We start from the raw sequence: 57,671 nt of genomic DNA on the forward strand, positions 1-57,671 counted from the left end.
GACCCGGGCGGACGACAGCTCGACCCAGGCCTCGCGGAACGGCCGGCCGTCGCCGCCCAGCAGCTCGTCGAACCGCGCCGAATCCTCCGCCCACGGCGTCTCCCCGGGCTGCCGGGAGGGTACGGCCGGGCCCTTGCCGCGGTCCGGCCGGGCGGGTGCGGCGGGGGTGCTGTCGATGTCGGGACGGACGGGTGCCGCGGGGCTGGTGTCGCCGTCGAGGCGGGCGGGTGCCGCCGGGGTCGTGTCGCCGTCCAGCCGGGGCGGTGCCGCGAGGGCGGTGTCACCGGTGTTCCGGAGCGGCCGGGTGCCGTCCAGCAGGCTCAGGGCGTCAATCTGCCGCTGGGCCTGCGCGGACCTGTCCATGCCGTCGAGCACCGTCTGGAGTCTGGTCTGCGTGTGCGGGGTCGTGCCGCCGTCGGCGAGCGCGGTACGGACGCGGCCGGCCAGTCCGTCCCCGTCGCCGCCGAGCCGCCGGAAGTCGTCGAGCAGCCGGTGGGCGTTCGCCTCGGCCCGCACCTGGTGCAGCAGTTGTTCCACTCCGGCGCGGCGGACGGAGTCCGGGCGGTCCCGCAGGAAGCGCTGGGCCGCGTCGGCCAGGTTGTCGAGGGCCTGGGCCCGCTGCGCCAACTGGTCGGCGGGGACGCGGTGGAAGGCGTCGAGGGCGCGGTCGACGTACCGGATCTGCGAGCGGGCGCGGATGCCGTTCTCCCGGTACGTGTTACGGCGGAAGGCGGCCCGGTCGAGGAGGTCGGGCGCGGCCGGGCGAGCGGTGCCGGGCGCCGCCGTCGCAGTGGTGTCGCCGGTCCGCCGGGGCGGCCCGAGCATGTCGTCGAGGACGGCGTCACCGAGCGGCCGTGTGGACCGGCCGCCGCCGAGCCGTGTGTCGTCTCGCGGGGGCATCGAGGCGAAGTCGCCGTCGCCGGTGCGGTGCGGGGCGGCCGAGTGGACGTCGTCGAGATGCGTTGCGGCCGTGTCGGATTCGGTGGGGTGGGGCGGGGTGGTGTCGGTCTCGTTGGGGTGCGGCGGGGTGGTGTCGGTGTCTGCGAGATGGGGTGTGCGTGTCTCGGTGGCGGCGAGGTGCGGTGTGGTCGTGTCCGTCTCCGTGAGCCGGGACGGAGGCGTGCCGGTGTCGAGCGGGTGGGGCTGGAAGGTCTCCGTCTCGGTCTCAGCGGGACGGTGCGGTGTGATGGTGTCGGAGAGGTGCTGCGGCGTGGTCTCCGCGTCGAGGGGGTGCGTGGCGGCGCCGTGATGCGTCGAGTGCGAAACGGTGGTGTCGCTCTCCTTGATCAGCGGCGGCGCCGTCTCGGAGTCGATGCGGTGCGGTGCGGGCGACTGCGTGTCGGTGTCGTGCGGCGTCGGGGACTTGGTGTCGAGGTCGTGGGGTGCCGGAGACACGGTGTGCGTGTCGGCGTGGTGCGGTGCCGGTGATCCGGTGCCGAGGTCGTGCGGCGCCGGGGAGGTGGTGTCCGGGCTGTGGGACGTGAGGCCGTCGCCGGTGACCGCGGGGGCCTTGGTGTCGGCACCCAACTGGGTGTGGGGGAGCTCGTGTTGGGCGTGGGCCGGGGTCGTGTGGACGTCGGTCGCACCGGACCCGGACGGCGCCGCTGTCTTGGTGTCGGCGCTCGGCGGCAGGAACAGCCGGCGGCCGTCGTCCGTGAAGTGGAGGCCCGCGCCGTCGCCGTAGACCAGTTTCGCCTTGGACAGGTGCTTGAACGCCTTGTCGAAGGCGGTCCTGCCCAGGTCGACGGCCGCAGTGGTCTGCGCGCCGACCTTGGAGTCCGGCAGGGACCGGAAGCCGTCCGAGTTGGCGAGTGCCCGGACCATCTTCTTCATCTGCTCGGTGATGCCCGGCACGGCCTTGAGCGCGTCCTCGGCCGCTTGCGGGAGCGTGTTCAGGTTGGGTCCGTTCGGCGCGGCGGCCGACGAGGAGGTCCCGGCGCCCTGGTTCCTGCCCGGCCTGGGCTGCGTCTTCACCGCGTCCGGGTCGGGCTGCTGCTTCAGGGCGTCGATACGTCCGTTGATGTCGTCGAGAAGCTTCGTCCGCTCGTCGAGCAGCCCCTTCGCCATGTCCTTGCGGGCGCCCTGGGCGATGTCGTGGAACCGCTGCGTCAGCTCGACCGCCTGCTTGGCGAGGGGCTGTGCCTTGTTGAGGTTGTAGCGCTGTGCCTTCCTGTTGCCGCTGACGACGGCGTTGTCGGCCTGGCGCACCTTGTCGGACGCCTCGTCGAACGCCTTGCCCGCGGCCCGCGCGGCCGGGTCCACCGTGCCGTCGGCGAGATAGCGTCCGTCGCCCTCCATGTCGTGGACCTTGAGCGGCTTCGGCCACCGCGATTCGACCTGGCTGGAGAACGGGTTGATCGGCAGCCCGGAACCGAACTTGGCCTCGGGCCGGTACAGCTTGGAGACCACCGCGCCCATCTTCTCCACATCGACCGGACCCTGGACGAGCTTGAGGACATCGTCCTTGAACCCGCCGCCGATCCGGTGCACCTCGCGCACCACGGACAGGGCGAGCGCCTCCTGGACGTGCGCGCCGTGGAAGACCTCCTGGTCGAAGGAGACCGTGCGGGACTCGCCGCCGCCGGGATACTCGTACGTCCAGCGGGCCCGCTTGCCCATCTCGTCGAAGCGGTCGTCGTACTTGGCGCTGCGGACCGTGTCGTCGCCGAACTTCAGGTCGCGCATCGTCTCGCGGTCCAGCGGGTGCAGCTGGTCGTGCAGCGAAACCCAACCGCCCCGCTCCTTGAGGACCTTGGCGTCGAAGACGAGTGTGGTCGGCCCGTACCGGGTCGCCATCGGCTTGTCGCCGGCCTCCATCCGGAAGAAGACGAAGTCGTCGTTGCCGAGGTTGGAGGTGTTCTTCCCCGAACTCTTGCCGGACGCGAGGAACCTGATGCCCCGTCGGGTCAGGTCGCCCTGTGAGGACATCACACCGCTGTTGGCGATGGCGTGGTAGGCGGGAGTCGCGTGCTTGATGCGGTAGGGCAGGTTCTCCAGGCTGGTCAGCAGCTTCTCGAACTGTGCGCGCTCCGCCTGCGGCAGGCTGTTCAGCAGCTCGTCGACGTCCCGGCGCAACTGCGTGATGTTGCGTTCGGACAGCTTCTCCACGAAATGCGTCTTCTGCGCGTCGGAGAGCTTCTCGAAGTCCTCGAACTCGGGGAAGATCTTCTTCCACTGGTCTTGCGAGCCGGGCAGTTCGGCCTTCCACTGCTTTCCGGTGTGCACCTCGGCGTACGCCTTGTTGCTGCGGAGGTGGCGGGCGATCTCCGGCATGTCGCGCTGGAGGCGGGAGATCGAGAACTCCGTGCCGTGGAAGCCCTTCGGGGCGATGGAGTCGCCGGGCCTCGCGGCCTTGACGGCGTCGTCGACCTTCCTGGCGAGCTCGTGGGCCACGGTGGAGACGGGGGCGTGTTCGTTGCGGAGGGTGTAGACACCGCCCAGCTCGGCGGCGTCCTTGACGAAACCCTTGAGGGAGGCGTCGAGGTTGTCGGCCGCCTTGTCGAGGCTCTGGGCGAGGCCCTGGAGTTCCAGCGGGGTCTTCTTGCCCGACTTGACCAGGTTCTCCAGCCGCTGGGTGAGACCACGCAGTTCGAGCGACTGCTCCTCGATCTCCTTGCCGGTCTTGATGAAATGGTCCGCGTCGGCGGCCTCGGGCGCGTGCCGGGCCTGGGCGTCCAGACTCAGGGCGTGTTCCTGGAACCGCAGGGCCCGCTGGATCTCGCCGGCGCCGGCGAACTGGTCGACCAGCAGGTTGAGGTCGCGCTGGGAGAGCCGGCCGTCGCTCAACGCCTGCGTCATGTCCTCGTCCAGGCGGACCGCGATCTGGGACGCCTCGTCGTTCGCCTTGTCCAGGGCCGCCTGCATGGCCGGGCGCTGGTTGTCGCCGGCGTTGGCGAGGTTGCTCTCGGCCTGCTGCACGCCGCGCTGGGCCTCGGTGTGCTCGCCGAGGGACTTGGCCAGCTGTTGCGGAGGCGTCAGCGGGGCGGCCGCCTCCGTCTCACTGTGGAGGGCCGGAGCGGAGTGGGCGGGCGGGGGAGTGGCGTCGTCGGCGGGCAGGGCCGTGCCGCCGAGCGCGCGGGGCCGCTCCTTCAGACTGAGCTGCCGCAGGGCGGAGAGGTCGGCCTCCATCCGCACCGGGTTGACGTCGAGGTCGGTCAGGCGGGTGCGGGTGGCGTCGTACTGCTGCCGGGCGGTGTCGACCCTGTCGCGGGCGCGGATCTCGGCGACGGTGGGGCCGTTGGAGCCGCCCGCGTGGCCGTTGTGCGGCAGCAGGTCCTCGGCCCGGCCCAGGTCGTAACGCGCCTGGACGTAGTCCCGCCAGGCGTCGCGACGGGCCTGCCGCAGCGGGTCGTCCGCGTGGCCGAACAACGCGTCGACGCGCTGCCCGTCCCGGAACCAGGCCTCCTCGATCTGGGCCGGCGTGAGCCGCGGTCCCCGCCCCGGCAGCTCCTGGCCACCGCCCGCACGCGGGGTGTCCGGCCGCGGTGCGGGCGCCGTGTCGGGGGTCCCGTGCGCAGAGCCCGGTACGGCCGTTTCCGTGTCGGGACCGGTGTGGGTGGCCCCCGGCAGGGCCGTCTCCGTGTCGGGCGTGCCCCGGGTCGGGCTGGGGACGGGCGTCTCCGTGTGCGCCGCGGTGGGGTGGGCGGGGCTCGGCAGCTCCTTGCCCCAGGACGTCGGCGTCGGCAGGGAGCTGAGCAGTTCGTTGTTGTGGAGGACGTGGCCGCGCAGGTCGGCGGCGAGGTCGTTGAAGCCGGTGCCGCTCCACTCCCTGGTGAAGGTGCGGTCGCCGCCGGTGATCGTGACGGACACCGCGTTGTCGTCCACCTTGTGGGTGACCGTGATGGTCATCTCGTCCGCGTAGCCTGGCCGGCCGACGGTGAACGTCTTCACGTTCGGGCCGTCCCCGCCCTCCCGCACGACTGCGTCGCCGAGGCCTTCCCAGCGGCGCATCGCGTCCTGCCCGAAGGCGCGGCCGAAGTCCTCGAACGCCTCGCCCGAGTGCAGCCCGGACCACTTCGCGTTGATGAGGTCGCCGAGCTGGGCCTCCGGGATCTGTTCGGCCCGTACCGGGATGACGGTGATGTCACCCTCGACACGGGCCGGGCCGGTGCGCTTGAGTCGGGTCGGCGAGAGGGTGATCTCCCACTGGTCCTGGTTGAGCGCGAGGGCGTCGTCGGCGGCCTTCTCGTATCCCGGCGGGTAGGCCATGGCGAGCTTGCCGTGGTCGGCGGGAACGTCGATCTCGAAGACGACGCGGTTGCTGTTGACGCCGTTCTTCGCCCACTCCGCCTGGAAGGCGCGGTTGTTGGAGGTCGAGGCGGGCAGCCGCTCCACGAACACGTCGGCCTGGGCGGCCCGCGGGTCCATGGACACGCCCCGCCACACCGTCATGCGCTGGTTGGGACCCTCGAACATGAGGTCGCCGGCGACCTTGTTGAACTGCTTGACCTTGCCCACCAGGCCCGGATTGGCCTCCAGGGCACTGGGGTTGACGAAGCCGCCGTATCCCTTCTTCGAGGTGAAGGCGCCGCCGATGACGCCCTGCATGAAGAGCTTGGTCTCGTTGTCGGTGGCGGCCTTGCCCATGTGCCCGCGGGCCGCGTGGGCGGCGGCGTCCCAGCTGTCCGCGGCCGGGCCGGTGAGTCCGGCCGGGCGCGGGGGCAGGGCGACGTCCGGGGTGGACGTGCGCAGCAGGTCGCCGGTGGACCGGCTGTAGACGTGGTTGCCGGAGGTGGAGGCGACGACGATCTCGTCCTCGCCGCTCAGCCTCGCCGGCCAGGTACCGGCGCCGTCACTCACGGAGTCCACGGACTTGCCCGCGACCTTGACGCTCACCCCGCTGAACGGGCCGTCGCCGAACCGCACGGTCTCCTCGGCGAGGCGGAGGCCGCCCAGCCGCTTGAACGTCCAGCTGTGCGCCACCGTGCCGCCGACGGCGTCCAGCTGCCGTACGACGATGGCGGTGCCCTGCTTCTCCACGGTGTACAGGCCCGACTCGACTGCGCCGCCGTGGAGTTCGGGCGTGCCGGTGCGCGGTGCCTTGAGCGCCAGCTGATGGTCGCCGGGCACCCTGACGACGTTGGGGTCCTCCAGGAGCTTGTCGAAGCCGTCGGAGTGGGCTGCGGCCGGCGCGGAGTCGAAGGCGTCGCCGCCGTGGCCCCCGGAGCCGGACGGCATGTCGATCGTGAAGCCCTGCTTCTCGACCGTGTTCACGAAGTCGACGCTCGCCCCGCCGAGGTAGGGGGCGCTCATCCTGTCGGTGACGACCTTGACCCCGTCGAAGTCCTTCACGGTATGACCGAGGGCGGACTCGTCGAACTGCAGCTTGTACTTGTCGCCCGAGGCCGAGGCCGAGGATGCGGCGCCCTGCTCCGGCAGGTGCTCCGGGGCATGCCCGGACGTTCCGGTGGCCGATCCGGCCAGGCCCTTGTCGGCGTCCGTGTGGGCGGGAGTGCCGGCGAAGGCGGGGCTGTCGGTGGTGCGGGCGCTGCGGCCGGTGTCGACGAGGTCGAGGGCCGAGCGGCTGTGGTCGCCGCCGGGACCCGGGTGCCCGGAGCCGCCGACGGGGGTCGGAGCCGCCTCGTGCGTCCCGGCGTTGACCGTGAACCGGTCGCCAGTGATGGGGTTCGCCGGGCTCGTCGTCAGCCGGTCCGGGGTGGCCGGGGTGATCGTGAGCCGGTCCGGCGTCCCGGGCGCCGGGGACGGCGATCCGTGCGGCAGCCGCTCCGCCGGGGTGCCGGGGCGCGGCGAGCCCGGCTGATGGACGAGTTCGTCGAGGTGGAGACGGGTCTGGTGGGCGTTGAGGGCGCTGGTGGTGCGGTCGGCGAGGGTGTCGCCGGTGCCGGGCGCCACGGGGGAGTGCGGGGTGTTGTGGCGGGTGCCGGCGAGCAGGTCGAAGGCCGAGACCCCGGCGTCGACGCTGCCCGGTCCGCCGTGCCCGATGCCGGTCGGGGAGGGGTGGGCGACGGTCGTGGGGCCGGTGAGCAGGCTGTGCGGCGCCGCCACGTCGTGCGGGGCGCCGGGTGCCGGTGCCGAGTCGAGGGCGGTGTGGGCGATGTTCGTGCCCGGCGTGCCGGTCAGCGTGGTGTGGGCGGCGCCGATGCCGGGGGTGCCCGGCGCGTGCACGGTGCCCACGCCCGGGGTGCCGGTGAACGCGGAGTGCAGGGTGCCCGCGGTCGGGTTGCCGGTCGGGAGGTCGCCGAGCGTGGCCGCGACCGGCGGCGGTGCGGAGTGGGTGCCGGTGAGGACGGTGCTGCCCGGTGTGTGGGTGGCGTTGTGCGCGCCGCCCGGCAGCAGCACGTCGGCGTGGGAGGTGAGGTTCGCCGGCGTCGGAGGCAGCCCGGTGAGCGTGGTGTGGGCGCCCCCGGAGACGGCCGCCACCGGCGTGTCGGTGATGCCGTGGGTGGCGCCGGGGACCCCGGCCGAGGCGGGCACGTGCAGGCCGGACGCGGTGGTGACGGTCGGCGTGGCGACGGCGCTCACCCCGAGCTCCGCATGGCCGCCCAGCGCGCCGAAGTTCTCCACGCGCACGTTGCCCAGCTGCACATGGGGCATGTCGACCAGCGCGTCCACCGTGCGCGCCGCGTGGACACCGAAGTTGCCGCGGTGGGCGATCGCGCCGACGTCACCCAGGTTCAGGGACGGCGGCCGCAGCGTCGAGGTGACGTCCAGATGCGTGCTCGGGATGTTGAGGTCCAGGTTGCGGATGCTGCTCTGCCCCGAACCCGCCCCGAACCGCACCTCGTTCAGCTGGATGCGGGGCATGTCGACCAGGGCGTCGACGGTGCGCGGGTCGACCGGGACCGAGCTGATCGTACGGCCGATGCTGCTGGTGATCGGGGCGCCGAAGACGTGCTGCCCGAGCACACCGCGGTCGAAGAGACCGATCCGCAGGGCGCGCGCGAATCCGTACTCGCCGATCTCCGCCGCGTCCACCGGCAGGAAGATCCGCAGCCACTTGGTGCCGCCGAACTCTTTGCCCAGCCAGGTCTTGGTCGTCTCCCAGCCCTTGGAGAGCGTCTCGGGCAGCCCGCGGACGAACGCGGGGATCCCCTTGAAGCCCTGCACGATCGTCAGACCGACCGAGTTGACCCCACGGCCGATGATGCCGGGCAGGTTGTGGATGCCGTCCAGCACCCACAGGCCGCCCTTGTAGACCCAGGTGCTGCCGAGCCGCACCAGGTCCTTGAGCCCGAGCAGCAGGGTCGTGGGGCGGAAGCCGTTGGTGAACAGGTTGCGCAGGGCCTGGAAGGTCCCCCGGGCGATGTTGGCGAAGCCCTTCGCGAAGGCCGTCGTACCGACGCTCTTGATGATCTGGAAGATCGGCAGCGCCTTGGTGGTGGGCGCCAGGATGCCGAGGCCGGCGAGGAAGAGGTCGAGGAAGCTCGCGTTGCCGTTGGCGAAGTCGACGATCGTCTTGATGAAGAGGGTCAGGTTGACGCCGAGGGCGAGCAGCGCGATCGGACCGCCGAAGATCAGCGCCGGCACGATCAGGATGATCGCCAGCCACTGGAACGCCTCCCAGAAGATCTGGCACTTGGAGATCGGCAGCTGGATGTTGGAGACACCCGAGATGCTGCTCGCCGCCGCGGCGGCACCCTCGCCGTGCTCGGTGCCGGCCTGCCGGGCCGTCGAGGCGTACGTCTCCCGGTCGGGATCGTCCTCGGACAGCCCGCGGCCCGAGTTGAGCGCGCCGTCGGCCCGGGACTGAAGGTCGACGAGTTTGTCCGCCCAGGTGGTCAGCGCGGTCGCCGCGCTCTCGAAGGACTGCGCCACGTCCTCGATGTGCCCGCGCAGCCGGTCGTTGACCTTGCCGCGCAGGGCGTCGGCGGCCTCGCCGACGAAGACGCTGTCACCGGCGGTGTTCATGACCGCGTCGATCGCCGTGCTGATGCGGCGGGCCTCGGAACCCAGGTGGTTGAGCTCCGTGGACAGCGTCCGGATCTGGTCGGGATCACCGGGCGTGGGGTCACTGTCCAGCCCGATCGCGTTCCAGTCGGTCGGGCGCGGCATACGGGTTCCTCCCGGAAGCTGACGGGCTCGGGGCGGTCACTCCCCAACTGACCACGCCCCAGCGGCCGCTGCGGTTCACGTGATCTGGGTTACAGCCGTCGTCCGCGGTGAACCGGCGCGGCGCGTGCGGCGTGGTCCAACTGACCGGAGTCGCGACTGGGAGGACCACTCATGGCCGACAGCCTCAAAATCGAATACAACGTCCTCAACGACGCCAAACGGGACCTGGAGAACCTGGCCGGCGACATCGGTCCGCTCCTGGACAACAGCACCTTCTCGCGGCTGGGCCAGACGGACTACGACGGATACACCTCCAGCGAGGCCCTGACGGTCCTGGGCGACCAGACCCTGGCCGACGCGCTCTCGGGCTTCTACTCCAACGCCAGCAGCACCATGTCCCACGCGGACAAGGGCCTCAAGGAGCTGGCGGGCGCCTTCGGTTCGGTGGGCGAGGCGTTCCTGTCGTTCGACTCCGAACTCGCCCAGGGCATGGGCATCACGGGCAGCAACCTGGGCCTGCAGAACTACTTCCGGGACAAGGACCTGTGGGACTACAAGCAGTCCCACCTCGACCAGTGCGTGCCCGGCCCGGACGGCAAGATGCCGGACTTCTGCTCCGCCACCGACCCCGGCGACCCCCCGCTGGACCAGACGATCACCACCGACCGCGGCAGCGTCCACACGCATCTCACGCTCGACGACCAGCGCCACGTGATCAAGGAGGAGTCCACCGTCACCTACGACGGCAAGACGTACACCTCGGTCACCAACTACTCCAGCGACGGCAACCACTACACCACGGACACCTCGTACCCGGACGGCAGCACCGTGCACTCGGAGACCAACCTCAACTCCGACGGCAGCGGCACGATGGTGACCACCGGCAGTGACGGCGACCGCACCGAGTACACCCGCGGCCCCAAGGACGCCAACGGCAACCAGCCGGACTGGCAGCAGGTGGGCGGCAACACCGACGACGACGGCGGCGGCGGCGGGGACGACGACTACAACTCCACGCCCGCCGCCTGGTGACCACCCGACAACCGCATCGAGACCGACAGGAACGGACAGGAACCCCATGGCCAGCTACAACGGCATCAACCTCGACTACCACAAGATCGAGGAGGTCGTGAGCCTGCTGCACGACGCCCACGAGAACCTGCTGCCGGTGCTCAGCAACCTGCGCAACCGGGTCAACACCCTCGTCGACGACGGCATGGTCTTCCAGCAGTCCAGCGAGGTCATCCGCACGACCTACAACAACTTCGACACCAGCCTGCTGGCCGCCGTGAAGGGCATCAACGACTTCTCCGAGATGTTCAACGGCATCAAGGAGAACGCGATCCAGTTCGACCAGGGCATCAGCAGCAGCCTGCAGAACAACTCGTAACACCCGTACGCGAGAAGGGGCCTTCCCGGGAAGTCCGGGAAGGCCCCTCCTCGTGCCGCGCGGCGGGGGTCAGGCGCGCAGCGGGGTGAGCGGCACCTGGAGGGCGAGCAGCCCGCCCCCGGGACCGGCCGTCCACGCCCGGCCCGGGTGCGTCGTCGCCCGGACCACGCTGGGCATCAGCCGTACGCCGACCAGGTCGCCCTCGGTGAGGTTCTTCGGCGAAAGGAGCAGACCGCGCCGCGCCCGGCGGGCCGCGAGCGTCCAGCCACTCATCCCGCTCTGGAAGCCCTCCGCCGAAGCCGCGTAGACCAGTCCCAGCCCCCGGTCGCGGCCCGAGACGGCGATCTCCTTGAGGAGCTTGTCCGCCGCCGAGCTGGTGAGCAGATCGGCGTCGTCGATCATCACCACCTTCGGGCCCGGCAGCGCGTCGAGCGCCGCCCGCACGGTGTCCGCCGACGGGTCGTTCTCGGTGAGCACGGTGGCCGTGGCGTGCCGCTCCAGGGCACGCAGCGGCGACTCGCGCGGGGTGAGGACGACCAGCGAGGTGCCGCCGGCCAGCAGGGACACCGCGATCGAGGCGAGGGCGTTGCTGCGGCCGGACCCGGCCGGGCCGAACACCCCGAACGCCGAGGCGGAACCCGCCAGGTCCGTACCGACCGGGCCGCCCTCGTCGCCGCCGACGCCGAGCAGCCCCCACATCGGACGCCGGTCGGTCTGGGCGACCTTCTCGTAGGCCTCGGCGAACTCCACCGAGCGCGGCAGCACCGCGACCTGGAACGGCCGCCGGGCGTCCGGCACCTGCGCATCCCGTTGGCGGGCGGTTTCGCCGATCGTGCGCAGTGCCTCGGCCTGTTCGGTGCCGCCGCCGGCCGTCAGCAGCGCCACCTGGGTCTCGGTGCCGCTGAGGACGTGCCAGCCACGGCCCGGCGGGATGTCGGCGGGAATCTTGTTCGGCATCATGCCGACCGCCTGGTAGTCACTGCGGTCGCCCTGCCGCAGCAGCAGCTTGTGGTCGTTGTGCGCGGCCATCCGCCCGCCCAGCAGGGAGCGTTCGGAGGTGGCGATGACATGGATGCCGGCGGCGGCACCCTCGCGGATGAGCCGGGTGACCTCCTGCACCAGCTGGCCGTGGTCGTGCTCGTCGATGATGACCGAGAGCGAGTCCCAGCCGTCGATGAACAGCAGGATGTGCGCGGGCCGTTCGGCCTTCGGCAGCAGCTTGCGCAGTTCGGCGATGCCGGTCGCGCTGTGCGTCTGCGCCAGGTCCTGGCGCTCGGTCAGTTCCCGGTTCAGGCGGTGCAGCATCCGGCCCAGCCGCTCCAGGTCGTGCCGGGAGACCACGCCACCGCAGTGCGGCAGCGCACCGAGCGCGGTGAGTCCGCCGCCGCCCGCGTCGATGCCGTAGATGTGCACGTCGGCGGTGCTCGCCGCCCGCGCCGCCGACCCGGCGATGGTCCGCAGCACCTGGGTACGGCCCGAGCGCGGGGCGCCGATGACGTACAGGTGCCCGAAGGTGGCCAGGTCGGCCACGGCCACCCGGCGCTGCTGGAGCTGCGGCACGTCCTCCAGGGCGTACGGGATCACCAGCCGGCCCTCGCGGGTGGCGCCGAGCTCGTCCAGGTCGTCCAGGACCAGCTCGCGCTGGAGCGGGGGCAGCCAGGGGCTGGGCTGCGGGGTGAAGTCGTCGAGCAGGTCGGCCGCGGTGCGGATCTCCTCGACGAGCGCCTGGAGGTCGGTCGGGGCCGGCCCCTGTGCGGAGGCGACCGTCACCGTCCGCGTCTCGGCGGGCAGTTCGGCGGGGCGCCCGAGCGCGTCCCAGCCCACATCCACCGAGCGCACCGGCTTGCGGGGACCGGCCTCCGGCTCGGCCGCGGCGGCCGGGGTCTGCCGGGGCCGCTCCGCGCCCACCCACGCGGTCTGGAACGGGTCCGCCTGCTTCGGACCGCGCCGGACCAGGGCCCGCCCGGGGGTGCCGGAGGAGATGTCGACGGCGTCCTTGACGTCGATGATGTCCTGGCTCTCGGTCATGTCGGTGACCCGCAGCGCGATCCGCAGGTTGGTGTTGGCGCGGATGTCACCGGTGACCACACCGGCGGGGCGCTGGGTGGCCAGGATCAGGTGGATGCCGAGCGAGCGGCCGCGCTGCGCGATGCTGATCAACCCGGGCACGAAGTCGGGGACCTCGCGGACCAGGGTGGCGAACTCGTCGATGACCAGCAGCAGCCGGGGCAGCGGGGCCAGCGAGGGGTCGGCGGCCCGCTTGGCCCGGTACTCGGGGTGGTCCTTGGCGTCGGCGGCGGCCAGTACCTGTTCCCGGCGCCGCAGTTCGGCACCGAGCGACTCCAGGGCCCGCTCCACGAGGTGGGCGTCGAGGTCGGTGACCATGCCGAGGGTGTGCGGCAGGTTGGCGCACTCCTTGAACGCGCTGCCGCCCTTGTAGTCGACCAGCACGAAGGTGAGTTCGTCGGGCCGGTTGGCGGCGGCCAGCGAGGCCACGAACGTCTGCAGCAGTTCCGACTTGCCGGAACCCGTCGTACCCGCGACCAGGCCGTGCGGTCCGTCCTGCACCAGGTCCAGGGAGAGCGGACCGTCGAAGCCGGTGCCGATCAGGAAGGTCGTGGAGGCGGGATCGGTCTGCCAGCGGTGCAGCAGGGCCTGCGCGTTGGGTGGCTCCTGGTCCAGCAGGTCGAGCAGCCGGACCCGCTGGGGCAGTCCGGCGTCGTGCTCGGGGCTGACGTCCCGGACCGGGGCCAGCGCGCGGGCCAGCTGCTCGCACCACTCGGGGGAGACCCGGTCGGCGCGCACCGCCGGCAGGTCGGGCGCGCCCGGCCGCCGTACGGTCAGCCGCCCGTCGGCGGCGAGCACGACACCCGTGCTCTCCTCGGGCAGCAGCCGCTCCTGCTCGTCCAGGCAGACGCTGAAGATCCGCACCCGCGGGCCGTCGGTCAGCACCTGCACCATGCCGGGCACGTCGCGCAGCCGCCGCGCACCGTCCGCGATCACCAGCACGTCCGGGTCGGTGAAGACCACGTCACGCTCGTTGCCGGCCTGCCGGCGGCGCGACTGCACCTGGGAGACCAGCTCGCTGATCCGGGCGGCGGTGGACTCCGGGTCGTTGCCGATCAGGACGACGGGACCACCGGCCGTACCGGGCTTGAGATGCGGCAGCCAGCGCGTCCACGCCCAGTCCGCCACCCGGTCGGGCTCGGTCAGGACGACGATCCTCAGGTCGCGCGGGCTGTGCAGCACAGTGGCCTGCGCCACCAGCCAGCGGGCCAGCGGCTGCACCTCGGCGGCCGGACCCGCGACGCCCACCACGCCGTGCGCGGTGATGTCGACACCGATCGGCGTGTCGGGGATGTTCCAGCGGATCGAGCGGTGGTTCTCGTCCCGCGCCGGGTCCTCCAGCTCCCGGACCGACGGCTGGTCCACCGTGCCCAGGCGCAGCACCAGATGGTCGGGGTCGCGGCGGCGCCGCTCCCAGAGCCGGCCACCGGGTCCGGTCGCGATCAGGGCCACCGACGCCGGGTCCGGGCCGGTCTTGTCCCGCACCCGCCGCTCGCCCACCACCGCGTCCCGGACCTGCTCCTCCAGGACGTCACGGCGCCGCTCGTAGGCCGCCTCCGACTCCAGGAACTGCTTGCGGGCCGCACGGCGTCCGGTCGCCCAGTTCGACAGCATCATCATCGGGCTGAGGAACAGGAACACCAGAAAGTAGTACGACTTGAAGATGCTGACCATGAACAGGCCGAGGACGATCGGGGAGATCATCATCACGGTCGGGAACGGCCGCTTCTGCGGCGGCGACGGCGGCTGCGGCAGCCGGACCCGCTCGGCGTCCAGGTGCGGGGCGATGCGCGGCGGCCGGTTGTAGTCCACGCCGTAGCCGTCGGCGGACGGTGTGACGGCCGCGTCCGCCTCGACCGGGGAGCTCATCCGCAGCAGTACCGGGCCCACCGTCAGGTCCTCACCGGCCGGCCAGGGCACCGGGCCGGGCCCCGCGGGGCGTTCGCGGGGCGGCTGCGGGCGGGGACGGCGCAACTGGGTGATGGCGTCGTCGGGCGGCGGCGAGGCGAGCCGGGCCCGCACGGCGGCCTCGGGATCGTCGTCGATGCGCTGCCAGGCCGCGGTGCCGTCCGCGCCGACGGTCACCCACAGTCCGTGCTCGGGTACCCCGTCCGCCGCGTCGAGGCGCAGGGCGCACAGCGGGTCGGTGCCGATCTCGTGGCTGCCGGGACCGAGCCGCCAGGTGCGCCCGGCGCCGGGCCCGGAGACGAGGTGCACCTCGGCGAGGACCCCGTCCGGGTCGGCGTCGTCCTGGACCCGGACCAGGTCGGCCGGGCGGGCCGGGCCGCCGAGTCCGACCAGGCCGCCGTCCCGGATCCCGCTGCCGGACACCGGCGCTGCGGGATCGAGCCGGTGGTCGCCGGTGTAGAGGTTCCGGGCCCGCGGCGCGCCGGCCGCCGCCCAGTCCGCACCGCCGGTGGCGGCGGCCTCGTCCTGGGTCAGGGCGGCGGCGAGATCGCCGACGGTGGCGTTCGAGGGCAGCCGGACCTGGTGGTCGCGGCGCTGTCCGTCCGTGGCGTCCACGGTGGTGATGGTGAGGTTCACGGCTCCCAGCCGGGCGTTCGTTCGTACGGGATCGGGGGACGGGTACGGCGGTCAGGCCGTCACGGTGCCTGCGGTGAGGTCGCGGAGACACCGGCCGCCTCTGCGGCGCTCGGTTCCGCGAAGTCGTCGCTCTCGACGGCCGAGGCGGGGGCGGGCACCGGCGCGTGGGCCGGCTCGGGCGCGGGGGCCGGCCGGGTCGCGGAGACCCCGGTCGGCTCGGCGGCGGGGGCCGCGCCGGCGTCGAGGTCCGGCTCGTCCGGCAGCAGGTCGGGGTCGGCCGTGGACACGGCGTCCGCCGGAACCGCGGCATCGTCGTGCGGGAGGTCCGGGCCCGGCGGGAGCGCGGCCAGTGTCCGGGCCACGGCCCGCGCCAGCGGCAGCGCGTCGACGCGGGCGGCGGCGGGCGCGCCGTGCACCGTGAGCACCGCGTCCGGGGCGATCTCCAGCAGCCGGGTCCGGCCCCGGGCGACGCCCAGGCTCAGCAGCCGGACACCGGACGGCAGTGGCCGTTCCAGGGGATCGGCGCACACCGCGACCTCGATGCCGGGCTGCCCGACGGCCGCCGCGGCCGGCATCCCCGGATGCCGCGGGTGCACCCCGGCGGCGATGACGACCCGGCCCTCCGGCAGCCGGGCGTCCAGCTGCGCGGCCAGTGCCTGGAGCACCGCGCGAGCCGAGCGGGCGGCGCGCGACGGGCCGTACACGGACAGCGCGGGCGGACCGGAACGAACGTCCAGCAGCACGGCGTGGCCCATGTCGTGCCCCACGCACACCAGCAGCGGTACGGCGGACTCCACGCCGTCGTCCGTCAGATCGGCACGGTCGATCCACCACAGCCGCGGGTCGCTCTCGTCCGCCGCCCAGGGCTCCGGCGGCTCGCGCAGCGCGTCGCCGTCGGCCGCGACCAGCACGGCCATCCACTCCGGGCCGGCCAGCACGCCGTAGGGCCGCACCCCGGGCCGGACGGCCGCGGCCAGCGCCGTGGCCCGCTCGGCGTCGGACCACACGGCCGGGTCGCGCAGCAGCCGCACCAGCAGGCGCAGACCGCGCCGGTAGCGCAGCTCCGTGCGGACCGGACCCGTGAACGCCTTCGCGGTCAGGCTGATCTCACGCCCGAGCCGGCGCCACAGGGCCTTCCAGCCGCCGCCGCGCCGGACCAGCCAGTGCGTGACGGCGAGGACCAGCACCAGGACGCCTACGAGGCCGAGCAGGGTGGTGATGGTGTCGGAGGTCATGAGGTCGTCTCTCCCCGGAGGTGCTCGGTCCCGGCCGGGCGGCAGCCGTGGGATTCGAGGGTGGCGCGCAGCGCGCGGATGCCGTGGTGGGTACGGGACTTGACCGTGCCCGGGGGCAGCCCGAGCTGGCGGGCCACGTCGGCGGCGGGCTGGCCCAGCAGATGGACCCGGGCGACGGCCTCCCGGTGGGCGGGAGCGAGGGTGCGCAGGGCGGAGACCAGCACCCGGCGGTCACCGACCTGTTCGGCGTGGTCGGGAACCGGCGCGGGGACGGCACCGCCGAAGTCCGCCGCCGTGATTCCGACCGGGATGCTCCGGTCCCGGCGCCGGCCGTCGACCACGAGGTTGCGGGCCACCCGGAACAGCCACATCCGGATGGGCCGGTCCCGCCAGTCCAGCCGGCCGGCCGACTGCCAGGCCCGCAACAGGGTTTCCTGGACGACGTCCTCCGCGCCGTGGGGGTCGCGCCCCATCATGCCGGTCACGAAGCGGCGCAGGCTGTCGCGCTCCGCGAGAAGGAGGCCGAGCGTCCGGTCCGCGCCGTCGGCGCGATCATGGTCGATGAGGCTCACGGCCTCCGCCTTCCGGTGTCGGTGGTGCTGTTGTGCTGTCGTGCGGGGTTGCTCTGTGTCACTGTGAAACGTGTCAGGCACGAACGCTAGCGCGAATAACGCCAGTTCCCGAAGCCGCCCTCGTCCCGGACTTCAACAGGTTCGTCACAGGCAACTCCGCATAGGTGGACGGAAGGTGACGTTCGGCCGGATCTTCGTGGACGGGCGGGCGGATCGGCGCCGAGCCTTGGTTACTGTTCCTGTGCCCCGCATGTTCCGGGCGTTCCGAGACCTTCACGAGACCCTCAGGAGACGACGTGCCGCCCCTTCGCAAACCCCGGCCCTCGGCGGAACGGCCCGGCACCCCGGCGGGACGTTTCAGCGACACCTTCGCCCGCCGTCCCGCCGTGCCCCGCCGCGGGCTGGTGCCGGGCGTGCGGGTGTGGGGGACCGTCGGCGCGGCGGCCGGGCTCACCGTCGTCGCCGCCCTGGCCGTACCGCTGCTGAGCCGGGTGGACCTCTTCCCGGACCCGGACACCACACCGGCCGCCGTGGTGGCGGCGGGGGAGCCGACGACGCTGTCCGGCACCGGCGAATCCGCGTCCCCGTCGCCGTCCTCGTCCCCGACGCCCTCGCACACCGCCTCCCACAAGCCCGAGAAGACCACCTCCGGCGACTCCGGGTCGGCCGGCGGCGCGGGCACCGGCTCGACCGGGCAGCAGTCCGGAGGCGGCTCCGTCGGCTCCGGTTCGAACTCGACCTCGACCTCCGGCTCCACGTCCTCCGGTTCGAAGTCCGGCGGCTCCAAGTCCTCCTCGTCGGGCGACTCCTCGTCCGGCGGTTCCTCCTCCGGCAGTTCCTCGTCGGGAGGCAGCGGTACGAAGACCACCACCGTGCCCGGTGTGAAGCTCGTCGGGACCGGATCCGGCCGGTGCATCGACGTCACCAACGCCGGCGGGGACGGCACCCGGCTGGAGATCCTGGACTGCTCGGGCGCCGCCAAGCAGAAGTGGGTCTTCCAGTCGGACGGCACCATCCGCTCGCTCGGCCTGTGCATGGACCTGGCCTGGGCCAACACCGCGAACGGCACCGCGATCCAGGTCGCCAAGTGCAGCGGCAACCGTGCCCAGCTGTTCTACCTCAGCGCACAGGGCGACCTGGTCAGCGCACTGGCCGACAAGTGCGTGGACGTCACCGACAACGGCACGGCCAACGGCACCAAGCTCCAGCTGTGGACCTGCTCGGGCACGCCCAACCAGAAGTGGCACAAGGGCTGACCACGGCCCGTCACCTGGTCCAGTAGCGGAGGTTGCGGAAACGGGCCTCCGCGCGGCCGGAACCGTGGTTGTAGACGCCGTTCTTGAAGTACCGGGTGGCCGGGCCCCGGTCGTCGACGGTCAGCACGAGGGAGTCGTCCAGGTAGACCTTGACGGTCCCGGTCCCGGTGCTCGCCTCATGGGCGAGCTTGACGTTGAACCAGGTGTCGTACGCGTCCGTCCTGAGCACCGTGCCGTCGTAGCGCCGCACGGTGCCGCCGCCGGTGTCGTAGACGTCGAGCATGATGTCCGTCGCCGGGGTGCCCGAGGGGTGGACGCTCCGCAGGATCTGCACGAAGGTCGCCCCGTCGGTGCCGGACGGCAGGTAGACGTCGGCGTCCCACATGTGGCCGCCCGTGCTGTAGTCGACCTTCCAGCGCATCTCCGTGCGCGGGTCGGTGCCGCTGCCCTCCTCGAACGGCTCGTCGGTGGCGTACACCCACATGCGCTCGACGCCCCCGCTGGAGCTGTGCCGGTCGCTGAGGGCGAGGTTCCAGGGCTTCTGCCAGCTGTAGGTGAACGACGTCTGCGTCCACCCGTCGGTCGGGGTGGCGGCCGCGGTGGCGACGCCGTCGGTCAAGCCGGTCAGGGGGAGGGCCAACAGCGCTCCTGTGCCGGCCCGTAAGAGGGATCTCCGGTTCATCGACTGTCCTTTCCGGTGGGGAGTCGCGAACGAAATCGCGAACGCAGGCAACCCCAATACATCGGAGGAGTCAACTACTTGAGTCAAGGTTATTGATGTGAACGCGATGCTCAAGCGCGTTTGATGGCTCAAGTAAGCGCGATCTCTGCTGCGTTGCGGCTGTTGACAGGCGTACGTGAGGTCCCTAGGTTCGCCGATACACCCGATGTATCGATGATCCGTCAGGTATGGAGGACGATGATGACCTCGCACCCGGACAACCGTTCACCGGTCCCCCGCAGAGCCGTACTCGGCACCGCCCTCGGCGGCGCGGCGGTCGCCGCCCTGCCTGGGGCCGCCCACGCGGCGTCGACGGAACCGGCCCTCGCCGCCCACGGGGAGTCGGAGAAGCCCGCCGGAGCCCGACACCCCTGGAAACTCCGCAACACCATGACCACCGACGGTGCCTGGGACCGGTTCCTGCGCGCACAGGACCTGCTGTGGAGCAGGCTGCCGACCCTCTGGTACGAGGGGCCGTTTCTCGGCGACGGGCTGCTCGGCAGCATGATCTACCAGGAACCGGGCGCCAACCAGATCCGCCTGACCGTCCAGCACGGCCGGGTCCAGGACCACCGCCCGCAGTTCGGCAGCGGCTGGGGCACCGCCCGCCTCCCCGTCGGGCACCTCACCCTGGAACCGGTCGGCACCATCACCGCCGTCGACTGGCGCCTCAGCCTGTGGAACGCCGAACTCACCGGCACGGTCACCACCACCGCCGGCACCCTCACCCTCGCCGCCCTCATCCACGACGAGGTCCTCGCCGTCCGCGCCACGGCCGCCGGCGGCGAGCACGTCACGTGGACCTTCCACCCCGAGGAGGCCATCAGCCCCCGCAAGATCCAGGAGGCACCGCCCGCCGGCTACACCGCCAACCCGCCCTGGACCACCCGGACCACGGCCGACGGCACCGAGCAGGTCCTCCAACCCCTGACCGGCGGCGGCCAGACGGCCACCTCTTACCGCCGTACCGGCGACGAACTCCTGCTCAGCGTCGGGCACAGCTTCCCCTCGGACAGCGCCGCCGAGGCGGACTCCAGGCGTCACCTGCGGAGTGCTGTGTCATACAGCACACTCAGGCGACGCCACACCCGCTGGTGGCACGCCTTCTACCAGAAGAGCTTCGTCTCGTTCCCCGACCAGCGGCTGCAGAGCTTCCACTGGATCCAGCTCTACAAGGTCGCCTCCGCCAGCCGCGCCGACGGCCCGGTCATGGCCACCCCCGGACCCTGGCTGGAACCCACCCCCTGGCCGGCGGTCTGGTGGAACCTCAACGTCCAGCTCGAATACTGGCTGATCCACGCCTTCAACCACCAGGAACTGGACTCCCTCGCCACCACCCTGCGCCAGAGCCAGGAACAGCTCACCGCCAACGTGCCCGCCGCCTACCGCTCGGACAGCTCCGGCATCGGCCGCAGCTCCGACATGTTCGCCAACCGGGAGGTGGGGCAACCGGGAACCGGCGCCGAGACCGGGGATCTCACCTGGGCGTTGCACAACGTCTGGCTGTCGTACCGCCACTCCATGGACAAGTCCCTCCTGCGCGACACGATCTACCCGCTGCTGCGCCGCACGATCACCTACTACTGGCACTTCCTCACCCCGGGCAGCGACGGCAGGCTGCACCTGCCGAGCACGCTCTCGCCCGAGTACCCGGTCGTCCCGCCGCAGGACACCAACTACGACCTCGCCCTGATCCGCTGGGGCTGCCAGACCCTCCTCGACTCCGCCGAACTGCTGGGTGTCGACGACGAGCTGAAGCCGCGCTGGCAGGAGATACTGACCCGGCTCACCCCGTTCCCGGTCGACGACAACGGTTTCATGATCGGCGCCGACACGCCGTACGACCAGTCCCACCGGCACTACTCGCACCTGCTGATGGTGTACCCGCTGTACCTCGTCAACTGGGACCAGCCCGAGAACCGCGACCTGATCACGAAGTCCGTCGTGCGCTGGCACGCGCTGACCGGCGCCCACCGCGGCTACAGCTACACCGGGGCCGCCTCGATGTACGCGATGACCGGCGACGGCGACACCGCCATCGGCTACCTGCGGAAGTTCTTCGACCCCACGACCCGCTACCCCTGCCGGGCCAACACCCACTACACCGAGGCCGGTCCGGTCATCGAGACCCCGCTGTCCGCCTCGCAGTCCCTGCACGACATGTTCTGCCAGAGCTGGGGCGGGATCATCCGCGTCTTCCCGGCCGTCCCGACCGCCTGGGCGGACCTCACCCTGCACGACTTCCGCACCCAGGGCGCCTTCCTGGTCAGCGCGGTGCGCGAGGCCGGCAGCACCCGGTTCATCCGGATCCGCAGCCTCGCCGGCGAGCCCCTCAAGCTCCGGCACGGCCTGACCGGGCGGCTCACCGTCCTGCTCGACGACGGCACCCCGGCCCGCACCCACGACCTCGGCGACGGCACCCTCGCCATCGACCTGCCCCGCGGCCGCGAGGTCCTCGTGTACTCCGGCTCCCGCCCCGATCTCGTCATCGCCCCCGTCGCCGTCAGCGAACCGGGCGCGGCGTGGGGACTGCCGTAACCACCGACCCCAAGGGAAGTTCACATGGCCGTTCCACTCCCGAGAACGATGGTCGCCGCGCTCTGTGCCGGGCTGGCGGCCACTCTCCTCACCACCGCGCCCGCACGCGCCGAGCAGCAGCGGCAGCAGCCGCACGCCTGGACCGTGACCGAGGCGGCCCACGCACCCCGAGCCCGGATAGCCCTCGACGACACCACCGGCACCCTCAGCCTCGCGGTCTCCCGTGCCGGTCGTACGGTCATCGAACCGTCGCCCGTCGGCATCGTCACCCAACAGGCCGACCTCTCACAGGGGTTGCGCTTCGTGCACCGCAGGGACCGTACGGTCGAGGAGCGTTACCGGGCGAAGTCCGGCAAGCGCATGGACCGCCGGGTGCGCATGAACGAGACCCGGCTGTCCTTCGCCACCGCCGCCGGCGCCCGCCTCGACCTCGTCGTCCGCGCCTCCGCCGACGGCATCGCCTACCGCTACGTCCTGCCCACCGGGTACGGCGACGTCCTCGGCGAGACCTCCGCGTTCAACCTGCCGGCCGCCGCGGGCGCCTGGCTCAGCACGTACCGGGTCGACAACGAGGGCCAGTTCAACCAGTACACCGCCGCGACCGCGCCGACCGGCGAGTACTCGGACCAGGCCCTGTTCGCCACCGACGGCGGCTACACCCTGCTAGCCGAGTCCGACCTCACCGGCACCTACTCGGGCGCCCGGCTCGCCCACACCCAGGGCACCGGCACGTACCGCGTCAGGCTGGCCGACAGCCAGGTGCACACCGACGGCGCCCTCAGCACCCCCTGGCGGGCCATGATCACCGGAGACCTCGCCACCGTCACCCGGTCGACCTTCACCGACGACCTCGCGCCCGCCTCCAAGGTCGCCGACACCTCCTGGATCCGCCCGGGCACCGTGCTGTGGACCTGGCTGGCCGGCGGCCGCACCGCGGGGCAGAGCCTCGACGCGCAGAAGGCGTACGTCGACTACGCGGCCGCACACCACTGGCCCTACGAGGCCGTCGACTCCGGCTGGTACTTCAAGAAGGACGAGTGGGACGTCACCGACCCCGACTGGCAGATCGACAGCTGGATGCCCCAACTCGTCGACTACGCACGGGCCAAGGGCGTCGGGATCATCGTCTGGATCCACCAGCGTGACCTCGACACCCCCGAGGAACGCGCCCAGTGGCTGCCCACCCTGGAACGCTGGGGCGTCAAGGGAGTCAAGATCGACTTCATGAACTCCGAGGCGCAGTCCATGTTCCAGTGGTACGACACCGTCCTAGCGGAGACCGCCGCCCACCACCTCATGGTCGACTTCCACGGCGCCACCCTGCCCAAGGGCATCCAGCGCACCTGGCCCCAGGTGATGACCATGGAGGCCGTCGGCGGCGAGGAGAAGCGCACCAACACCGCCGCCCACCTCACCACCCTGCCCTTCACCCGCAACGTCATCGGCTCCATGGACTTCACCCCCGGCGGCTTCCAGCGCGTCGGCCTGCGCCCCGACTCCGACGCGGCCGAGGTCGGACTCACCGTCGCCTACGAGTCGGGCCTCCAGATGTTCGCCGGCACCCCCGAGTCGTACGACCAACGGCCCCTCGCCCGGGACTTCCTCGACCAGGAGCCCGCCGCCTGGGACGACACCCGGCTGCTGGCCGGCAGCCCCGGGCAGGAAGCCGTGCTCGCCCGCCGCAGCGGGGACCGCTGGTTCCTCGGCGGGGTCTATGCCGGTGCCGCCCACACCGCCACCGTGCCCCTGACCGTCGGCCGGGGCCGGTGGCTGGTGCAGACGATCCGGGACGGCGCCGACGGCCTCGTCCAGGACAGCCGAGTCCTGAGCGGCGGGGACGAGTTGAGCGTCGATGTGGTCGCCAACGGCGGCTTCGCCGGGATCGCCTGCCGCTGGCACCCGGGCATCACCACCTGCTACCGCTGAGCGCGCACCGCCGCCCGGCGGGCACCGAACAACAGCTTGAGGGTGCCCGCCGTGGACGGTGACGCCGAACCCCGCAGTATCCCCGTACCGCGGGCCAGTACCGCCTCGGCGGTCATCAGTTCGATCTCGATGAGGGCGCTCACCATCGGCCGGTGGGCGGCCGGCATCAGTGCCAGCACCTCCCGCCCCGACCGCAGATCGGTCCGGGCCCTCTCGACCTCGTGCTCCACGAGGGAGCGCAGGCCGTCGGAGGCCCGGCCCGCCTCGAGGTCCGCCACCGTGACCGAGAAGCGCTGCAGAGTCTCCGCCGGGATCCCCGGATGCCCCTCCCGCAGGTCCTCGGCCAGGTCGTTGACGAAGTCCAGCCGCTGGCTGCCGTCGATGAGCGTGCGGCAGCCCGCCCGGTAGCGCCCGTCGGTGTCGCTCCCGGGCCCCAGCAGTCCGGCGATCGGCATGAAGGCGGGCAGTGAGTAGGCGTCCACATAGGCCTGGTAGTCGGCCTCCGTCGCGAAGCCGTCGAACTCCAACTCGGCCGCGGCGGTGGGCAGATACGACTCCACGGCCGCCCGGTGCCGCGGGTGTGCGGTGACGGTGTGCAGCAGGGTGCGGATCAGCGGATCGTCACTGGTCCCGGTCTCCAGTGCGGTGCGCACCCGCTTCTCCCAGGCGTCCCAGGCCGCCGCCCGCTCCGGCTTCGGGCCCGAGTCCAGGAGTGTGTCCCCGTGGTGCATCACGGCCGTCGCGGCCACCACGTGGGGCAGCACGGCGGGCGGCAGCAGCACCCGGCAGGCCAGGTAGGCGCTGCGCCGGTACCGCCGCACCAGCCGACGCTGGCTGCTGTAGTCCCGGCGCAGTTCCGGGTCCGTGATGCCTGCCGCGGTCAGGGTCTTGTTCCACGCGCTCACGCAATGATCGTAGAGGCTGCCGCGGATCGCCCGGCCGGGGGCCGCGAACCGTGCTGTCAGGAAAGGGAGTCGAGGAATTCGAGCAGCGCCGCGTTCACCTCGTCCGGCCGCTCCTGCTGGGTCCAGTGCCCGCAGCCCGCCAGCTTCAGGGGCTCGCGCACGAGGTTCGGCATCAACTCGGGCAGACGGGCGATGAGTTCGGGCGTGCCGGGGAACGCCGGCACCAGGTCACGGTCGCCGTAGACGTAGAGGGCGGGCGGGGTGACGACGGCGCCCTGCCAGGGGGCGGTCAGTTCCCAGTTGCGGTCGAGGTTGCGGTACCAGTTGAGGGCGCCGGTGAAGCCGTGGGAGAAGCTCTCGGAGAGCGCGTCGAGGTCCGCCTCGGTGAACCACCGCGGCAGGGTCTCCGGATCCGGCATGTCCGCGAGCCAGCCGCGTTCGGAGTCGACCAGCGGCTGCCGGATCTCACCGGTGCCGGCGCCCTCGCCGGACGCCATGGTGAAGAACTTCCGCAAAGTGCTGCGCGGGTCGCGGCCGAACTCGGCGTCGGCGACACCCGGGCGGTTGAAGTAGTTCCAGCAGAAGCGCCCGCCGAACCTCCGGTCCATCGTCTCCAGCGGCGGCTGCGCCCCGCGGAACGGCGGCGGCACGCTCAGCCCGGCCACTCCGCGCACCAGGTCGGGGCGGAACAGCGCGGTGTGCCAGGCGACCGGTGCGCCCCAGTCGTGCCCGACGACGAACGCCCGCTCCTCGCCCAGCTCCCGGATCAGCCCGACGACATCGCCGACCAGATGGAAGATGCTGTAAGCCCCGACGTCCGCGGGGTGGTCGCTGCTTCCGTACCCGCGCTGGTCGGGGGCGACCACGTGGAAGCCGGCCTCGGCCAGCGGGGCGAACTGGTGCTGCCAGGAGTGCCAGGACTCCGGAAAGCCGTGCAGCAGCACGACCAGCGGGCCGGAACCCTCCTCGGCGATGTGCAGCCGGATCCCGTTCACGTCGACCATTCGATGCTGAACCATGTGCACGAGCGTACGCGCAATGATCTTCGGCTACCCGTCCCGGCCTGCTCCGGAGGCGGCGTCGAAGGCGTGCGTGGCCTCCGGCGCGGTGCCGGGCAGCAGGAAGGACCGGGCGTGCTCCTCGAAGCGCCGGTCGGTCACGGTCTGGCGGGTGTGGTGCTGGGCGAGGTGCTCCGCCCACGAGCCGACGAGGTAGTTCTCGATGAACCGGCCGGGTTCGGTGCCGTCCTCGTACAGGCCCCAGGTGAGCGCCCCGGTGCGGCGGCGGGAGCGGGCGACGTTCGCCATGGCCCGGGCGAAGGCCGCCCCGTCGTCGGGGGAGACGTGGTAGACGATCGAGACGAGGACCGGGCCGTCGGCCGGGCCGGGCTCGTGGACCAGGGGCGGGGTCGGCCAGTGGTCGGACGGGGTCGGGTCGATCCGCGCGGCGTCGTACAGCGGCCATAGCGGGACGGTGCCGGCGGTGAGCGCGAGCAGCCCCGCCGCCACGAGCAGGGCGGTGGCGAGACCCGCGCCCTGGGCCAGCGCGCCCCACAGCGGGGCGGTGAGGGCCTGGCCGCCCTGGAAGACCAGCAGGTACACGGCGAGTCCACGGGCGCGCACCCAGCCGGGCAGCCGGGTCTGGGTCGCGGCGTTCAGCGTGGACAGGACCGCGATCCAGGCCACCCCGGCGGGCAGCAGCGCGACCGCGGCCACCCACGTGACGTGGACCGTCGCCAGGACGGCCAGGACCGCGCCGAAGACGAGGGCCCCGGCGGCCAGCACGCCGTTGGCACCGAGCAGCTTCTGCAGCCGGGGCAGCAGGAACGCACCGCCCACGGCGCCGAAACCGACGGCGGCCAGCAGCAGACCGTATCCGCCGGAGCCGAGGTGCAGCGAGTCACCGGCGACCAGCGGCAGCAGCGACCACACGGCCGCAGCCCCCGGGATGAACAGCGCGGTGCGCAGCAGCACACGCCGGACGCCGGGCGCGTTCCACACGTAACGGCGGGCCGCGTAGAGGGCGGTGAAGAACCCCTCGCCTTCGGTGGCCGGGACGGACGCGCCCGCGGGACGCTTCCACAGCAGCAGCACGGCCACGATGCCCAGGTAGGACACCGCGTTGAAGGCGAACGTCCACCCCGCGCCCGCCGCCGCGACCAGGACACCGCCGACGGCCGGTCCGATGGCGCGGGCCAGGTTCATGTTGACCGCGCCCAGCGCGGAGGCCTGGCCGAGCTGGGCGCGGCCCACGAGTTCGGGCTGGATCGCCTGCCAGGCCGGACCCATCAGGGCGGTGCCGCAGCCCAGCAGGAACGTCAGGGCGAGCAGCGCACCCGGGGCGAGCACGTCGGCGAAGGCCAGTACGGCAAGGACCGCCGCCACCGCGCACATGGCGACCTGGGCGACGACGAGCAGCCCGCGCCGGTCGAACCGGTCGGCGAGCACCCCCGACGGCAGCGCCAGCAGGACGACGGGCAGGCTGGACGCGGTCTGCACCAGCGTGACCAGGGTGGCCCCGTGGCCGAGCAGCAGCCACTGCGCGCCGACCGTCTGCATCCAGGTGCCGGTGTTCGACACGAACTGCGCGATCCACAGCGCCCGGAACACCGGCAGCGCCAGCGGCGCCCAGGCCGAACCAGGGGCCGGGGAGACACCGCTGCCGCCGTCCTTCGTGGTGACTGCCATGTCGCCGCCGCTCCGCGAGAGTTGCATGCCGGGCCGGGGCGCCCCCGGTCCCCGCCTTCCCAGTTGTCGTACGCGGCCTTCTTACGCGCCGAAGCCGCGCCCCCGCAAGCAGAGACGCCCTCCCAGCTCGCTCTTTGCCCGAACGGGCAGCCGCGGGGGCGGGGCCGCGTCGCCCCCGCCCCGCCGGGCACCACCGGCTCGGCCGGGGCCTAGCCGTGGGGCCTGTGACACGTCGCGGGCGCGGCGCTCAGAACGGGAAGTGCGCCTGCTGGGTCGTGAGGGTCACCCAGCGGGTGTTGGAGAACGCCTCGATGCCCCACCGGCCGCCGAACCGGCCGTACCCGGAGGCCTTGACCCCGCCGAAGGGCGCGTGCGGTTCGTCGGCCACGGACTGGTCGTTGATGTGAACGATCCCGGTGCGGATCCGGCGCGCGACCGCCAGCCCGTGCGTCGCGTTCTCGGTGATGATGCCGCAGGTCAGACCGTTGTCCGTGTCGTTGGCGAGGGCGATCGCGGCCGCGTCGTCGGTGAACGTCTCGACGACGCCGAGCGGTCCGAAGGCCTCCGCGTAGTACAGCTCGGCGTCCTTGGGGACGTCGGCGAGGACGGTCGCGGGGTGCACCGCGCCCTCCGGCCGGCCGCCCCCGGTGAGCACGGTGGCGCCCTTGCCGACGGCGTCCGCCACCAGCCCGGCCACGCGCTCCGCGGCGGACGCGGTGACCAGCGGGCCCACCACCGTGTGCGGGTCGCCCGGATCACCGGACGGAAGGGCGGCGACCTTGGCGCTGAGCTTCTGGACGAACTCCTCGGCGAGGGACTCGTGGACGAGGATGCGGTCGCCCGACATGCAGATCTGCCCGGAGTTCATGAACATGCTGAAGGTGACGGCGTCCACCGCGTAGTCCACGTCGGCGTCCGCGAGGACGAGCACCGCGTTCTTGCCGCCCAGTTCCAGCACCGCCGGCTTGAGGTGCCGTGCCGCGTGGGTGCCGATGATCCGGCCGACGCCGGTGGAGCCGGTGAAGTTCACCGCCCGTACCCGCGGGTCGGCGATCAGCGCCTCCGCGATCTCGGCCGCGTCCTCGCGGGCGTTGGTGACCACGTTCAGCACACCGTCGGGCAGGCCGGCCTCGCGGAGCACGTCCGCGACGAGCAGCCCGCAGGCGATCGGCGCGTCCTCGCTGGGCTTGACGACGACCGTGTTGCCGGCGGCGAGCGGCGCCGCCACCGCCCGGACACCGAGGATGACCGGGGCGTTCCACGGCGCGAACGCCGCCACCACCCCGAGCGGCTCCCGTACCGCGAGCCCCAGGGCGCCCTCCTCCTGGGCGCTCAGCACCTCGCCCCGCGGCGCGGTGATCGCGGCCCCGGCCTCGCGCAGGATGTTCGCGGCGAGCCCCACGTTGAAGCCGGCCCACGGCCGGGTGCCGCCGACCTCCTGGGCCATGAGGTCGGCGACCTGCTCCGCGCGTGACTCCAGCAGGTCGGCGGCCCTGAGGAAGATCGCGCGGCGGGCGAAGGGGGCGAGCGCGGCCCACGCCTCGAAGGCCGCGTCGGCGGCGTCCACGGCGCGGGTCACGTCCTCGGGCCCGGCCGCGGCGACCGTGGCGTAGACCTCGCCGGTGTAGGGGGCGATGTCCTCGGTGGTGCGGCCGGACAGGGCGGGGACGTCCTTGCCGCCGATCAGAAGTTCGCGAATGAGGGGCATGTGCGCAACCGTAGGCACCACATGTTTACGGTTCAAGCATTCGTGCCCTACTTCTCGACGGCCGCCACCCGGGTGGGCCGCCCCAGCGCCCAGAACAGGACACCGAGGAGCATGAACCCGACGAGCGGGACCAGCTCCGTCAGCAGGTACTTACCGCGCTCGGCGTGGGTCCAGCCGTCCGGCGCGTAGTCGGTGCCGAACCAGTGGTCGCCGGCCCCGGGCGCGACCAGCTGCACGCTGGCGAAGACGATGAGCAGGGTGAGCACCACGCTGATGACCCAGGGGACGGGCGCCCGGTACGGGCGGGGCGTGTCCGGGTACTTGCGGCGCAGGAACGGCAGCGCCGGGAAGATGCCCAGGTAGCTGACGAGGGTGGTCGACACGGCGAGGCCGAGGACCGCGCCGAACAGCTTGGCCGCGCTGCCGTTGGTCAGCTGGTGGGCCAGGATCAGGACCGCGGTGGAGACCAGGCCGCTGAGGATGTTCACCCGGACCGGGGTGCCGAACCGGCTGGAGATCACGCCGAGGAAGCGGGGCGCGGCGCCGTCGTAGCCGGAGACGGCCAGGGCGCGGTCCGAGCCCATGATCCAGGTGACGCCGGAGGACAGCACCGTGAGGATGAACATGATCGCGGCCAGGTCGCCGAGCACGGTGCCGAACCCGCTGAGCGTGGGTGTGCCGTCGGCGGCGACGTGACCGCCGTAGACCGTGAAGACCTGCCGGATCGCGTCGACGAAACCCCCGAGGCCGGTGATCGCCTTGACCGGGAGGACGAGCAGGATGCCGAGGATCGGCAGCGCGTAGAGGAGGACGGAGAGGACGGCGCTGCGGAAGATGCCGTAGGGGATGTCCTTCTGCGGGTCCGTCATCTCGTCGCCGGCCGTGTTGGGCAGCTCGAAGCCGACGTAGTTGAACATCAGGACCGGCACCAGGCCGACGAATCCCGCGTAGGTCGGCGAGAAGTCACCGATGCCGAAGCCGTGCAGCCCGTGCTGGATCCCGTACACCACGACCGTGACGGTGAACAGGCCGAGCAGCACGAACCGGCTCCAGGCGCCGATGGTCGGGATCCACTTGCCGATGTCGAAGGAGAGGATCGCCGCCAGCACGCCCACCCAGACGAAGACGAGGGTGAAGACGTAGAAGACGGCGGTGCTCAGGTCCTTCCCGTCGTTGAAGAAGGTGGTGTACGCCGTGACGGCGGAGACGGCGAGGGTGCCGCCCAGCCACACCGGGTTGGTGATCCAGTACAGGAAGTTGTTGACGGCGCCGGCCAGCCGACCGAAGGCCCGGCTGGTCCAGATGTAGGGGCCGCCCTCGTCGGGGAAGGCGGCCCCGAGCTCGGCGATCAGCAGCGCGGACGGCACGAAGAACACCACGGCCAGCACGATCAGCCAGGTGAACGCCTCGGCACCGGACGAGGCCACGGCGCCGATGGTGTCCACCCCGACGATGGTGCACAGCAGGAAGAACAGGATGTCGAAGCGGCCGAAGTGCTTGCGCAGCTTCTGCCGTTCCACCTGGGCGGCGGCCGGCGCGTCGACCGGCTCGGGTGCGATGGGGGCAGCGGTCACCGGGAGCTCCAGCGTGCTCAGGAGGGGCGCGATTCGGCCATGGTCCACTGTGTCGCACAAGCGCACAAGCTTTCGGACCCAAGTCGTGACCATCGCCCCGGCCCCTCACAGCTGCCGGAAATCTGCCGGAAACCGGGGGACCCGTTACCTGCCCCTGGTCCCCAGCAACCGCCGTGCACCGCCGACCGCCGCGACGGTGAGGGCGGTCGTGGTCGCGGCCGTCACCGCCGGGTGCCGAGCCAGCGCGGCCTGCACGGAGTGCCCGTGCGACCGGTCGTCGAACGCACCGTGGGCGCCGTGGTCGGTGCCGGGCACGGAGTCGGCCGGCGCGTACAGGTTGCCGGGACCGGCCGGTGCGGGTGCGTCCGTCTGCTGGGAGTCGAAGCCCGTCCGCGCCAGATAGCGGTCGAGCAGCGCCGGCGCGAGCCGGTTGGCCCAGATCGTCGCCGCGGTCGTGGCCCCGATGTAGCGCTGCTTGCGCTTCGGGTGATCGGCGGCGTACAGGACTCCGCGGGCGGCCACCTCGGGCTGGTAGATCGGAGGCACCGGCTGCGGATGCCGGGGGAGCCGGGAGCGCACCCAGGAGAACTGCGGGGTGTTGACGGCCGGCATCTGGGCGACGGTGACGTTCACGTTGCTGCCCTGGTGCAGCAGTTCCACGCGGACCGACGAGGTGAAACCGTTGACGGCGTGCTTGGCCGCGCAGTAGGCCGACTGGAGCGGGATCGCCCGTTCGCCGAGCGCGGAGCCGACCTGCACGACGGTGCCCCGGTCGCGGGGGACCATCCGGGTGAGGGCGGCCCGGGTGCCGTTCACGAAGCCGAGATAGGTCACCTCGGTCACTCGCCGGTACTCCTCCGGGGCGATCTCGGTGAAGGGCGCGAACACACTGGTGAAGGCGCAGTTGACCGTCACGTCGGCCATGACCCGGCCGCGGACGGCGGCGAGCGCGTCGAGACGGTCGGAGGAGACCGGCTCCTCGAACCAGGTCACGCCCTCCGCGTCCAGCCCCGCCGCCACCCGCACGGCCTGCTTGGCGCCGTAGCCGCCGTTGGCGTCCACGTACAGCTCGGCCGCGTCGCCGATGCTCTTCCGGGCCCGGGACACCCGCGCCAGGTCGCGTGCCTCGCGGCTGCCCCAGGACTCCCCGATCTTGATCTTGACCCGGGGGATGCCCTCCTCGCCCACCCAGCCCCGCAGCTGCCGGTCCTGGCGCTCCGCGTCGTACGTGGTGAAGCCGCCGCTGCCGTACACCGGCACGTCGTCCCGGGCGGCGCCGAGCAGATCCACCAGCGGGAGCCCGAGCAGCCGTGCCTTGGCGTCCCACAGGGCGATGTCCACGGCGGAGATCGCCTCGGCGGCGATCCCCGGCGGCCCGGCGTTGCGCACGGCCCGCTGCATCGCCTCGTTGGCGCGCGGCACGTCGAGGGCGGGCAGGCCGGTGGCCACCCCCGCGAGCAGGTCGTCGACGACCCGCGCGGCCGCGGCCGGGGCGTAGGTGTACCCGAGCCCGGTGACCTCCCCGCAGCGGACGGTGACCAGGACGAGCGTGGTGCTGTCCCAGGCCGCGGTCCCGTCCGCCTCGGGGGCGTCCGTCGGAACGGTGTAGACGGCGCTGTCCACCCGTTCGACGGCCGGCAGGTCGCTCACCGCCGTCCCGCTTCGTGCCGGTGCGGCAGGAACTCCTGCACCTTGGCCTTGAAGCCCTGCCGGACCATCGCCACCCGGTCGCTGTCGCCCTTGAGGACGGCGGCCGCCGCGGCCTCGATCTGGTCGAGGGTGGCGTGCGGCGGGATCGGCGGTACGGCGGGGTCGGTCACGAAGTCGAGGACGCACGGCCGGTCGGCGGCGAGCGCGGCCTCCCAGGCACCGGTCACCCCGCCCGGCTCGTCGATGCGCATGCCGGTCAGGCCCAGCGAGCGGGCGAAGTCGGCGTACCCGACGTCGGGGATGGACTGCGAGGGAAGGAACTGCGGGGCGCCCTCCATGGCCCGCATCTCCCAGGTGACCTGGTTCAGGTCCCGGTTGTTGAAGACGGCGACGATCAGCCGCGGATCCGCCCAGTCCTGCCAGTACTTGGCGATGGTGATCAGCTCGGCCATGCCGTTCATCTGCATCGCCCCGTCACCGACCAGGGCGATCGCCGGCCGGTCGCCGTGCGCGAACTTGGCGCCGATGGCGTACGGCACCCCCGGCCCCATCGTCGCCAGCGTCCCCGACAGCGAACCCCGCATCGCCCCGCCCAGCTTCAGGTGCCGGGCGTACCAGTTGGCGGCCGAACCGGAGTCGGAGGAGAGGATGACGTCGTCCGGGAGCAGTCCGCTGAGGGCGTGGGCGACGTACTCGGGGTTGATCGGGTCGGCCGAGACGGCGGCCCGCCGTTCCATCACCTCCCACCAGTCCCTGACGTTGTTCTCGAGCTTCTGCCGCCAGGACGGGTCCTCCATCTGGTCCAGCAGCGGCAGCAGCCTGCGCAGCGTCCGGGCGGCGTCGCCGACGAGGTTGACCTCGAAGGGGTAGCGCATCCCGACCATGTGCGGATCGATGTCGATCTGCACCGCCCGCGCGTGCCCGAACGCCGGCAGGAACTGCGTGTACGGGAAGGAGGAACCGATCACCAGCAGCGTGTCGCAGTCACGCATCATCTCGTACGACGGCCGGGTGCCGAGGAGCCCGATGGCGCCGGTGACGTAGGGCAGGTCGTCGTCGAGGGCGTCCTTGCCCAGCAGCGCCTTCGCGACCCCCGCACCGAGCCGGTCGGCGACCTCCTTGACCTCGGCGCGGGCGCCGCGCGCGCCCTGGCCGATCAGGATGGCCGTCTTGCCACCGGAGTTGAGCACGTCGGCGGCCCGCTGGAGGTCGCCGTCGTCGGGCGCCGGCGCGTAGTGCGACATGCCGAGGCTGGACGGCACCATCTTGAACGCGTGCTCGGGCGGCGAGTAGTCGAGTTCCTGCACGTCGGCCGGGATGATCAGAGCGGTCACCGAGCGGCGCGCCATGGCGGTGCGCATGGCCCGGTCCAGGACGTTGGGGAGCTGCTCGGGGACGGTGACCATCTCGCAGAAGTCCGAGGCCACGTCCTTGTACAGGCTGAGCAGGTCGATCTCCTGCTGGTAGGAGCCGCCCATGGCACTGCGGTTGGTCTGGCCGACGATCGCCACCACCGGGACATGGTCCAGCTTGGCGTCGTACAGGCCGTTGAGGAGATGGATGGCACCGGGTCCCGAGGTGGCGGCGCAGACGCCGACCTTGCCGGAGAACTTGGCGTAGCCGCAGGCCTCGAAGGCGGACATCTCCTCGTGCCGGGACTGGATGAACCGGGGGTTGTTCTCTGCGCGTCCCCAGGCCGCGAGCAGGGCGTTGATGCCGTCGCCGGGGTAGGCGAAGACATGGTCCACGTCCCACTCGCGCAGCCGCTGGAGGATGTAGTCGGAGACCTTCGTCGACATGTTCGACAACCTTTCCTGAAGTTGACGTGCGTGCGTCTACGGGCGGCGCAACTGCCGTACGGCGCCCAGCGCGGCCGCGGCCGCGAGGGTCCCGGCGGCCGCGGTGGTCGCCCACCGGGCCGTGCTTGAGGGTTCGGCGGGCCGTCGGGCCAGCCGCTCGGGGCGGTCACTGGGCACGGGGCCGTCCAGGGCGAGGGCCAGCGCCTCCGCCAGGTGCAGGGCCCGGCGCCCGGTGCCGCCCTGTTCGATCTGGGTGCGGCAGCTGAACCCGTCGGCCAGCACGAGGCTGTCCGGGGCGGCCCCGCGCACCGCGGGCAGCACTCCCAGCTCGCCGACCGCCATGGAGACGTCGTGGTGCCCGCGCTCGAAGCCGAAGTTGCCGGCCAGGCCGCAGCAGCCCTCGTCGAGGACGTCCGCGTCCAGGTGGGCACGGCGCATGAGTTCGCGGTCGGCGTCGAACTTCATGATCGCGTGCTGGTGGCAGTGGGGCTGCACGGTCGCCTGCCGGGCCAGGAACGGCGGCTGCCAGCCGGCGGGCGCGTGGTGGACGAGCTGCTCGGCGAAGGTACGGGTCTGCCCGGCGAGCCGCCGCACGTCCTGGTCGTCGGGCAGCAGTTCGGGGGCGTCGGAGCGGAACACGGCCGTACAGGACGGCTCCAGGCCGATGACGGGCGTGCCCGCCTCCAGATAAGGCGCCAGCGCCCGCAGAGAGCGGCGCAACACCTTCTTGGCGAAGGTCAGTTGACCGGTCGAGATCCAGGTCAGGCCGCAGCACACGGGTGTGTCGGGCACGGCCACCCGGAAGCCGGCGTCCTCCAGCACCCGTACGGCCGACATCGCGACCGAGGGATGGAAGTGGTTGCTGAAGGTGTCCGGCCACAGGACCACGGTCGCCGGATCCGCCGGGTCCGGCTGCTCGGTGCCGAGAGCGCGCCACCACCGGACGAAGGACCGCTCCGCGAAGACCGGGGGCTGCCGCTCCCCGGCCACCCCGGCGAAGGCCTTGCCGACCCGGCCGAGCAGCGGCGCGTGCAGCGCGCTGTTCGCCAACCCGGGCGCGTGCTCGGCCAGTCGGGCCCAGAGCGGCAGCCAGCCCATCGAGTAGTGGGCGGCCGGGCGGAGGCGGCCCGCGTAGTGGTGGGCGAGGAACTCCGCCTTGTACGTGGCCATGTCGACGCCCGTCGGGCAGTCGGACTTGCAGCCCTTGCAGGCCAGACAGAGGTCCAGGGCGTCCCGGACCTCCGTGGACCGCCAGCCGTCCTTGACCGCCGAGTCGGCGTGGCCGTCGAGCATCTCGAACAGCAGCCGCGACCGCCCGCGCGTGGAGTGCTCCTCCTCGCGGGTGGCCCGGTAGGAGGGGCACATCACGTCGCCCTCGAGGCTCCGGCAGTTGCCGATGCCGACACAGCGCAGCACCGCCCGGGTGAAGGAGCGGTCGTCCTCCGGATACCCGAAGTGGGTGTCGTGGGTGTCCGGCCGCCAGGCGGCCCCGAGCCGCAGTTGCCCGTCCACCGGATGCGGGTCCACGACCTTGCCGGGGTTCATCCGGTTGCCCGGGTCGAACAGCGCTTTCAGCTCGCCGAAGGCACCGACCAGCCGCTCCCCGAACATCCGGGTCAGCAGCTCGCCCCGGGACTGGCCGTCGCCGTGCTCGCCCGACAGCGAACCGCCGTAGGAGGCCACCAGGTCGGCGGCCCGCTCAACGAAGCGCCGGAAGTCGGCGACACCCTCGGCGGTCTTCAGCCCGAACGGGATCCGGGTGTGTACACACCCCTGCCCGAAGTGGCCGTACAGCGAGGGGTGGTCGTAGTAGAACTCCTCGAACAGCCCCTTGAGGTCGCGCAGGTAGTCGCCGAGCCGCTCGGGCGGCACCGCGGAGTCCTCCCAGCCCTCCCAGGTCTCCCGGTCGTCCGGCGGCCGCGCGGTCACCCCGAGCCCGGCCTCCCGCGCCTTGAGCATCTTCTGCTCGCGCTGCGGGTTGTCGGAGAAGGCCACCGAGGGGTCCTTCTCCGACCGGCCGATCGCCTTCAGCAGCGCGTGCGCCTGTTCGTCGGCCTCGTCCTGGCTGTCCCCGGTGAACTGCACCAGCAGCCAGCTGTCCGCCTCCGGCAGCACGCGCAGCGACTCCAGACAGGCCTGCTCCTCGCGCATCAGCTCGGCCATCCGCCCGTCCAGCGCCTCCAGCTGGCCGGGGGAGCAGTGCTCCAGCAGCTGTGACACGTGATCGGCGGCCTGGCAGATGTCGTCGTACCCCAGCACCAGCAGCGACTCGTACGCCGGTACCGGCACCAGCTCCAGCTCGGCGCGCACCACGGTCACCAGGGTCCCCTCGCTGCCGACCAGGGCCCTGGCCACGTCGAAGCCGTTCTCCGGGAGCAGCGAGTCCAGGTTGTAGCCGGAGACCCGGCGCGGGATCTTCGGGTAGCCGCGCCGGATGTCCCCCAGGTACTCGGTGACGATCCGGTCGAGGCCGTCGTACAGCTCGGCCCGCCGGCCGCCCCCGGCGGCGATCCGGGCCCGCTCCGCCTTCGAGGCGGGTCCCACCCACATCCGCAGCCCGTCGTACGTCAGCACTTCGAGCCGGCGCACGTTGTCGACCGTCTTCCCGTAGGCCTGCGCGGACGCCCCGCACGAGTTGTTGCCGATCATCCCGCCGAGCGCGCAGTGGCTGTGCGTCGACGGCTTGGGGCCGAACTTGAGTTTGTGGTCGGCCAGCCGCCGGTTGAGTTCGTCCAGGACGATGCCGGGCTCCACCACGCAGGTGCGCGCCTCGGGGTCGACGGAGACCAGCGAGTTGCAGTACTTGCTCCAGTCGATCACCACGGCCTCGTTCGTGGTCTGCCCGGCGAGACTGGTGCCGCCGCCGCGTGACAGCACCGGGACGTCGAAGCGGGCGCACAGCTCCACCGCGTGGGCACCGGCCTCCACGGTGCGCGGCACGACCACGCCGAGCGGGACCTGCCGGTAGTTGGAGCCGTCCGTCGAGTAGGCGCCCCGGCTCCCGGTATCGAAACGGACCTCCGCGTCGGTCCCGTCGCGCAGGGCCGTGACCAGTCCGTCCAGTGACTCTCCGGGAACGCGTGCGCTCATCGCCGACCTCCGGGCTGACGTGGAGTCTCCTCCGGTGCGGCCCCCCGGGTACCCAGGAAGTCGACTTCTTTCGCCAGGACGATCCGGGCCCCCATGTTGCGCTCCATCATGTCCAGCGCCGCCGACGCCAGGTGCGCGTGGATCGAGGCGACGGCGTCCCTCGGCACCGTGACCTCCAGATGGCGGATGTGGGCGTCCAGGGCCGAGTAGAGGACGCACTGCTCGGTGACCTGGCCGCTCAGCACCACCGTCCCGACGCCCAGCTCCCACAGCAGATAGGCCAGGGGGGTGTCGTAGAAGATCGAGTGCCGGGCCTTGACGACGAACAGGGAGTCGTCGTCCGGGCGGATCGGCTCGACCAGGTCCGCGTGCGGGCGGGACAGTGCGGACTCGACGAGTTCGCCGTGGTGGGAGCGCCAGAGCCCGAAGTTGTCGTTCGCGTAGATCACCGGCGCGCCCGCCTTCCGGGCCCTGCCGATCAGGTCCGCCAGCACGGGCACCACCTGCTCCGCGGCGGGCAGCAGCAGCTCCGCGTCCTCGTGGTCGTACGTGTCGATCATGTCGATGACGACGAGCGCGCGGCCGTCGGTCGCTCCGGGCCCGGTCACGGCGTTCACCACCTTCCGCTGCCTGCGCGGTCAGTCCCGCAGCCGCGGCAGGACCTTGGTGCGGTAGAAGTCGAAGAAGCCCTGCTGGTCCGGGCCGATCTGGTTCACGTAGACGGTGTCGAACCCCGCCTCGACGAACGCGGACACCGCCTTGACGTGGTCGTCCGGATCGTCGCCGCACGGCACGGCCTCGGCCACCTGCTCCTCGGTGACCAGTTGCATGGCCTGCTCGTAGTGGCGCGGGGTCGGCAGGACCTGCGGGAGTTCACCGGGCAGCTGCTCGTTGGCCCACAGCCGGTGTGCGGTGCGCACCGCCTCCTGCCGGTCGGTGCCCCAGCACACCTTCATCCCGCCGTACACCGGGTCGGCGCCGCCGCCCCCGCGCCGGAACCGCTCCACCACGGACTCCTCGGGCATCATCGTGATCAGCCCGTCCCCGATCCGTGCGGCCACCTCGGTGGCCTGCGGTCCGAACGCCGACACGTCGATCGGCACCGGCTCGTCCGGCACCGTGTACAGCCGGGCGTTCTCCACCGTGTAGTGCTTGCCGCGGTGGCTGACCTGCTCCCCGGTGAACAGCCGCCGGATGATCTGCAGGGCCTCCTCCAGCATCTCCAGCCGCACCGGCGCCTCGGGCCAGACCGTGCCGAGGATGTGCTCGTTCAGCGCCTCACCGGTACCCACCCCCAGCCGGAACCGGCCGTCCAGCTGCACCGCGGCGGTCGCCGCCGCCTGGGCGACCACCGCGGGGTGGGTCCGCACCAGCGGGCAGGTCACCGCCGTCTCCACGGGCAGCGAGACCGCCTGGGAGAGAGCGCCGATCACCGACCACACGAACGGGCTCTGGCCCTGCCCGTCGTGCCACGGGTGGTAGTGGTCCGAGATCCACAGCGACTCGAACCCGGCCTGCTCGGCCATCCGCGCCTGCTCGACCAGATCCGCGGGGCTGTGCTCCTCGCACGAGAGGAAGTATCCGAAGCCCGCCATCGTCTCTCCTGATCCGCGTGTGTGACTGGGGACCGCAGCCGAGTACCCGGTGACCACCGGGTTGTGCACGGCGTGTCGCCCGGATGAGGAGGGGTACCGGGGAGGCGGGTCATCGACAGACCGGCCACGGAGGTGTTCATGGCACCGCGCGTGCTGCCCCGGAAGGCCTGGCGGAACCGGCGGCGCTCGCTGGGGCCGCCGTCTGCGGTGTCGTCGTGCCGTACGCCGAGGAGCTGTGGCGCTGCCGGCGCGCCGCGTCGGCAGTCCGAAGGGAGCCGTCGATGAGAAACAGACAGGGCGCGGCGCCCGCCCCCGAGCTCCGGGTGGCCGGGCCGGAACCGGAGCCGGCCGCGGCGGAGCTGCTCCCGCCCGACCGCACCCAGGCCATTCTGGAGGCGGCCAAGCAGATCGGCGCCATCCTCAAACGTGCCGGACACAGGTTCGCGCTGGCCGGCAGCGTCGCCGTCTACGCCCACGGCGGCAGCGGCAGGCTCCAGCACGACGCCGACTTCTGCGTGCTGCCCGAGGACGCCGAGGCGGTGGCCGGGTCCCTGCGTGCGGCCGGTCTGACGGTGCGCGTCCCGCCGGAGGACTGGCTGGTGAAGACCTCCTGTTTCGACCAGGACGTCGACATCATCTTCGAACTCGCCCACCAGCCGGTCACCGTGGACCTGCTGGCCCGCGCCGAGGAACTCCCCGTGGACTCCGTGCACATGCCGGTCCTGTCGGCGACCGACCTGGTGGTGAACCTGAACACCGCCTTCTCCGAGCACCACTGCGACTTCGGGGCTGTCCTCCCGGTGGCCCGCACGCTCCGCGAGAAGATCGACTGGGCGGAGGTGCGGCGCCGCTGCGGGGACGAGCCGATGCCCGCCGCGTTCCTGTTCCTCCTGGAGCGGCTGAACGTCATCGAACCCCGGCAGGAGCAGTGATGAACCTCGAATACCGCGTGGCCCATGTCGCCGAGCACCTCGCCGCCGGACCCTGCGGCGAGCTGGGGGTACGGGCCGAGCTCCGGGGCGGGACGGTCCTGCTGACCGGGACCGTCCCGTCCGCCGACTGCCGCGAGGCCGTCCTTCGCCTCGTCCAGGACGAGCTGGCGGGCGTGCCGGTCCACTGCGACCTCGTCGTCGCCGAGACCGCGCCGCCCGACCACTCGGAGGAGCTGACATGATCCGAGTAGCGGCCGTGGGCGACATCCACATGGGCCCCGACAGCCGGGGCACCCTCCGCCCGGCCTTCGAGACCCTGCCGCGCTGCGCCGACGTCCTCCTGCTCGCCGGTGACCTCACCCGGCACGGCACCCCCGAGGAGGCGCGGGTGGTCGCCCGGGAGATCAAGGACCTGGGCGTCCCGGTCGTCGCCGTCCTCGGGAACCACGACCACCACGACGACCACCCCGACGAGGTCACGAACATCCTGCGGGACGCCGGAGCGCATGTCCTGGAGGGCGAGGCGACCGTCGTGACCCACGGGGGCCTGCGGATCGGCGTGGCCGGTACCAAGGGGTTCGGCGGCGGGTTCGTCGGCCGGTGCGCCGGCGAGTTCGGCGAGCCCGTGATGAAGGAGTTCGTACGCTACGCACGCCGCCGCGCCGATGGCCTGCGCGCCGCCCTCGAGGAGCTGCGCCGGCACGAGTGCGACGCGCGGATCGCCCTGACCCACTTCGCCCCCGTACCGGACACCCTGGCCGGCGAACCCCCGGAGATCTACCCCTTCCTCGGCAGCTACCTCCTCGCCGAGGCCATCGACACCGTGGGCGCCGACCTCGCCGTCCACGGACACGCGCACGCCGGCACCGAGCACGGCATGACCGGCGGGGGAGTGCGGGTGCGCAACGTGGCCCAGCCCGTCATCGGACGGGCCTTCCACGTCTATTCGCTCTCTGGCCACTGACGTCCCGGTGGTCCGGGGAGGGGCCCGGTACGAGGGGTACCCGGTCGCCGGCAGCACCCTCGAGGAGTGGGAAGGGGGCCGGTCATGGCCCAGCACGTACGCGACATCATGACCAGCGACCTGGTGAGCGTCGAGCCGCAGGCATCTGTGGCCTTCGTGGCCCGCGTGATGCGGGACGAGGACGTCGGCGCGGTCCTGGTGACCGAGGACGGACACCTGCGGTGCCTGGTGAGCGACCGCGACCTGGTGGTGCGGGCCTTCGCCGAAGGCGTCGACCCGGAGCGGACGACCGTGATGCAGGCGGCCAGCGAGGACCTGGTCACCGTCACGCCCGACGACAGCCTGGACCGGGCGGTCCGGCTGATGCGCGAGCATGCCGTACGGCGGCTCCCGGTCGTCGACGGCGACCGGCCGGTGGGCATCGTCGCCGTCGGCGACCTCGCGATCGAACGCGACGAGCAGTCCGCTCTCGGCGACATCAGCGCCGCCCGGCCCAACACCTGAGGCCACGGAGCCGCGGAAACACCGGGGTGCTCGCGCTCTCAGCCGATCGGGTGCCTCGGCCCAGCCGCGCGAGTGTTTCGCGAGCGCCGGGTACTCGCCCCGCGCCTCCCGGGCAAGGGATGGCGGGAGGTGAGGAGGGCGTGTGGTGAATCCCGAGCACGGTGCGGCGGGGGAGCGGTTCGCGAACGCGGTCGACGCCCGGCTGCCCGTCCACGACGGGGCCGGTCAGCTGCTGCGCAAGTCCTTCCCCGACCACTGGTCGTTCCTGCTGGGCGAGATCGCCCTCTACAGCCTGATCGTCCTGGTCCTCACGGGCGTGTGGCTGACGTTCTTCTTCAAACCCGAGATGCAGGACGTCGTCTACCAGGGGTCTTACGTCCCCCTCCTCGGACAGCCCGTGTCCGGAGCCTTCGACTCGACCCTGCACATCAGCTTCGACGTCCGCGGCGGCCTGCTGATGCGGCAGGCCCACCACTGGGCCGCGCTGGTCTTCGTCGCCGCGATCGGCGTGCACCTGCTGCGGATCTTCTTCACAGGCGCCTTCCGGCGCCCCCGGGAGATGAACTGGGCCATCGGCGTCACGCTCTTCACGCTCGCCCTGGCCGAGGGCTTCGCCGGCTACTCACTGCCCGACGACCTCTTGTCCGGCACCGGACTGCGCATCGCCCAGGGCATCATGCTCTCCATCCCCGTGGTGGGTACCTACGTGGGCATGTTCCTGTTCGGCTCCGAGTTCCCCGGCCACGACATCGTCCCCCGGCTGTACAGCCTGCACATCCTGCTGCTGCCGGGTGCGCTCATCGCCCTTGTCACCGTCCACCTGATCCTGGTCTTCCATCTGAAGCACACCCACTGGCGCGGACCCGGCCACAAGAACTCCAACGCCGTCGGAAAGCCGCTCTACCCCCAGTTCACGGCCTCCTCCCTCGGCCTGTCCCTCGGCGTCTCCGGACTGCTGGTGGCGCTCGCCGGGGTCGCCCAGATCAACCCGGTGTGGAAATACGGCCCCTACCGCCCCGACCAGGCGTCGACCGGATCCCAGCCGGACTGGTACGTCGGCTTTCTGGAAGGCTCGCTGCGCCTCGTGCCGCCCTGGGAGACGAACCTCGCCGGACACACCCTCATGTGGAACGTGCTGCTGCCGGCCGTGGTCCTGCCCGCGCTGCTGTTCCTCGTGCTGTACGCCTACCCCTTCGTGGAGCAGCGGCTGACCGGGGAGTGGCGACAGGAGCAGCACCTCTGCGACCGCCCCCGCGAACGGCCCGTCCGTACCGGCCTCGGCGTGGCCGGGATCACCTTCTACGGCGTACTGCTGCTGGCCGGCGGCAACGACGTCGTGGCGCAGACCTTCCGGATCTCGGTGAACGCCCTGACCTGGATCTTCCGCATCTCCCTGATCGTCGCCCCGGTCCTCGCGTTCTTCCTCACCCGCGCCCTGTGCCACGCCCTGCTGCACGCGGAACAGGAACGGCTGACCGAGGGCGAGGAGACCGGTGACGTACGGCAGACCCTTGCCGGCGGCTACGAGAGCGGCCACCGCCCGGTGACCTCGTTCCGGCCGGGCGCCCCCCGCCGGCCGGTCAGTCCTGGTCGACCCCCCGGTTCACGTACTGGAACACCAGCCCGGCAACACCCCGGGCCAGAACACCGAAGCCGATGAGGAACAGCCACAGGCCGAACACCACCCCGGTCGCCGCGAGCGCGAACCCGAGCGCGGTGACGACCGGCCAGGAGCTGTGCGGCGGGAAGAACTCCACCGGCCCGGCCGACTCCGCCACCTCCGCGTCCGTACGGTCCTGCGGGCGCGGGCCGTGCCGGACGTAGCTGACCGCGCAGAAGAACGAGACCAGCGCGGCCATCCCGAACGCCACGATCAGCGCCGCCGTCCCGGTCGGGTCGGCCCGTGACCACACGCCGTAGAGCGCGGCGGCGGCGCCGAAGAAGACGGCCACCCCGCCGAAGAGCAGTGCCTCGACCTTCACCGCAGCCCCTTCCTCTCCGCCAGCCGCAGGATCTCCGGATGGTGCAGGTCGAACGCCGGCGACTCCGACCGCACCCGGGGCAGCGCCACGAAGTTGTGCCGCGGCGGCGGGCAGCTCGTCGCCCACTCCAGGCCGCGCCCGTACCCCCACGGGTCGTCCTCCTCGACCTGCCGTCCCCGGTGGGCCGTGAGCCAGACGTTGTAGAGGAACGGCAGCGTGGAGACGCCCAGCAGGAACGCGCCCGCCGACGAGAGGGTGTTGAGGAGGGTGAACCCGTCCGCCGGCAGATAGTCGGCGTACCGGCGGGGCATGCCCTCGGCCCCGAGCCAGTGCTGGACCAGGAACGTCAGCTGGAACCCCGGGAAGAGCAGCCAGAAATGCACCTTCCCCCACCGCTCGTCGAGCATCTTCCCGGTGAACTTGGGCCACCAGAAGTAGAAGCCCGCGAACGTCGCGAAGACCACCGTCCCGAAGAGCACGTAGTGCAGATGGGCCACGATGAAGTAGGAGTCGGTGACGTGGAAGTCGAGCGGGGGCGACGCGACGAGCACCCCGCTCAACCCGCCGAGCAGGAAGGTCACCAGGAAGCCCATCGACCACAGCATCGGCGTCTCGAAGGAGAGCGACCCCCCGCGCATCGTCCCGATCCACGCGAAGAACTTGATCCCGGTCGGGACGGCGATCAGGAACGACATGATCGAGAAGAACGGCAGCAGCACCGCCCCGGTCGCGAACATGTGGTGCGCCCAGACGACCGCGGACAGCATGGTGATGGAGATGGTGGCACCGATCATCGGCAGATAGCCGAAGAGGGGCTTGCGCGAGAACACCGGGATGATCTCGGAGACGATGCCGAAGAACGGCAGCGCCACGATGTACACCTCCGGATGCCCGAAGAACCAGAACAGGTGCTGCCACAGCAGCGCCCCGCCGTTGTGCGCGTCGAAGACGTGCGAGCCGAACTTGCGGTCCGACTCCAGGGCGAGCAGCGCGGCCGTGAGGACCGGGAACGCGGGCAGCACCAGGATCGACGTGAACAGCACGTTCCAGGTGAACATCGGCATCCGGAACATGGTCATGCCCGGGGCGCGCAGGCACAGCACGGTGGCGAGGAAGTTCACCGCGGTCAGCGTCGTCGACACACCCGACACCACCAGCCCCATCACCCACAGGTCACCGCCCGCGCCGGGGGAGAAGTAGGCACTGTTCAGCGGCGCGTAGGCGAACCAGCCGAAGGCCGCGGCGCCGCCCGGCACCAGGAACCCGGAGACCACGATCAGCCCGCCGAACAGGTACATCCAGTACGACAGCGCGTTGAGCCGCGGGAAGGCCAGGTCCGGGGCGCCGATCTGGAGCGGCATGATCGCGTTCGCGAAACCGGCGAACATCGGGGTCGCGAACAGCAGCATCATGATCGTGCCGTGGATGGTGACGAACTGGTTGTAGGTCTGGTCGCTGAGGAACTGCAGCCCGGGCCGGGCCAGTTCGGCCCGCATGCCCAGCGCCAGCAGCCCGGCGAACAGGAAGAAGCAGAACGCCGTCACCATGTACAGGCGGCCGACCACCTTGTGGTCGGTCGTGGAGACCCAGCCCAGCAGCCGGCGCCCCAGCGGTACGGGCGGCGCGGGAGGCGCGGGCTCTTCGCCGACGCGTTGGGAGAGTTCGCTCATGGTCCTCCTCAGCCGTGCCGGGCGCGGGAAGCGCCTCGCGGGTGCCCTGCCCGCCGTACGCGGAAACCGCCGGCTCCCGCCCGGCCGCGACCGCCGCCCGCGACGATGAAACCGGCATAGCGGACGGATGGGATGTGTCGGCTGTGGGCGACGCTACCGGTGACCCGCCGAAGACCGGCTCCGCCACGCCTCGCCGCCGGGCATTCGATGCCGGGTGGCGGGTACCCGGCGCTGATGGACACAGCACTGGAGCAACTGGCCGCCGCCGGCTCGGTGGCGGGAATGGTCGTCATCGTCGTCTGCGGTGTGCTCGTCACGGCCGCGCTGATGGGCGCCGTACGCCTCGGCATCGGGGTGCGGCGGCGCGAGTCGGCACCGCCCCGGCGCTCGGAGCAGCCGAGGCTGCCCGAGTCCGGGCCGGTGCGCGAGGAGCGGAGCATGCGCGAGCCGAACGAGGTGCCCCGGGCGGCGGACGGCGGCGAGCGTCTCACCCCGTACCAGCTCGGGAACGCTCCCAGCAGGCCCAATGCCGGCAAGGCCCGCCCGCGCTGGCAGCCCGGCTCCAGCGGATCCTTCGGCGGCGGGGGCGGCGGCGCGAAGTGACCGACGGGAGACCCCGGGCCCGCCGCGCGGGTCCGGGGTTCCTGGGTGTACCGCCGTCCTCGGTCGTCGTCAGTGGAGGCCGCCGGGGTCGCCGGGCCGGATGCGGCCGCGCCAGGCGCCGCTCTCGGCGCCGCGCTGCTCGATGAAGTCCTTGAAGCGGTGCAGGTCCCCCTTGACCCGCCGGTCGATCATGCCGAGCGCGTCCGCGCCCTTCTCGGCCATCCCGGAGGGCTCGATGTCCATCGTCAGCTCGACCCTGGTGTGGGTCGGGTCCAGGGGCTCGAAGCGGACGGACCCGCGCTGACGGGTGTCGCCGTCGATGGTCCGCCAGGTGATCCGGTCGTCCGGCAGCTGGTCGACGATCTCGGTGTCGAACTCGCGCCGCACGCCGCCGATGCTGGTGGTCCAGTGGTTGTGCCGGTCGTCGAGCTGCGTGACCTCGTCGACGCCCTCCATGAAGCTCGGGAAGTCCCCGAACTGGGTCCATTGGTCGTAGGCCGTGTGGATCGGGACGCCGACGTCCACGGATTCCTTGACCGTGCTCATCTGTTCCTCCCTTGTCCGCGAGGGTATGAACCGTTCAGGCATGCTTCATGCGTTTGGTTCGCATTCGCACCACCGACGGGTACCCGCATCCGTCGGGGGAATCACCCGAGGGGGTCCCGGACCCGGGCCGGTGGGCGAACCCGCAGGTGAGGAGGGATCGTGAACGCGGTCATGGAGAGCGTGCGGATACCCGCCAATGGGGTGTGGCTCGACGCCGACACGGCCGTCCCCGCGGCGGCCAAGGGGATCGTGCTGTTCGCGCACGGCAGCGGCAGCAGCCGGCACAGCCCCCGCAACCGCTTCGTCGCCGGCGAGCTGTACACGGCCGGGATCGGCACCGTGCTCGCCGACCTGCTCACTCGCGAGGAGGAGAGAACCGACGCGGTCACGGCGGCACTGCGCTTCGACATCGGCCTGCTCGCCGCCCGCCTGACCGACCTGGCCGACTGGCTCCGGGAGTACGAGCCCGCCGCGGGCCTGGGATGCGGGCTGTTCGGCGCCAGCACGGGCGCCGCGGCCGCCCTCGTCGCCGCCTCCGGGCGTCCGGACACGGTCCGCGCGGTCGTCAGCCGGGGCGGTCGGCCGGATCTGGCCGCGGACGCGCTGGCGTCGGTCCGCCGGCCGACCCTCCTGATCGTCGGCGAACGGGACCCGGAGGTCCTGCGGCTGAACCAGGCGGCGGCGCGGCAGATCCCGGGCGAGACCCGGCTCGAGGTCGTCCCCGGCGCGACCCACCTGTTCGAGGAGCCCGGCACCCTGGAGCGCGCCGCCCACCTGGCCCGCGACTGGTTCACCCGCCATCTGCCGGTCTGACACCGCCGCGCCGCTCGGCGGGGGACACGCCCCGGCGCGCGGCGGCGACCATGACGATCAGGGCGGCCAGGGTGAGCGCGGCGCCGGTGTACAGGGGCGCCGTGTAGCCGAGGCCGGCGGTGATGGCCAGGCCGCCGAGCCACGCGCCGAGGGCGTTGCCGACGTTGGACGCGGACACGTTGGCGCTCGCGGCCAGCGCCGCGCCCCCTGCGGCATCGGTCACCCGAGTGATCATGCCGGGCACGGCGGCGAACCCGGCCACCCCCATCAGGAACACCAGCACCACCGACGCCGCGGCACTGCCGGCCAGCAGACCGAACACGGCCAGGGTGACGGTCAGTCCGAGCAGCGCGAGAACCAGCGCGCGGTCCCGGTCCCGGTCCGCCGCCCGGCCGCCGACCACGTTCCCGACGACCAGGCCGACGCCGTACACCATGAGCAGCCAGGCGACGTCGTCCGAGGAGAACCCGCCGACCTCGGTGAAGGTGTAGGCGATGTAGCTGAACGCCCCGAACATCCCGCCGTAGCCGAGCCCGGTGGCGGTGAGGGTGAGCCACACCTGCGCGGACCGGAACGCGCGCACCTGCTCCCGCAGTCCGCCGCCCGCCGCGTTCCCGGGCACCGCACCCGCTCCGGCGGGGACGAGGGCGACGATGCCGGCCAGCGCGAGCACGCCGATCGCGGTGACGGCCCAGAACGCCGCCCGCCATCCCCAGCGCTCGCCCACCAACGCCCCGAACGGCACACCCAGCACGTTCGCGAACGTCAGCCCGGCGAACATGACGGCCACCGCCCGGGACTTCCGCTCCGGAGCGACCAGACCGCGGGCGACGAGCGAGCCGACGCCGAAGAACGAGCCGTGGCACAGGGCGGCGACGATCCGCCCGAGCAGCAGCACGGCGTACGTGGGCGCGGCCGCGGACAGCAGGTTGCCGACGACGAACAACACCACCAGCCCGACCAGGACCCGCTTGCGGGGCAGCCGTGCCGTCGCGGCGGTGAGGACGATCGCGCCGACGGCGACACTCAGCGCGTACCCGGAGACCAGCCGGCCCGCGGCCGCCTCCGACACCGCGAAACCCGACGCCACCTGCGGCAGCAGCCCGGCGATCAGGAACTCGGTCAGCCCGATGCCGAACCCGCCCAACGCCAGCGCGACCAGCCCGCCCGGCATCCGTCCCCGCACCGGCGGGTGCCTGTCCTCGACCGCGGATTCACCCATGCACCGACCCTCGCCGCCGACGGATGCTCCGTCCATGGACAAAGATCGGCGACCCTTGGACGAACGGACGAGGGGCGGGAGAAATCCGGTGGACGCGCGTGCCCCCGATGCGTAGCGTCGGGGGGACCGTGACGCCGGACGAGGAGGTGAGACCCATGAACGCTGTATCCGAGTGGGTGCTCCCTCGCTCCGTCACGGTCGGGCGATTGACGTAGGTGTCGCCGGGAGCGCCTGAACGACAAGGCCGTCCCGAAAGGCAGCACCCCATGGATTCTCTTCAGTTCACCGCCGAGACGTCGTCGAACGGCGTCGTGGAACGCGACTTCACCGTGGCCGGGATCCCCGGCGTGCTCTGGTCGCCCGCGTCCGCCTCCGACCGAGCGCCCCTGGTCCTGATGGGTCACGGCGGCGGCACCCACAAGAAGTGGCCGGCGATGCCCGGCCGCGCCCACCGGATCGTGAACGGCTGCGGGTTCCACGTCGCCTGCATCGACGCGCCCGGCCACGGCGACCGGCCGCGCACGGCGCACGACGAGCAGGAGATCGCCGCGCTCTTCCGGGCCCGGGAGGCGGGCGAGCCGGAAGGCCCTGTCGTCGTCCGCTACAACGCCCACCTCGCCGAACGTGCCGTGCCCGACTGGCAGGCGACCCTGGACGCCCTCCAGGAGCTTCCGCAGATCGGCGCCGACGGACCGGTGGGCTACTACGGCCTCAACATGGCCACCGCCATCGGGGTACCGCTGACGGCGGCCGATCCGAGGATCACCGCCGCCGTCTTCGGCCTCCACTGGCCCGACGCCCTGGCCGCGACGGCACGGCGGATCACCGTCCCGGTCCAGTTCCATCTCCAGTGGGACGACGAACACATCCCGCGCGAGGCCGGTCTCGCACTGTTCGACGCCTTCGCCTCCGAGGAGAAGACCCTGCACGCCAACGCGGGCAGGCACAAGGAACACCCGCGGTTCGAGGCCGACAGCGCGGCCCGCTTCTTCGCCCGCCACCTCACCCGGTCCCTGCCGGTACCGGCCCTGAGCTGACGGCCCGTCGGCGCCCGGCAGCCCGCCGGGCGCTCCCGTCTCCCGGTGGCGGGGACGGGCGTAGGGCTAGCCCCCCGGGGTGACAGCAGGCCTGCCGGATGGTGACGGCCCGGCCCGTCCACAAAGCTGGCAGGAGTCGCCGACCACGCACGGTCCGCACGGTCACGCGCCGTCCGTGCAGCCAAGGAGGCCTGCCTTGCTCACCCGCCGTACCGCCCTGCTGTCGGCCGTCGCCGCCACCGCCCTGTCCGCCGTCTCCGCGCGCACCGCGTCGGCCGCGCCGCGCACGGCAGGGCCGGTGCGGCTGACCCTGCCCACGCCCGGCGGCCCGTGTCCGGTGGGGACGGTCTCCCTGCGCCTCGTCGACACGGCACGCGCCGATCCCTGGATCACCGCACAGCCGTACCGGGAGCTGATGATCAGCATCCGCTACCCGGCGCGGGGCCTCGGCGGCCACCCCCGGGCACCGCAGATGCTGCCGGGAGAGGCGGCCGGCTTCGCCGCCGTCAACAACCTCGCCGACGTGCCCGCCGACCAGGTCGACTGGGCGGCCACCCGAACCCACGCCCACGAGGACGCGCCCGCCGACCGGGACCGCGGCCCGTACCCGGTCGTCTGCTACTCACCCGGTACCGGCGACCCGCGCTCCCTCGGCACCACCCTCTGCGACGACCTCGCCTCCCGCGGCTACGTCGTGGTGATGCTCGACCACACCTACGACGCCACGGCCGTGCAGTTCCCCGGCGGCCGCGTCGAACGCACCGTGCTGCCCGCCGAGTACGACAAGGCCTACCCGGACAAGAAGCGCATCAGGGCGCTCCTGAAGAAGACGATCGACGTACGGGTGGCCGACACCCGCTTCCTGCTCGGCGCGTTGCCGCGAGCGCTGCCCCGCGAGCTGCGCGGCACGCTGGACCTGGACCGCATCGGCATGTTCGGCCACTCGGCAGGAGGCTTCACCGCCCTGCAGACGATGCACGACGACCGGCGCATCGCGGCCGGGGCCAACCTGGACGGCGTGGTCGCCTACGTCCAGGACGACGGCGACTCGGGCCATCTCTCCACCGTCGCCGCCGAGGGGCTCGACCGGCCCTTCCTGCTGGTCGGCAAGGACGGCAACGACCTGAGCACCGTCCCGTCCTGGAACTCCCTGTGGCGGCACAGCCACGGCCCGCGCGAGGGCCTGACCCTGCGCGGCGCCGAACACGCCACGTTCACCGACGAGGCGGCGATGATCCCGCAGATCGCCCGCCGGCTCGGGCTGCCCCGGAAGACGGTCGTGAAGAACATCGGCACCATCGCCCCGGCCCGCGCGATCCCCGTCGAACGGCTCTGCCTCGCCTCCTTCTTCGACCGCCGGCTGCGCGGCCGGGGGGCAGCAGGCCCGTCGGTTCCTGCGCCGGAGGTGCGTTCCTTCGACCGGTGAGCGCCCGTCCGCCCGGGCCCGCCGGTGTCAGGAGGGGAGCCAGGACAGACCGTCCTCGGTGACCCCGAGCCGGCCGGGTCCGGACGGCGACGGGCCCGGGCCGTCCAGCGGGGCGCCGTACAGGGCCTGCTCCTGGAGGTCGTTGCCGGTGCGGAAGGTCTCGGCGACGACCCGGGTGCTCAGCAGCGGGTTCGAGCGGTCGTCGGCGGCAGCCAACCGGCCCACCGCGCCGTCCAGTTCGGCCGCCGAAGCGCTCCACCGCACGCCGAGCCCGCCCGCGGCGGGAATCCCGGTGTCACCCGACGCCACGCCGCCGGCCAGCTCGGCGAAGGCGGCGGCCTCCCCGACGTCCACCCGGGTGATCTTCTTCGCCGACCAGAAGTACGAGTCCTCGTCCCGCTCCATGTCGTAGAACGCGACGAGGAACTCGTAGAACACCCCGTACTCCCGGCGGTAGCGCGCCTCGAACTCGGCGAAGCCGCGCTCCTCCGGCACGGTGCCCTCCAGGGCCGCGTTCACCGCGCGGGCCGCCAGCAGGGCGCCGTAGGTGGCCAGATGGACACCCGACGAGAGCACCGGGTCCACGAAGCAGGCGGCGTCGCCGACCAGCGCCATGCCCGGGGTCCACAGGGACGTCTTCCAGTAGGAGTAGTCCTTGCGCACCCGGACCCGGTCGTACGGCGGCTCCGTCGCGACCGGTACGTCCGTGAGCAGCCGGCCCACCTCGGGACAGGCCTTGATCATGTCCTGCCACGCGGCACGCGGGTCGTTCTGGACGGCCGCGTAGTGCTCCGGCGAGATGACGGCACCGACGCTGGTCAGGTCGTCGCGCAGCGGGATGTACCAGAGCCAGCCGGCGTCGAACGCGGCGCAGAAGATGTTGCCGTCGTTCGGCGCCGGCAGGCGCCGGCCGCCCGCGTAGTAGCCGAACACGGCGAGGTTGCGGAAGAAGTCCGAGTACACCCGTGCCCCGCCCACCCGGCCGTGGACCCGGCTGGTGTTGCCGGACGCGTCGATGACGAAGCGGGCGTGCGCGGTGCGCGGGGTGCCGTCCCGGTCGGCGTACTCGACACCCCGCACCCGCTCGCCCACGGTGAGCGCCCGGCGTACCGGACTGCCCTCCCGTACCTCGGCGCCGGCGCGTTCGGCGTTGCGCAGCAGGATCTCGTCGAACCGGGAGCGCTCCACCTGGAAGGCGGTCGCGGTCGGCTCCGGCAGTCGCGGTGTCGTCGCGAAGGAGAACTGCCAGGGCTCCGGATCCCGGCCCCAGCGCAGCGTCCCGCCACGCTTGAGGGTGAACCCGGCCGCCGCGACCTCGTCGGCGACACCGAGGAGGCGGCACAGGCCGTGGACGGTGGCGGGCAGCAGCGACTCGCCGATCTGGTAGCGGGGGAAGGTCTCCCGCTCCAGTACGAGCACCCGGTGCCCGCGCCGGGCCACGGCCGTCGCCGCGGTCGACCCGGCCGGCCCGCCGCCGACGACGATCAGGTCGTACTCCCCGCGCCCCCCGTACTCGTCGTCCTCGCGCCTCTCGTCTCGCGACGTCATCAGGCAACTCCTCTTCCGAACGGACCGGCATGGTCACTGGGACGGGCGGGCACGGCGGCCCGCCGTCGCGGCGGCCTCCGCTCCCGGCAGGGCGCCCGCGTCGAGCAGCACCCCGTGGACGTGGGCCGTCAGCTCGGGCAGCGTCGGGTACTCCAGCACGACGGTGGGTGACAGGCGGATCCGGATGAACGCGCTGAGCCGGTTGCGGACCTGCACGGCGGACAGGGAGTCGAAGCCCAGCTCGTCGAAGGAGCGTTCGACGGGGAGGGCGGACGGGTCCGTGAAGCCCAGGACCGCCGCGATCTCGGCGCGGATCAACTCGGCCAGCAGGGGCTCGCGTCGGGGCGGCGCGACGGCGGCGAGCCGCTCCCGCCAGGCACCGGGCGTCCGTGCCGCGCCGTCCGGGGGTGCCGCGTCGGCCGGGGCCGGGCCGCGCGGCACCAGGTCGGCGAGGACGGGTGGCGCGCCCGGTCCCGCCGCGGCCCGCAGGTCCAGCGGTACCGGCACCAGGACCGGTTCCGGGGTGCGCAGCGCGGCATCGAGGAGGGCGACGCCCTCCCGCTCGTCGACGGGCAGCACACCGCCCTCCCGCAGCCGGTCCGGCGCCACCCGGCCCGCCATGCCCCGCGCGCCGTCCGTGGTCCACGGCCCCCAGGCCAGCGACTGCGCGGGCAGGCCGCGGGCCACCCGGTACCGGGCGAGCGCGTCGAGGAACCCGTTCGCGGCGGCGTAGTTCGACTGCCCCGGCCTGCCCAGCACGCCCGCGGCCGAGGAGTAGAGCACGAAGGCGGCCAGGCCGAGGCCCTTCGTCGCCTCGTGCAGATGCCAGGCACCGTCCGCCTTCGGCGCGAGCACGGTCGCGAGCCGCTCGGGCGTCATCGCGTCGGTCACGCCGTCGTCCACCACCCCGGCCAGGTGGAAGACCGCGGTGAGCGGCGGCCGGCAGGACGCGACCAGCGCCTCCACGGACGCCCGGTCGCTCACGTCGCACGCCACCACGCGTACGTCGGCGGCGAGTCCGCCCGCCCAGTCCGGGACCTTCCCGCCGCGGCCGGCCAGCAGCAGATGCCGGACCCCGCGGTCGGCGACCAGGTAGCGGGCCAGACTCGCCCCGAGCGCGCCGGTGCCGCCGGTGACGAGCACGGTCCCTTCGGGATCCAGGCGGGCGGCCTCGGCGGCCGGCGGATCGGCGAGGGTCAGCCGGGGCGCCAGGGCGGCACCGTCGCGCAGGGCGAGTTCCGGCTCGCCGGTGCGCAGTGCCGCCGCCAGGGCCGTGGGCGTGGCCGCGGCGCCCTGCCGGTCGATCAGTACGATCCGGCCGGGATGCTCCGACCCGGCGCTGCGGACGAGCCCGGCGACGGCGGCCTCGGCCAGGTCGGGGGCGTCTCCGGTGGCGTTCCCGGTGAGCACCAGCAGCCTGCCCGGCCGCGCGCCGGCGGTCCAGCCCCGCACCCGCTCCAGCACGGCGTCGAGCAGCCCGCGCACCCGGTCGGGCAGGGCAGCGTCCGGGGGCAGGGCGGCGGCCAGTTCCGCCATGTCGAGCAACTCGTGCTCCGGGCTCGCGGTGCCGACCGGGGGCACCGGCCGCCAGGCGAGACGGTAGGTCTCGGCCGGCGGTCGCGCGGTCGCCGGAAGCGCCCGGGTGACCACGGACTCCACGGTGGCCAACGGCAGTCCGGCCGCGTCGGTGAGGGTGACCCGGAACTCGTCCGGGCCCAGCCGCCGTACGGCCGCGCGCGCCGCGGCGGCACCGGTCGCGTACACCGTCACCCCGGAACAGGTGACCGGCGCCCTCGGCTCACCCGGCTCCTCGGCCAGCAGCGCGGCGTGCAGCGCCGCGTCGAACAGGGCCGGGTGCAGGGTGTACGACCGCGCGGCCGCCGCTTCCCCGGGCGGCAGCGCCAGTTCGGCGAAGGTCTCGCCGTCGCGGTGCCACAGCGCGGTCACCGCACGGAAGGCGGGGCCGTAACGATGGCCGTGGCCGGCGAGGCGCTCGTAGCCGACGCCGATCCGTTCGGCGCCCACCGGTGGCCAGGCGCCGGTGGCGTCCTCGGCCGGTGCCTCGGCCGGGGCGGTCGTCGCGGTGGCGTGCCGGGTCCACGGGCCCGGCGTGTCGGCCGCCCGGCCCCAGACGGTGACCGGCCGCCCGCCCGCCCCGTCCGGGGCCCCGGCCACCACCTGCACCTGCGCCCCCGGCCCCGGAGCGAGGACGAACGGGGCGTGGAGGGCCAGCTCGGCCAGCCGCACCGGCCCGGCGGAGCCGTCGGCCCGGGCCGCCAGCTCGGCGAAGACGGTCGCGGGCACCACCACCCGGCCGCCGATCACGTGGTCGGCCAGCCAGGGATGGCGGTCCAGGGACAGTACGGAGGTGTGCCGGGTCGCGGGCCCCTCGGCATCGGGCACCGGCTCGCCGAGGAGGGGATGGCCGGACCCGCTCCCGTGCCGGGCGGCGTCCAGCCAGTAGCGCTGCCGCCGGAAGGGATGGGTGGGCAGCGGACGCCGCCGGGCACCGGAGCCGGCGTACACCGACCGCCAGTCCACCCCGGCCCCGTGCACATGCAGCGCGGCCAGCGCCTCGACCGTCGTCCGGGCGTCACCGCACGACGCGAACACAGCACCCCCGTCCGGCCCGACGCACTCCTCGGCCGCCGCGCCGAGCGCGGCGGACGGCCCGGCCTCGACGAAGGCCGTGACGCCGTCGTCGGCGAGCACGCCCACCGCGTCGGCGAACCGGACCGTCTCCCGCGCCTGCCGCACCCAGTGCCCGGTGGTCGCGAGCGCATCCGTCTCCGCGCGTCCGGTGAGCGTGGACACGACCGGCACGGACGGCCGCCGGTAGGTCACCGACTCGGCGACCGCACGGTATTCGACCAGCACCGGGTCCAGCAGCGGCGAGTGGAAGGCGTGGCTGACCCGCAGCCGCCGCTGCGGCCGTCCGACGGCGGCGGCCAGCGCCGTCACCGCGTCCTCGGGCCCCGAGAGCACGACCGACTCCGGCCCGTTGACCGCCGCGACCGAGACGGCCCGGCCGGGCACCCCGTCGAGCAGCGGTGTGACCTCGGCCAGCGGTGCCCGGACCGCGATCATCGCGCCGCCGGCGGGCAGGGCCGCCATCAGCCGGCCCCGCGCGGCGACCAGCCGTACCGCGTCGGCACGGGAGAACACCCCGGCGACATGCGCGGCGGCCAGTTCGCCGACGGAGTGCCCGACCAGCCGGTCCGGCCGTACGCCGAAGCCGTCGAGGAGGGTGTGCAGGGCCACCGCGTAGGCGAACAGCGCGGGTTGGGCGTAGTCGGTACGGTCCAGCAGGCCCGGGTCGTCGACCGCCTCCAGCAGGGGGCGGTCCAGCCACGGGGTGAACTCCTCGCACAGACCGGTGAACGCCGCGTCGAAGGCGGGGAAGACCGCCCGCAGGTCGCGGCCCATCCCGGCACGCTGGGCTCCCTGGCCGGGGAAGAGGAGGGCCACCTTCGGGCGGGGGCGTGCGGTGCCCCGCAGCAGTGCCGGACCGTCCGCGCCGGCCGCCAGGTCACGCAACCCGCTGAGCAGCCCTTCGGCGTCCGGGGCCAGGACGGCCGCCCGGTGCGTCAGCGGCGCCCGGGTCGTGGCCAGCGAGAACGCGACGTCCAAGGCGGCCGCGTCCTCCCGTACGTCGGCCAGTTCGGCCGCCAGCCTCGCGGCATGCGCGCGCAGCCCGGCCTCGTCACCCCCGCCGACCAGCCAGGGCATGACCGGCAGCCGACTGGGCGGCGGCGCGCTGGGAGCCTCGCAGGCAGCCGCCGTCCCGGCCTCCGCATCGGCCTCCGCCGGCTCCTCGATGATCACGTGGGCGTTGGTGCCGCCGATACCGAACGACGAGACCGCCGCCCGGCGCGGACGGTCGCGGCGCGGCCACGGGCGGGGCCGGTCGAGCAGCCGTACTGCACCGCCGGACCAGTCGACGTGCGGCGAGGGCTGCTCCGCGTACAGCGAGGCGGGCAGTTCGGCGTGGCGCATCGCCTCGATCATCTTGATCAGGCCCGCTACCCCCGACGCCGCCTGGGTGTGCCCCAGGTTCGACTTCACCGAGCCCAGCCAGACCGGGTCGGCGGGGTCACGGCGCCGTCCGTAGGTCGCGAGCAGGGCGCCGGCCTCGATCGGGTCGCCGAGCGCGGTGCCCGTGCCGTGCCCCTCGACCGCGTCGACGTCGGATGCGTCCAGCCCCGCGTCGGCCAGCGCCCGCCGGATCAGGTCCCGCTGTGCCGCGCCGTTGGGGGCGGTCAGGCCGTTCGACGCGCCGTCCGAGTTGACGGCGGAACCGCGCAGCACCGCCAGCACCGGATGGCCGTTGCGGCGGGCGTCCGACAGTCGTTCCAGCAGCACCAGCCCGACGCCCTCGGCCCAGGCGGTGCCGTCCGCGCCCGCGGCGAACGACCGGCAGCGCCCGTCCGGCGACAGCCCGCGCAGCCGGCTGAACACGACGAACGGCTGCGGATTCGACAGCACCGTCACCCCGCCCGCCAGCGCCAGCGCACACTCCCCGGCGCGCAGCGACCGGGCCGCCAGGTCCAGCGCCACCAGCGAGGACGAACACGCCGTGTCCAGGGTCAGCGCCGGGCCGCGCAGCCCCAGGGTGTAGGCGATCCGGCCGGACGCCACGCTCGGCGACGAGCCGATGCCGAGCTGGGCCTCCAGCTCGCTGGGCGCCGCTCCGCGGCCGTACCCCCCGGCGTGCATCAGGCCGACGAACACGCCGGTGTCGGTGCCGCGCAGCTCCGGCGCCGGGACACCGGCCCGTTCGAAGGTCTCCCAGGCGACCTCCAGCAGCAGCCGCTGCTGGGGATCGGTGGCCAGCGCCTCGCGGGGCGACATGCCGAAGAACAGCGGGTCGAAGTCGGCGATCGAGTCGAGGAACCCGCCGCGGCGCGTGTACGTCGTCCCGGGCCGGTCGGGGTCGGGATGGTGCAGCGACGCCAGGTCCCAGCCCCGGTCGGCCGGGAACTCGCGGGTGGCGTCGCGCCCTTCGGCCACCAGCCGCCAGAGGTCCTCGGGGGAGCTCACTCCGCCGGGGAAGCGGCAGCCGGCCGCCACGATCGCCACGGCCTCAGCGTCGGTCCCGGCCCCGGTTTCAGCGTCGGTCTCGGCCAAGGCCTGGGCTCCGGCCTCCGGAGCACCCCGTGGCGCGGTGCTGGCCGTCGCGTTCCGCGCGGTGCGGGCCGTCTCGTCGCGCGCGGTGTCGGCCGTGCCGTCCGGTGCGGCCCCCGCCGTCCCGTGCAGCAGCGCGTCCAGGTGGGCGGCGACCGCGGCCGGGTTCGGGTGGTCCCACACCAGCGTCGCCGGCAGCCGCAGCCCGGTGCGGGTGCCGAGCCGGTGCCACAGGTTCATGGCGTCCATCGACGTCAGGCCGAGATCGGCGAACGCCGCGCCCGGATCGGCGGCGCCGCCCCGGACCGCCGCCGTCTCCGCGCACACCAGGTCGGTCAGCGCGGCCCGCCGCTCACCGGGCGTGCGCCCGGCCAGTTCGGCGAGTCCCGGATCGGCCGGGCGGTCGGCGAGCGCCCGCCGCAGCAGGGCCCGGCGCGGCTTGCCGCCGGAGGTGCGCGGTACCGCCGGGATCGGCAGCACCTCCTCGGGCACCTTGTGCGCCGAGAGCACCGCGGCACAGGCACGCAGCAACGGCGCCGGATCGAGGCCCGGGCGGTCCGGCACCACGAACGCCACCGGAACCTCACCGAGCAGGGGATGGGCCCGCCCGACCACGGCCGCGTCCCGCACGCCGGGCAGCCCGCACAGCACCCGCTCCACCTCGGCCGGGTCGACGTTCTCGCCGCCGCGCACGATACGGTCGCCCGCCCGCCCGGTGACGGTCAGAAATCCGTGCTCGTCCAGCCGGCCCAGGTCACCGGTGCGGTACCAGCCGTCGCGCAGGGCGGCGGCGGTCTCCTCGGGCCGGTCGTGGTAGCCGAGCATGACGCCGGGGCCGCGAACCCAGATCTCGCCGTCCTCGCCGGCCCCCTCCGCCGGGACGATCCGGACCTCCATGCCGGGCAGCGGCAGCCCGCTGCTGCCGGGCACCCGTGGCCCGGCGGGCGACTCCACGGCGATCTTGCCGCAGGTCTCGGTACTGCCGTAGCCGTCCAGCAGCGGGGCACCGAACCGTGCTTCGGCCTCCCCCC

At 72.8% G+C, this 57,671-nt stretch carries 35 protein-coding genes (2 of these 35 only partly in view); 14 read left to right on the plus strand and 21 right to left on the minus strand.

Annotated features, from left to right (window positions below; all coding sequences use genetic code 11):
- Positions 1-9,012, minus strand: partial view of a hypothetical protein gene (locus ACZ4UV_RS32025; protein ID WP_467842936.1) — the 5' portion only. It extends 4,887 nt beyond the left edge of the window; only the first 9,012 of its 13,899 coding nucleotides appear in the window; the start codon lies at positions 9,010-9,012; its stop codon lies beyond the left edge, outside the window.
- A gap of 171 nt (positions 9,013-9,183) precedes the next feature.
- On the opposite strand from ACZ4UV_RS32025, the gene ACZ4UV_RS32030 reads away from it, so the two are divergent.
- Positions 9,184-10,044 (plus strand): hypothetical protein, encoded by an 861-nt coding sequence (locus ACZ4UV_RS32030; RefSeq protein ID WP_467842556.1) that lies wholly within the window; start codon positions 9,184-9,186, stop codon positions 10,042-10,044.
- A gap of 46 nt (positions 10,045-10,090) precedes the next feature.
- A complete protein-coding gene (locus ACZ4UV_RS32035) occupies positions 10,091-10,402 on the plus strand; it encodes a hypothetical protein (protein ID WP_046730425.1) in 312 nt (103 codons plus the stop codon).
- 69 nt (positions 10,403-10,471) lie between these two features.
- Here the strand turns inward: ACZ4UV_RS32035 and ACZ4UV_RS32040 are convergent, their stop codons facing one another.
- The 3 genes from ACZ4UV_RS32040 to ACZ4UV_RS32050 are packed head-to-tail and all read right to left on the minus strand — an operon-like array spanning position 10,472 to position 16,820.
- Entirely contained in the window at positions 10,472-15,013 is a 4,542-nt protein-coding gene (locus ACZ4UV_RS32040; protein WP_467842559.1) for an FtsK/SpoIIIE domain-containing protein, read from the minus strand.
- 59 nt (positions 15,014-15,072) lie between these two features.
- Positions 15,073-16,248, minus strand: a complete 1,176-nt coding sequence (locus ACZ4UV_RS32045; RefSeq protein WP_467842561.1) for a serine/threonine-protein kinase — start codon at positions 16,246-16,248, stop codon at positions 15,073-15,075.
- Positions 16,245-16,820 carry a sigma-70 family RNA polymerase sigma factor gene (locus ACZ4UV_RS32050; RefSeq protein WP_451019737.1) on the minus strand — a complete coding sequence of 192 codons (576 nt, stop codon included), beginning with the start codon at positions 16,818-16,820 and terminating at the stop codon, positions 16,245-16,247. Before ACZ4UV_RS32050 ends, ACZ4UV_RS32045 begins: the two co-directional genes overlap by 4 nt.
- A 296-nt stretch (positions 16,821-17,116) precedes the next feature.
- Here ACZ4UV_RS32050 and ACZ4UV_RS32055 point away from each other — a divergent pair, with 296 nt between their 5' ends.
- A complete protein-coding gene (locus ACZ4UV_RS32055) occupies positions 17,117-18,076 on the plus strand; it encodes a ricin-type beta-trefoil lectin domain protein (protein WP_467842564.1) in 960 nt (319 codons plus the stop codon).
- Positions 18,077-18,086: 10 nt separating this feature from the next.
- Here ACZ4UV_RS32055 and ACZ4UV_RS32060 read toward each other — a convergent pair whose 3' ends face one another.
- Positions 18,087-18,758, minus strand: a complete 672-nt coding sequence (locus ACZ4UV_RS32060; protein ID WP_451019739.1) for a polysaccharide lyase family 7 protein — start codon at positions 18,756-18,758, stop codon at positions 18,087-18,089.
- 240 nt (positions 18,759-18,998) lie between these two features.
- On the opposite strand from ACZ4UV_RS32060, the gene ACZ4UV_RS32065 reads away from it, so the two are divergent.
- Positions 18,999-21,335, plus strand: coding sequence for a glycosyl hydrolase family 95 catalytic domain-containing protein (locus ACZ4UV_RS32065; protein ID WP_467842907.1), 2,337 nt, complete (start codon positions 18,999-19,001; stop codon positions 21,333-21,335).
- A 24-nt stretch (positions 21,336-21,359) separates the two neighbouring features.
- Entirely contained in the window at positions 21,360-23,261 is a 1,902-nt protein-coding gene (locus ACZ4UV_RS32070) for a glycoside hydrolase family 97 protein (RefSeq protein WP_467842567.1), read from the plus strand.
- On the opposite strand, the gene ACZ4UV_RS32075 is transcribed toward ACZ4UV_RS32070, so the two are convergent.
- The 10 genes from ACZ4UV_RS32075 to ACZ4UV_RS32120 all read right to left on the minus strand — a co-directional run bounded on the left by ACZ4UV_RS32075 (position 23,252) and on the right by ACZ4UV_RS32120 (position 38,269).
- A complete protein-coding gene (locus ACZ4UV_RS32075; RefSeq protein ID WP_390035505.1) occupies positions 23,252-24,166 on the minus strand; it encodes a squalene/phytoene synthase family protein in 915 nt (304 codons plus the stop codon). The two genes, ACZ4UV_RS32070 and ACZ4UV_RS32075, sit on opposite strands and share 10 nt — an antisense overlap.
- A gap of 56 nt (positions 24,167-24,222) precedes the next feature.
- Positions 24,223-25,185: an alpha/beta fold hydrolase gene (locus ACZ4UV_RS32080; protein ID WP_467842570.1), complete on the minus strand. Its 963-nt coding sequence runs from the start codon at positions 25,183-25,185 to the stop codon at positions 24,223-24,225.
- Between the two features lie 30 nt (positions 25,186-25,215).
- Positions 25,216-26,853 carry an MFS transporter gene (locus tag ACZ4UV_RS32085; protein ID WP_467842573.1) on the minus strand — a complete coding sequence of 546 codons (1,638 nt, stop codon included), beginning with the start codon at positions 26,851-26,853 and terminating at the stop codon, positions 25,216-25,218.
- Positions 26,854-27,100: 247 nt separating this feature from the next.
- Positions 27,101-28,561 carry an aldehyde dehydrogenase family protein gene (locus ACZ4UV_RS32090; protein WP_451019743.1) on the minus strand — a complete coding sequence of 487 codons (1,461 nt, stop codon included), beginning with the start codon at positions 28,559-28,561 and terminating at the stop codon, positions 27,101-27,103.
- Between the two features lie 47 nt (positions 28,562-28,608).
- Positions 28,609-30,135 carry an APC family permease gene (locus ACZ4UV_RS32095; protein ID WP_467842576.1) on the minus strand — a complete coding sequence of 509 codons (1,527 nt, stop codon included), beginning with the start codon at positions 30,133-30,135 and terminating at the stop codon, positions 28,609-28,611.
- 144 nt (positions 30,136-30,279) lie between these two features.
- Positions 30,280-31,785 carry an SDR family oxidoreductase gene (locus ACZ4UV_RS32100; RefSeq protein WP_467842579.1) on the minus strand — a complete coding sequence of 502 codons (1,506 nt, stop codon included), beginning with the start codon at positions 31,783-31,785 and terminating at the stop codon, positions 30,280-30,282.
- The gene (locus tag ACZ4UV_RS32105) at positions 31,782-33,584 is read right to left on the minus strand and encodes a thiamine pyrophosphate-requiring protein (protein WP_467842582.1); all 1,803 of its coding nucleotides are present in this window, start codon (positions 33,582-33,584) and stop codon (positions 31,782-31,784) included. Before ACZ4UV_RS32105 ends, ACZ4UV_RS32100 begins: the two co-directional genes overlap by 4 nt.
- A gap of 36 nt (positions 33,585-33,620) precedes the next feature.
- Positions 33,621-36,674, minus strand: coding sequence for an FAD-binding and (Fe-S)-binding domain-containing protein (locus ACZ4UV_RS32110; protein WP_467842585.1), 3,054 nt, complete (start codon positions 36,672-36,674; stop codon positions 33,621-33,623).
- Positions 36,671-37,234, minus strand: a complete 564-nt coding sequence (locus ACZ4UV_RS32115) for a cysteine hydrolase family protein (protein ID WP_467842910.1) — start codon at positions 37,232-37,234, stop codon at positions 36,671-36,673. The genes ACZ4UV_RS32110 and ACZ4UV_RS32115 overlap by 4 nt, the downstream gene beginning before the upstream one ends.
- Before the next feature lie 78 nt (positions 37,235-37,312).
- Positions 37,313-38,269, minus strand: a complete 957-nt coding sequence (locus ACZ4UV_RS32120) for a TIGR03557 family F420-dependent LLM class oxidoreductase (RefSeq protein ID WP_467842588.1) — start codon at positions 38,267-38,269, stop codon at positions 37,313-37,315.
- Between the two features lie 281 nt (positions 38,270-38,550).
- Between ACZ4UV_RS32120 and ACZ4UV_RS32125 the strand changes: the two genes are divergently transcribed.
- The 5 genes from ACZ4UV_RS32125 to qcrB all read left to right on the plus strand — a co-directional run bounded on the left by ACZ4UV_RS32125 (position 38,551) and on the right by qcrB (position 42,329).
- Entirely contained in the window at positions 38,551-39,201 is a 651-nt protein-coding gene (locus tag ACZ4UV_RS32125; RefSeq protein WP_451022758.1) for a nucleotidyltransferase family protein, read from the plus strand.
- Positions 39,201-39,443, plus strand: a complete 243-nt coding sequence (locus ACZ4UV_RS32130) for a BON domain-containing protein (protein WP_451022759.1) — start codon at positions 39,201-39,203, stop codon at positions 39,441-39,443. The genes ACZ4UV_RS32125 and ACZ4UV_RS32130 overlap by 1 nt, the downstream gene beginning before the upstream one ends.
- Positions 39,440-40,165 (plus strand): metallophosphoesterase family protein, encoded by a 726-nt coding sequence (locus ACZ4UV_RS32135; protein WP_451022760.1) that lies wholly within the window; start codon positions 39,440-39,442, stop codon positions 40,163-40,165. The genes ACZ4UV_RS32130 and ACZ4UV_RS32135 overlap by 4 nt, the downstream gene beginning before the upstream one ends.
- Before the next feature lie 84 nt (positions 40,166-40,249).
- On the plus strand, positions 40,250-40,669 hold the full coding sequence (locus ACZ4UV_RS32140) for a CBS domain-containing protein (RefSeq protein WP_451022761.1): 420 nt from the start codon (positions 40,250-40,252) through the stop codon (positions 40,667-40,669).
- A 142-nt stretch (positions 40,670-40,811) separates the two neighbouring features.
- Entirely contained in the window at positions 40,812-42,329 is a 1,518-nt protein-coding gene (gene qcrB / locus ACZ4UV_RS32145; RefSeq protein ID WP_467842593.1) for a cytochrome bc1 complex cytochrome b subunit, read from the plus strand.
- Here qcrB and ctaF read toward each other — a convergent pair.
- Positions 42,250-42,651, minus strand: a complete 402-nt coding sequence (gene ctaF / locus ACZ4UV_RS32150) for an aa3-type cytochrome oxidase subunit IV (protein WP_451023241.1) — start codon at positions 42,649-42,651, stop codon at positions 42,250-42,252. The genes qcrB and ctaF overlap by 80 nt on opposite strands.
- Positions 42,648-44,321 (minus strand): aa3-type cytochrome oxidase subunit I, encoded by a 1,674-nt coding sequence (gene ctaD / locus ACZ4UV_RS32155; protein ID WP_467842596.1) that lies wholly within the window; start codon positions 44,319-44,321, stop codon positions 42,648-42,650. The genes ctaF and ctaD overlap by 4 nt, the downstream gene beginning before the upstream one ends.
- A gap of 234 nt (positions 44,322-44,555) precedes the next feature.
- On the opposite strand from ctaD, the gene ACZ4UV_RS32160 reads away from it, so the two are divergent.
- Positions 44,556-44,924, plus strand: coding sequence for a DUF6479 family protein (locus ACZ4UV_RS32160; RefSeq protein WP_451018545.1), 369 nt, complete (start codon positions 44,556-44,558; stop codon positions 44,922-44,924).
- Between the two features lie 69 nt (positions 44,925-44,993).
- On the opposite strand, the gene ACZ4UV_RS32165 is transcribed toward ACZ4UV_RS32160, so the two are convergent.
- A complete protein-coding gene (locus ACZ4UV_RS32165; protein ID WP_451018546.1) occupies positions 44,994-45,470 on the minus strand; it encodes an SRPBCC family protein in 477 nt (158 codons plus the stop codon).
- A gap of 159 nt (positions 45,471-45,629) precedes the next feature.
- On the opposite strand from ACZ4UV_RS32165, the gene ACZ4UV_RS32170 reads away from it, so the two are divergent.
- Positions 45,630-46,283: a dienelactone hydrolase family protein gene (locus ACZ4UV_RS32170; protein WP_451018547.1), complete on the plus strand. Its 654-nt coding sequence runs from the start codon at positions 45,630-45,632 to the stop codon at positions 46,281-46,283.
- Here the strand turns inward: ACZ4UV_RS32170 and ACZ4UV_RS32175 are convergent.
- A complete protein-coding gene (locus ACZ4UV_RS32175) occupies positions 46,261-47,457 on the minus strand; it encodes an MFS transporter (RefSeq protein WP_451018556.1) in 1,197 nt (398 codons plus the stop codon). The two genes, ACZ4UV_RS32170 and ACZ4UV_RS32175, sit on opposite strands and share 23 nt — an antisense overlap.
- A gap of 314 nt (positions 47,458-47,771) precedes the next feature.
- Between ACZ4UV_RS32175 and ACZ4UV_RS32180 the strand changes: the two genes are divergently transcribed.
- Positions 47,772-48,542 carry a dienelactone hydrolase family protein gene (locus ACZ4UV_RS32180; protein ID WP_467842601.1) on the plus strand — a complete coding sequence of 257 codons (771 nt, stop codon included), beginning with the start codon at positions 47,772-47,774 and terminating at the stop codon, positions 48,540-48,542.
- A gap of 196 nt (positions 48,543-48,738) precedes the next feature.
- On the plus strand, positions 48,739-49,968 hold the full coding sequence (locus ACZ4UV_RS32185) for an alpha/beta hydrolase family protein (protein WP_467842604.1): 1,230 nt from the start codon (positions 48,739-48,741) through the stop codon (positions 49,966-49,968).
- Between the two features lie 27 nt (positions 49,969-49,995).
- Here ACZ4UV_RS32185 and ACZ4UV_RS32190 read toward each other — a convergent pair whose 3' ends face one another.
- Entirely contained in the window at positions 49,996-51,516 is a 1,521-nt protein-coding gene (locus ACZ4UV_RS32190; protein ID WP_451018550.1) for a tryptophan 7-halogenase, read from the minus strand.
- Positions 51,517-51,549: 33 nt separating this feature from the next.
- Positions 51,550-57,671, minus strand: the 3' portion of a protein-coding gene (locus ACZ4UV_RS32195; protein WP_467842608.1) for an SDR family NAD(P)-dependent oxidoreductase. 850 nt of this gene lie beyond the right edge of the window; only the last 6,122 of its 6,972 coding nucleotides appear in the window; its start codon lies beyond the right edge, outside the window; its stop codon occupies positions 51,550-51,552.

The organism is Streptomyces sp. NPDC028289 (assembly GCF_055565975.1).

What these genes read in the sequence shown, in the direction of transcription:
- ACZ4UV_RS32160 (WP_451018545.1), top strand. Translation starts at nt 44,556, where the DNA reads ATGGACACAGCACTGGAGCAACTGGCCGCCGCCGGCTCGGTGGCGGGA.
- ACZ4UV_RS32165 (WP_451018546.1), bottom strand. Translation starts at nt 45,470, where the DNA reads ATGAGCACGGTCAAGGAATCCGTGGACGTCGGCGTCCCGATCCACACG.
- ACZ4UV_RS32120 (WP_467842588.1), bottom strand. Translation starts at nt 38,269, where the DNA reads ATGGCGGGCTTCGGATACTTCCTCTCGTGCGAGGAGCACAGCCCCGCG.
- ACZ4UV_RS32030 (WP_467842556.1), top strand. Translation starts at nt 9,184, where the DNA reads ATGGCCGACAGCCTCAAAATCGAATACAACGTCCTCAACGACGCCAAA.
- ACZ4UV_RS32110 (WP_467842585.1), bottom strand. Translation starts at nt 36,674, where the DNA reads ATGAGCGCACGCGTTCCCGGAGAGTCACTGGACGGACTGGTCACGGCC.
- ACZ4UV_RS32090 (WP_451019743.1), bottom strand. Translation starts at nt 28,561, where the DNA reads ATGCCCCTCATTCGCGAACTTCTGATCGGCGGCAAGGACGTCCCCGCC.
- ACZ4UV_RS32045 (WP_467842561.1), bottom strand. Translation starts at nt 16,248, where the DNA reads ATGACCTCCGACACCATCACCACCCTGCTCGGCCTCGTAGGCGTCCTG.
- ACZ4UV_RS32175 (WP_451018556.1), bottom strand. Translation starts at nt 47,457, where the DNA reads ATGCCGGGCGGGCTGGTCGCGCTGGCGTTGGGCGGGTTCGGCATCGGG.
- ACZ4UV_RS32065 (WP_467842907.1), top strand. Translation starts at nt 18,999, where the DNA reads ATGACCTCGCACCCGGACAACCGTTCACCGGTCCCCCGCAGAGCCGTA.
- ACZ4UV_RS32135 (WP_451022760.1), top strand. Translation starts at nt 39,440, where the DNA reads ATGATCCGAGTAGCGGCCGTGGGCGACATCCACATGGGCCCCGACAGC.
- ACZ4UV_RS32060 (WP_451019739.1), bottom strand. Translation starts at nt 18,758, where the DNA reads ATGAACCGGAGATCCCTCTTACGGGCCGGCACAGGAGCGCTGTTGGCC.
- ACZ4UV_RS32080 (WP_467842570.1), bottom strand. Translation starts at nt 25,185, where the DNA reads ATGGTTCAGCATCGAATGGTCGACGTGAACGGGATCCGGCTGCACATC.
- ACZ4UV_RS32125 (WP_451022758.1), top strand. Translation starts at nt 38,551, where the DNA reads ATGAGAAACAGACAGGGCGCGGCGCCCGCCCCCGAGCTCCGGGTGGCC.
- ACZ4UV_RS32190 (WP_451018550.1), bottom strand. Translation starts at nt 51,516, where the DNA reads ATGACGTCGCGAGACGAGAGGCGCGAGGACGACGAGTACGGGGGGCGC.
- ACZ4UV_RS32140 (WP_451022761.1), top strand. Translation starts at nt 40,250, where the DNA reads ATGGCCCAGCACGTACGCGACATCATGACCAGCGACCTGGTGAGCGTC.
- ACZ4UV_RS32115 (WP_467842910.1), bottom strand. Translation starts at nt 37,234, where the DNA reads ATGATCGACACGTACGACCACGAGGACGCGGAGCTGCTGCTGCCCGCC.
- ACZ4UV_RS32035 (WP_046730425.1), top strand. Translation starts at nt 10,091, where the DNA reads ATGGCCAGCTACAACGGCATCAACCTCGACTACCACAAGATCGAGGAG.
- ACZ4UV_RS32085 (WP_467842573.1), bottom strand. Translation starts at nt 26,853, where the DNA reads ATGGCAGTCACCACGAAGGACGGCGGCAGCGGTGTCTCCCCGGCCCCT.
- ACZ4UV_RS32105 (WP_467842582.1), bottom strand. Translation starts at nt 33,584, where the DNA reads ATGTCGACGAAGGTCTCCGACTACATCCTCCAGCGGCTGCGCGAGTGG.
- ACZ4UV_RS32180 (WP_467842601.1), top strand. Translation starts at nt 47,772, where the DNA reads ATGGATTCTCTTCAGTTCACCGCCGAGACGTCGTCGAACGGCGTCGTG.
- ACZ4UV_RS32070 (WP_467842567.1), top strand. Translation starts at nt 21,360, where the DNA reads ATGGCCGTTCCACTCCCGAGAACGATGGTCGCCGCGCTCTGTGCCGGG.
- ACZ4UV_RS32130 (WP_451022759.1), top strand. Translation starts at nt 39,201, where the DNA reads ATGAACCTCGAATACCGCGTGGCCCATGTCGCCGAGCACCTCGCCGCC.
- ctaD (WP_467842596.1), bottom strand. Translation starts at nt 44,321, where the DNA reads ATGAGCGAACTCTCCCAACGCGTCGGCGAAGAGCCCGCGCCTCCCGCG.